Origin of the sequence: Pseudomonas sp. UMAB-08 (genome assembly GCF_900095225.1) — a bacterium.
In the GTDB taxonomy this organism is placed as follows: Bacteria; Pseudomonadota; Gammaproteobacteria; order Pseudomonadales; family Pseudomonadaceae; genus Aquipseudomonas.
Window position 1 is genome coordinate 230,050 of the sequence record NZ_LT607415.1, and the last position, 56,256, is coordinate 286,305.

A 56,256-nucleotide genomic window follows, 5' to 3' on the forward strand; every position below is an offset into this window, starting at 1 on the left:
AAGCCGCACACGATCAGGTCCAGAGGCCCCAGGCGTTGCAACAGATCGTGCAGGCCGGTGCCGTGGAAGGCGTTTGGCAGGAGCTTCTCGACGACCGGCTCTTCTCCTTGAGGCAGGAGCTGGGGTAGGAACTTGCCGCGCTCACCTTGCGGATCGAACAGACCGCCCACGGTGCCAAGATGGCGCACATGCACGATAGGTCGACCTGCGGCACGGGCAGCGTCCACCAGTTGGCAGATATTGGCCACGGCCTCATCAATGCCTGTCAGTGCCAGCGGACCACTGACGTACTCCTTCTGCGCATCGATAATGATCAGGCTGGCATTGCTCAGATTAGCCGGCGCGTAACCACGGCCACTGAGTTGAAACATCGTTTTTGGGTCGGACATCTGGGGCTCCTGGATGTGGGGCTTTTGTGACATTGTCCTCTGGCTGAGCGGTTCTGTGAATGGCAACGATTGGAAGTGGCGTGGTTACTGGGCTGCAAGCCATCGGACTGTTTGCGATTCATGTCATTTTGCCTTCAAAGTGGCTTCGAAGGCATCGCAGGTCGCCAGCTGTCGAGGGGGCGATCAATCGTCTTCAGGGCATCGTTTGTTCAGGCCATGGCTGATAGAATCGCCCGTCGTTTTTTCAAGGAGCATGCCCCCGTGATCACTTCCCGCCTGCGCACCCTGCGCGACCATATCCGTTGGGCTGTCAGCCGTTTCCATGGGGAAGATCTGTTTTTTGGTCACGGCACCGACAATGCCTGGGACGAAGCCCGTCAGTTGGTGCTGGGTGCGGTGCATCTGCCGTGGGAAATTGCCGACAGCTACCTGGATTGCCGTCTGGAGGACGACGAGCTGGTTAATCTGCAACGCTTGCTCAAACGCCGCATCGACGAACGCATCCCAACCGCTTACCTGCTGGGGGAAGCGTGGTTCTGTAGCCTGTCGTTCATCGTGGACGAAAGGGTTCTGATCCCTCGCTCACCGATTGGTGAACTGATCGAAAAACGTTTCGAGCCGTGGCTGCCAGTAGATCCGGCACGGATTCTCGACCTGTGCACGGGCTCCGGTTGTATCGGCATTGCCTGTGCATTTGAGTTCCCCAACGCTGAAGTGGTATTGGCCGACCTTTCTTTCGAAGCGCTGGAAGTGGCGAATCAGAACATCGAGCGTCACGGCGTGGATGAGCGCGTCTACACCGTGCAAGGTGATGGTTTCGACGGTTTGCCGGGGCAGCGTTTCGACCTGATCGTCTCCAACCCGCCTTATGTCGATGCCGAAGATTTCGCCGACATGCCGGATGAATATCAACATGAGCCGGAGCTGGCGCTGGCCTGTGGCGACGACGGACTGAACCTGGTGCGACGCATGCTCAGTCAGGCGGCGGATCATTTGACCGAGAAGGGCTTGCTGATCATCGAAGTCGGCAACAGCCAGATCCATGTCGAGGCGCTGTACCCGGAAGTCGACTTCGCCTGGCTGGAGTTCGAGCGGGGAGGGCATGGCGTGTTCATGTTATCGGCCGAGCAATGCCGCGAACATCAAGCGTTGTTCGCTTCACGGGTTTGATCGTAATGAGGGGGGCGTGATACGGCGCCTTCGAGAAAGTGAGAACCCCGGTAAGTTTAGATTTATCGGGGCATCGTCGACCTCAATCCCCAAGTATCTGACGGTGCTTTCAAGTTTCATGTGACCCAGCAGGAGTTGGACTGCCCTTAGATTCTTCGTTCTACGATAGATCAGGGAGACCTTCGTTCGCCGCAGCGTGTGGGTGCCGTATATGGCTGGGTCAAGACCAATGTTTGTTACCCAGGCTTTGACTATTCGAGCGTATTGCCTGGTGGAGATGATCTGAGCCGTGGATCCGGCTCTGAAACAGGCAGTCCTCGTTAGTGGTTTTCATGGCTTGTCCTCCATCTTGAGGGAGGACAAGCATGGATCAGTTGCGGTACACGGTCGCTAACCGGCCAAAAGCGGCTCCTCGACATCCGCGCTTACGGTCTGCCAAAGTATCAACCGCATGCCTCGCCCCTCGCAAAAGAGACCTTCATGATCCGGCCAGCTCAAGCAAAAGATGAGCCTGCTATCAGACATTGCGCTGAACAGGCCTATGCTCGCTATGTTCCCGAAATAGGTCGCAAACCCGCTCCAATGACTGCCGATTTTACGGCGCAGATCGCGGCAGGCATCGTCTACGTGGCGACGGATGAAGACGCCACCTTCCAGGGTTTCGTGGTGTTTTATGCCCAGGAGGAACATGTCCTTCTGGAAAATGTGGCCGTCCTGCCCAGCGCAGCTGGACGTGGGGTAGGTAAATCACTGATCAGCTTCTGTGAAAACGCCGGCCGACAGCTCGGAATGAATGCGGTGCATCTTTATACCAACGAGATGATGACCGACAACCTCTCGATTTACCCCAAGCTTGGGTATGTTCAAGTGTCGCTACGCACCGAGCACGGTTTCAAGCGCGTCTATTTCGAAAAAAGCTTGGTCTCATGAAGCTTGACGGTGCATTACGTCCAGCTAATTGCGACCGAGCCGTAGCGTTGGGTTATAGGACCGCTAGGGTAGCAATCGACCCAAAGTGGACGGCGGACGGAGCGATAGCAAATGAGTAGCTATGCTTGGTCTACTGCTGGACTTGATTGAGCAGATTGGGTTTTCCGTCCATGGTGTATAAACCCCTTCAGCGGTCACCCGACTGTCACAATGTCCGGCCTAGTCAGGGATAGGCGACAGATTAAGGAATGTTATCCACCAAGCCCGTGAAGGCGTTATCACCCCACTTGGGGGCTATTAGGGTTAGGCCCAAAAGGAGTCCGCCATGACCGTAGTCGATCGCCTCAGGTATTTGCGCGTCGTTCTAGTTTTGGCTGGCCTCGCGTGCCTTGCTCTCTACCCACTTATGTTGTTCTGGCCGTCCGGCTGGGCCTGGCACGTCGGTCACTCGGACTACCCGATGATGATCGTTGGCATCTACGCCACACTTGGCGTGTTCTTGATCCTGGCCGCACGTGATCCATTAGCCAATCTGAGCCTAATCTGGTTCACCGTGTGGTCTAGCGCCGTACACGGGGGAATCATGGCCGTCCAGGCAGTCACCCAGCCGGGGCAAATGGGGCACGTGGCAGGTGACGTGCCGGCGCTCTTCATCGTGGCGGTTGCCTTGGCCATCTTGACGCCCCGCTCGCAATTGGCCGCTAGGCCCCGGACACACAATGGGGCCTAAGAGCAGGTTTGACTGTCAGGGTCGGGACGAAAATCGCGTTTCTGCGCAAATTTTTGCGTCTGCTGACAACCAACGCCGACAGATTTTACGTAGCAACGCAGTCTTCAAGACTGTGCCCGCGTTTTTTCACAGCCTGGGGCGTTTTCTGCCTGTCACGACTGACCTATAAAGGGTCGGCTCCGGTCATTCGTCACGCTAGCTGGAAGCATCGCGCAAGAGATGACGACCGTGGTCGCACAACCCCAGAAACAACGAAGCCCAGCACTAGTCTGGGCTTTTTCGTGTCAGGATTTCCGAAACCCTAGGTTGCCGCGGCCCTCAACCGAGCCTACTACAGGAGCTGTCTACCGCTGATCAATTTCGATCTTCTGAGTCGGGTCAGGGCTGTATTTTTGACGTTTCAGCTGCGGATCACCCGAGGCTAGACAAAAGAAAAATATCTCTGCTTCCCCACAGCCACCGTGTAGAGCGCATTCGCTCGCCTGCATATGGTCGAGGAGGATTTCCCTTTCCAGGGACACACAAAACGCGTTTGCCTCCTTCAAAGCTTGCCCTTTCGCGGAGGCAGGACCACCGAAAGGAACACGCGTTGAAATCGTGTAGGTGTCTGGGCCAACTTTTATGGGGCCAGAGTCAGCACATCCCGCCAACATCACCACCGCCAAAGCTCCTACGAACAATTTCATATCGTTCCCTCGTTAAGACTTGGCGAGACTTTATCACCAACGAGGGAGCAGCACGAAAGCCGCGTAGGAGTGGGGATCTTCAGGTTCGTGGTCAGCTCTCTATCCAGGTGGAATGTCGACTCCGAGTAACGGCAATCGGCCGTTCTCTGCCGGTCGTCACTACGGCGCCTGCTGGTCAAGTCCATGCAATTACGCAATCTGACGCACCACCACCGATAGCAACACACAAATCGCAACCTGGTTTTCTGTGCGACAGCGCGGCGTCGAAGGCTCGGTGGGGCCTCTTGACGCAAGGGAAGCCTAACGGTGCGTAGCGATCCAGATCAGTAGCCCAGCCTGGAATACCGCGAACGCCACCAGGCAAGCGATGGTGAAGCGCAAGCTGCTGTCTTCGCGTTTGAACCGGGTGACGGCCTCATCCTGCTTGCGCAGTTTGACGTCTTGCTCCTGCAAGTTCTGTTCTGCTTGTTGGAGCATATTGGCGGCGTCGAGAATCTCGACCATCTGGACTTTTTCGCTGTTCCAGGTATTAAGCAGTTCGCCGACGTTCACCGCTTTGACGCTGCCCTTCATGTGTTGGGCATCCTCGTACGTAACGTCGAAGCCCTGAGTGCGCAGGAAGTTATCCCGGCGCAGGCGCGTGTCTTCGTTAAGGGCGTCTTTACTGGCGAGTGCACTTTCGTCGATCTGGTAGTGCGACCATCTTTTTTGTGCCCAGTGAATGCCCTGAGCCATCAGAAAGCGCCCGAGACCACGATTCCACGGTTCTATCTGCAACCCCGGCTCGGGGCTGAAACGCACCCGATGAGTGGCATGATCGACCCAGACGTCCAGGTGATTTTGCTCTTTGCGTACGCGTTGCGCAGGTAATTGGACGTCCATGCGCAACAGGCTGTGTTCTCTATCGTGGCGCTCGGCACGGCCAAACTGCACGAAGCGCAATGGGCGGCCACCGGTGGCCCGGTCGGTCGGCAGTGGCGCCAGACGCAGCATTTGAAAATGTTCCGGTTGAACGTCCGCCCACGGCAAGCTCGCAGGATCCGGCGCAACGGCTGCGTTTTCGGCTTCAACTTCAGCGTCGGGTGTGGCTTGAGTGTCGGTCATGTCAGCAATCCTGTGGCCCAGGCACCAAGCAGCAAACTCAGTGCCAGCCATCCGCTATCGGCCGTTTTTTACAGGACTGAAGGCGATTGGCCGGTTTGGTTTACAGGCAAGCGTATTACGCGGCAGGCAATGCGCCTATAAAACGCAGGATCCGCGTTGAAAGCTCGCTGGCGAGTGGTAACTGCGGGTCTTTGTAGGACGCCAACTGGCGTTCAATGTCGTTGGGGACAATGCGCAATACATGGTTCATGCCGTCGATCAGCGCGAGCTCCGCGTCGGGTTTGGCCGCCTGGAGACGCTCGGCATCACCCACCCCCACCTGAATGTCGTTACGACCCTGAATGATCAGCGCCGGAACCTGCAGTTTTCCGAAGGCGGCGGCGGGGTCCTGGCGGAACAACGAAATCAGATACGGCTGCACGCTTGGGCGGAACACCACGTCGAGAGCGGGGGGCACGTTGTCATCGGTGTGGCCGGCCTTAAGCGAGTCGATCAACTGTTCGCTACGCTGCAGCAAGGGCGGGGGCAATCGGTAGTGCAGTTGTTCGCGCAACACTTGATCCACCGGGCGCCCGGTGCCCGCGACAGAAATGACTGCCGCAGCCCCAGCTTGCTCTGCGGCGAGGGCGGCGACCAGTGCGCCTTCGCTATGCCCCAGGAGAACCAGGCGCCCCAGGCGTGGGTCGGTCTTGAGCATTTTTCCCCAGGCCGCTGCGTCGGCGACATAGGCTTCGATGCTCAGGTTGCGCTCATCGGGTGTGGCCGCTCTGCTCGCGGCGACGCCCCGTTTGTCGTAGCGCACGCTGGCGATATTGTGTTTGGCGAGGACTCTCGCCAGAAGCTTCATGCTGTCGTTACGACCGCCGTCGGTATTGTTGCCATCACGGTCGGTAGGACCGGAGCCGGCGATGATCAATACCACGGGGACAGGGGCGTCGGATCTGGGCAGCAACAAGGTGCCAAACAGCTCGCCGGTTCCGGTGTCGAGACTGATGGGACGTTGCAATACGCTGGGTGTGGCTGCCTGGGCAAGGCCTGTCAGCAGGGGCAGGGTCACGGTAATAGCACGAATTAAAGTGGTGACTCGTAACATCGGTAGGCCATCATCTGTTCAAGTGCCGATTGGACGCGTCAACGCGGATAAGGTTCGGCAATACGCTTGAAGGATGAACTACTCAGGCAGCCTGCGTATACTGGCGTGCTTGCGGTTTTTGATTGATAAACAGACCGTTTGATTGTTTTGGCTTATTTTCGCGGAGCGTCCTGCATGTCCGGCAATACCTACGGCAAGCTGTTCACTGTTACCACTGCTGGTGAAAGCCACGGCCCGGCACTGGTCGCTATCGTTGACGGCTGCCCGCCAGGGCTTGAGCTCTCGCTGGAAGACTTGCAGTTCGATCTGGATCGCCGCAAGCCCGGCACGAGCCGCCACACCACGCAACGCCAGGAGGCCGATGAAGTCGAGATCCTCTCTGGTGTGTTCGAAGGCAAGACCACGGGTTGCCCCATCGGCCTGTTGATCCGCAATACGGATCAGAAGTCCAAGGACTACTCGGCAATTCAGGACCTGTTTCGCCCGGCGCACGCCGATTACACCTACCACCACAAGTACGGCCTGCGCGATTACCGCGGCGGCGGTCGCAGCTCGGCCCGTGAAACGGCGATGCGCGTGGCGGCGGGCGCCATCGCCAAGAAATACCTGGCCGGCCAGGGCATTCAGATTCGCGGTTACATGAGCCAGTTGGGCCCGATTGAAATCCCGTTCAAGACCTGGGAGTCGGTGGACCAGAACGCGTTTTTCTGCCCGGACCCGGACAAAGTGCCGGAGCTTGAGACCTACATGGACCAGCTTCGTCGGGATCAGGATTCGGTCGGCGCCAAAATTACCGTGGTTGCAGAAGGCGTTAAACCGGGGTTGGGCGAGCCGATTTTCGACCGCCTGGACGCCGAACTGGCCCACGCGATGATGAGTATCAATGCGGTCAAGGGTGTGGAGATTGGCGCCGGTTTCGCCAGTGTCGCCCAGCGCGGCACCGAGCATCGCGACGAAATGACGCCACAGGGTTTCCTGTCGAACAACGCCGGCGGCATTCTGGGCGGGATTTCGTCGGGGCAGCCAATTGTTGTCCATCTGGCGCTCAAGCCGACCTCAAGCATTACCACGCCAGGACATTCGATCGATGCCCATGGCAACCCGGTCGACGTCATTACCAAAGGTCGTCACGACCCCTGCGTCGGTATCCGCGCCACGCCCATCGCTGAAGCCATGATGGCCATCGTGTTGATAGACCATTTCCTGCGCAATCGCGGGCAGAACGCCGATGTTCAGGTGTCGACGCCTGTTCTGGGCCAACTGTAATGCTCGACGACGGTGATGCAGCCACGGCGGTTTAGCCGTGGTTTCACTTCCCCAAGGGCAGATACCTTACTGGCGATTGTCCAGTTTCTATCTGTTCTACTTCGCGTTGCTGGGTTCGACGGCGCCGTTTTTGGCGCTGTACTTCGATCATCTGGGGTTTTCCAGCGCCCGCATCGGTGAGCTGGTGGCCATCCCCATGCTGATGCGCTGCGTTGCCCCCAATATTTGGGGCTGGCTGGGGGATTACACCGGGCGCCGTCTGGCGATTGTGCGCTTTGGGGCGATCTGTACGCTGCTGACGTTTTCCCTGATCCTGTTCGACAAGAGCTACGCCTGGCTGGCAATGGTCATGGCGTTGCACGCGTTCTTCTGGCACGCCGTATTGCCGCAGTTCGAAGTCATCACATTGGCCCATCTACAGGGGCAGACCGCCCGCTACAGCCAGGTCCGGCTGTGGGGCTCGATTGGTTTCATCCTCACGGTGGTGGCGCTGGGTCGGCTGTTTGAGTGGTTCAGCCTGGACGTTTACCCGCAGGCGCTGCTGTTGATCATGGTCGGTATTGTCGCCAGCAGTTGGTGGGTGCCCAACGCGCAACCCGCGCCGTCGACGCACAGGCTGGCCGGTGGTGGCTTTCTCAGACAACTCGCCAGTCCTGGCGTCCTGGCTTTTTACGCCAGCGTTGCATTGATGCAGTTGAGCCACGGCCCTTATTACACCTTCCTGACCCTGCATCTTGAGCATTTGGGCTACAGTCGCGGCCTCATCGGTCTACTCTGGGCATTGGGCGTCGTGGCCGAAGTACTGATGTTTTTGTCGATGAGCCGGATTCTGACGCGGTTTACCCTTCGCCATGTGCTCATAGCGAGCTTTTTACTGGCGGCGTTACGTTGGTTGCTGCTGGGAAATTTCGCCGAACATTTGTCTGTATTGTTGTTTGCCCAGATCCTGCACGCCGCGACGTTCGGCAGTTTTCACGCGGCGGCCATCCATTTTGTGCAGCGCAGTTTCGGCCCTGACCAACAGGGCCAAGGCCAGGCGCTGTATGCCGCGCTTGCCGGCACTGGTGGTGCCTTGGGTGCTTTGTATTCTGGTTATAGCTGGAATGTCTTGGGGCCGAACTGGACCTTCAGCATTGCCAGTCTTGCGGCGCTTGCCGCCGCCGTCATGATTGCGACACGAATGAAAGAGGACAGGGCATGAGCCGCGAACAACTCGCTCAGGAAATCATCGACGCCGGGCGTTTTTTGTATGGCCGTGGCTGGTCGCCAGCCACCAGCAGTAATTATTCGACACGGCTGTCGGCAACCACCGCGTTACTGACGGTGTCAGGCAAGCATAAAGGTCAGTTGGGCCAGGATGACGTGCTGGTCACCGACCTGTCCGGCAACAGCCTGGAGCCGGGGAAAAAGCCTTCTGCCGAAACCTTGCTGCACACCCAGTTGTATCGCTGTAAGCCTCAGGTAGGCGCAGTGCTGCATACCCATTCAGTCAATGCGACCGTGTTGTCGCGCCTGACGACGGGTGATCGGGTGGTGTTCGAAAATTATGAACTGCAGAAAGCATTTGCGGGCGTGGTGACCCATGAATCAAAGGTTATCGTGCCGATTTTCGAAAATGATCAGGACATTGCCCGATTGGCGGCAAAGGTCCAACCTTGGCTCGACGCCCATCCCGATTGCCCCGGCTACCTGATTCGTGGTCACGGCCTGTACACCTGGGGCGCGCGAATGAGCGATGCATTGCGTCAGATCGAAGCGTTTGAATTTTTGTTCGAGTGCGAGCTCAAGACTCGCGCTTTACTGAACCGTTAAGGAATTGCCGTCATGAGCAGCTTGTCCGTTTATCACGTTTCCACTCCTGATTTGCCAAACAAAGTATTGACCCATCTGGAAGACATCGCTTCAACCCTGGCTGAACATGGCGTCGGCTTCGATCGCTGGCAAGCGACGGCATCTGTCACGCCGGGTGCGTCCCAGGAAGAAGTGATTGCTGCGTATCAGGTACAGATCGATAAATTGATGACTGAGCGCGGTTACGTCACGGTGGATGTGATCAGTCTTGACCGCGACCATCCAAAGAAAGCCGAACTGCGCGCGAAGTTTCTTGATGAGCACCAACATGCCGAAGATGAGGTACGGTTCTTCGTGGCTGGACGTGGTTTGTTCACGCTGCACATCGACGACTATGTGTATGCCGTGCTGTGCGAGAAGAACGATCTGATCTCTGTCCCGGCGGGCACTCGTCATTGGTTCGACATGGGTGAGTACCCGCATTTCGTGGCGATCAGGTTGTTCAACAACCCTGAAGGCTGGGTGGCAACGTTCACCGGCGAACAGATAGCCGACCATTTCCCAAGGCTTGAAGACTAAAGTCCCGGAGTTTCCATGCCCATTAAAGCTGTCCTTACCGACATCGAAGGCACCACCAGCGCGGTAAGTTTCGTGTTTGAGGTGTTGTTCCCCTACGCAGCCAGGCACTTGCCGGACTTTATTCGTCAAGAGGCCACTCAGCCTGCGGTGGCGTTGCAGTTGCAAGCGGTGCGCCAGGAGATCGACGAACCCCAGGCTGATGTCGAGCGTGTGATCGAAATTTTGCTGGAATGGATTGCTGAAGACCGTAAGGCCACGCCGCTCAAGGCGCTGCAAGGCATGGTCTGGGAGCAGGGTTATCGCGCCGGGCAGTTGAAGGGCCATGTTTACCCGGATGCGGTCGAGGCGCTCAAGCGCTGGCATCAGGAAGGTTATGAGCTGTATGTCTACTCGTCTGGCTCGATTCAGGCTCAACAGCTGATTTTTGGCTGCTCTGAAGCGGGTGATCTGTCGGCGCTGTTCAGCGGCTATTTCGATACGACGTCCGGGCCCAAGCGTGAGCCGCAGTCGTATCGCAGCATTGCCGCCGCAATAGGTCGCCCGGCGGATGAGATCCTGTTTTTGTCCGATATCGTTGAAGAACTCGACGCTGCGCAACAAGCGGGCATGCCCACCTGTGGGCTGGTTCGCAATGGCGGCGAGTTGGTTGGACACGCCAATGTCGCCAGTTTTGCGGTGATTGACCTGTCGGCTTTCTAAAAAGCTTTGCTTTACATCTGCAGGGGCTTCCTTGCAAGCCCTTTGACTGCAATTGCCCTGGGTAGAGGGTGATTGCAGTCGATCATACGTCATGACTTTTATTATGATTGTGCGAAGTGTCTGTAGGGCTTTTCTTATTGTCTTGTAAGAAGTGGCTTGTTGGTAAGTAAGTAAACCCTGTTTGTAATGTCTTATATTTTTTAATGCCTTTTACTGTGCAACTCTTTGTCGATCGACTCCCGAATGTTTTATGTCGGGGGTAAAGGGAGATAACCATGGGAAGTGCAGTATCAGTAAACGCCGATTTGACCCAACTCATTCAACAGATGGTGGTCAGCATTACAGAACTCAATGGCGACAAAGCCATCGAAAATGCCTTGGGTTGGTTAAGGTGCCAATGCTCTTGTGATCGGGCCATGCTGTATCAGTTCAAAGGGACCGTATTGCTGACCTGCATTACTTCAAATGTGGACAGTGTCTGGAGCGACCTCTACCGTCATGGGCGATTGATGATGGACGATCCAGTGATCCGCAATTATCGCGAGCACTTGGGCTTCATGGACTGGGACAATGCGTTCGAGCGTCATCCACCGACGCCAACCTACAAAGAGGTGGTTCAGGATTACCGACTGATGCCCGGCGCCTCCTACGGCTATTCCAATGAGGCCAGCGCCCAGCAAGGTGTTGTCACTGTGTGCTCACTCAACGCGATGAGCCGCCCGCTCAACGATGAAGACAAGTACCTGTTGAGCAGTCTTGTCCCCATTCTGCATATGGCCGGCAAAGGCCGAAAGCTGCACGCCAAGGCGCTCACCGAAAAAGAGCTGGAAGTACTCAAGTGGGCGCGTGCAGGCAAAACAGCATGGGAAATCAGCGTTATCCGTGCTATTTCCGAAGCCACGGTGAAGTACCATTTCAAGAGTATTTATTCCAAGTTAGGCGTTTCCAATCGAGCGCAGGCGGTGGGCGAGGCGCTTTGCCAAGGCATTATTAAATGATTCAACCCAAAGGGGTGGCGACCACGCCCGGCATCAGCATGTCGATGTGATAGCCCTGACGGCCATCCCCCACCGCAATGTGCAGGCCTTCGATGCCTTCGTTGAGTTGGGAGTTGATGCGGTAGTCGATCTTGTCGGCAATGCTGGCGTTGACCCCGAATGCACACTCGGTCAAGTGCAGCCCACGGGGGCCAGTGGCTTCGGTCAGCAATGCACAGTAGTCGCGAGCGTTGACGGTAAAGGACCTGACCTGACTGTCGACGATGATCGCCGTGGCGCCATGGGCGGCGACAGCCTGGGCCAGGCTGACCAACGATTCGATCAATCGGGGTGGGATGGACGGATCATGGTAGCCGCGAGCGCAGAGGATGCCGGAGACATTGAATTCGCCATCAAGGATGAAGGTTCGAGGTTCATCCGGGTCCATGTGGGTGTAATGGACTTCCAGCAACTCAGCCAGCGGGAATATATAAAAGCCCCTGGACGCCTGAATGTCTTCCTCGATCATCGCGTACGGCGCGGCCTCATTAACGATGCGCAATGTACCGCGTGTGTTGTCCCCGGTCAGGCGCAACAGGTGATGCTCATCGAGCAGCGACAGCAATTGCTCCTGCTTGCGCATGGCCAGGCGATAGTCGCTGGAACAGATCAGGTCGAGGGTGTAGATCCCGCTTTTCAGCGAGGGGTCGAATGCATGAGCCTGGGTATACAGCGTCTGCCCTGATTGGCAGCGGGCCGCCAGTTGTTGCAGTGATTCGGTTGCTTCTCTGCTGAACGTGATGCACACACTGTTGGCAGGCAAACCGCTGAGTTCGTTGATCAACAGGGCATTGATTGATTGATGTTGTGCGTGGGCAATCAGTGCGCTGGAGTCTGTCAGTAAACTGATATCGCGTGAGCCAAAAAAGTGTTCGAGGTGTTTTAAGTTATTCATTGTTATGTACTCGGCCGTTAAAAAAACATGCCATGGCGATAGCGTCATGGCATGCCTGACTGCGTTAAGCGGTTATACACATCACCACTTGGTCAGCGGGTAGTAGCCGAAGGTGTTCTGTTGAGTGGGTTTGATGCGCTTGAGTGTTTGCGTGTTCATACGGTTCACCTGTTAATTGAATATCAGGTACGTCATGTACCTGGCAGGGAAACCTTATGATGAACGTGGCACGAATAAAACTATCCGGTCGGGCAGGTGCGCAGTGTTCAGGAAGGGTATTAACTGTTGCGGTGGGCCTCTATGGGTGTGCACATGCAACAAGGCCGTGGACGCTGAAGTTGCGCCTACGGCCTTGTTCGCTAATGCTTATGCCGCGCTGAATGGACTCAGCGTGCGTAGTAGGTCGGCAGATCGAAGCGGTGCTGACTCTGCAGCATGGAGAGTGCTGGCAATTCACTTGCTTGTGCAGCCAGGTCTCGGCGAATCGCGCTGATCACCCACTGCAGCTGCACGGCGGTGTGCAGTTGAGCGTAGGACACCGAACGACGGATCTGCTTGCCTTCGCTGTTGCGCAAACTCAGCAACACTCCGCCATCTGGACGGGCTTGGGTGGTGACTTCGAACTCGGAAAATACGGATGCAAATTTTTCTTGAATGAAAGTCATGTCTAGCGGCTCCATTGCTCATGGGATAACAAGCGTGGAGTAATTAGTGCAGTGTCTGTGCCAGTCTCGGACTTTGTATAATACTCAACAAAATCAATAGCTTAAAAAAACTCATGTTTTTTTGAATCGTGCAAAGTGCATGAATGGCTATCGAGCATCCTGCATTTTGCCGGGAATACAGGGGCGATGAAGTTTGGCGGAGGTTCTAACGATCAGCAGTTTTATGAGGCGTGCTGAGGCTAGGACAGCGGTCAGGTGGATTAATCCCATCTATGCGCCAACGCTTTATGTAGGGAGATACAAAACTTTTCAAATTCATCGTGTACACCCTTTGAACGGCTGACGTACTTTCTTTGCAGTTGCGGCAGGGATGTCACCGCAACGCTCGCGCCTAAAACAAAAAATAGAATCACGCGGCTACGAAGGGGCAACCATGAGTCATAGCGACATGATCACGTGGGCCATGATGGCCCGTAAGCTTCCTTCGATTGCCAGGGCGCTGCCACGGGTGATCAAGGGCATGAAAATGTCCAATGTCACCAGGGCCGATCAGCCGTGTGGCCTGGGCTGGACTTTTGAACGCGCGGTGTTGCGCAACCCGCAGGGCCCGGCACTCCTTTATAAAGACTGCGTATTCACTTACGAGCAGGTCAATCAATGGGCCAATCGCATCGCCCATCACCTGATCGGTCAAGGCCTCCGCAAAGGGGATGTGGTCGGGATTTTCATCGAAAATCGTCCTGAGCTATTGGTGCATGTGCTGGCCGTGGCCAAAATCGGCGGCGTGTGCGCGATGCTCAACACCTCGCAAACTCAGGGTGTGTTGGTGCACAGCCTGAATCTGGTGAAACCCCTGGCGATTATCGTCGGCGAGGAATTGGTGGCGGTTTACGATGCCGTGCGCACCGAGGTCGCCATCGACGCGGGTAAAACCTTCTTCGTCGCCGATCAGGACACCAGCAGGGACGCAGGGCAGGCCCCGGAGGGCTACATCAATCTGGCGCGGGTCAGCGCTGAGGAATCCCCGGAAAACCCGATAACCACCCAACGCATCTACTTCAATGACGCGTGCTTTTATATCTACACGTCCGGCACCACCGGTTTGCCCAAGGCCGGAATCTTCAAGCACGGTCGCTGGATGAAAACCTACGGTGGTTTCGGCATGATCGCGTTGGATATGCAACCTGACGACATTGTTTATTGCACCTTGCCGCTGTATCACGCTACCGGTCTGAATGTGTGCTGGGGCTCAGCGGTGTGCGGTGCGTCGGGTTTTGCGATTCGGCGCAAGTTCAGCGCGAGTCAATTCTGGAGTGATACGCGAAAGTTCAAGGCGACCACGATTGGTTATGTTGGCGAACTGTGCCGCTATCTGATGGACCACCCGGAGCAAAATAACGACGCGGACAATCCAGTGCGCAAGATGATCGGTAATGGTCTGCGTCCCGGGGTCTGGGCCTCGTTCAAAAATCGCTTCGCTGTCGACCATGTCTGCGAGCTGTACGCGGCCAGCGATGGCAATATCGGCTTCACCAATGTCCTCAACTTCGACAACACCGTTGGCTTTTCCCTTCAAGCCTGGACGTTGGTGGAGTACGCCCATGAAAGTGGCGTGCCCATCCGTAACGCTGATGGCTTCATGCAGAGGATCGGGAAGGGAGGGCAGGGGTTGCTGCTGGCGAAGATCGATGAAAAAGCACCGCTGGATGGCTACACCGATCCTGAGAAAAACCAGAAAGTGATCCTCTGTGACGTGTTCGAAAAGGGTGATCGGTACTTCGACACCGGTGATCTGCTGCGTGATATCGGTTTTGGTCATGTGCAATTTGTCGACCGGCTGGGCGATACTTATCGCTGGAAGGGCGAAAACGTATCGACCACCGAGGTCGAGAACATCATGCTTCAACACCCTAAAATTTCTGAAGTCGTGGCGTACGGTGTCGAGATCATGAACACCAATGGTCGCGCCGGAATGGCGGCGATCACCCCGGCAGAGTCGCTGGCGACCCTGGACTTTCAGGAGTTGCTGCAGTTCGCGAAAAGTCAGATGCCGTCCTACGCAGTACCCGTGTTCCTGCGCGTGAAGGTCAAGATGGAAACCACGGGTACCTTCAAGTACCAGAAGACCCGACTGAAGAACGAGGCCTTTGACCCCAGCAAAACCGGGGATGATCCGGTTTACGCCTGGTTACCGGGTTCAGACACCTATGTGCCGGTAACGCCCGATGTGCTGCGGGATATCCATGCTGGCAAGTTCCGCTATTGAATTTGGCTATGGACCACATACCTTGACCCTGGGCGGGCAGCTCTGGAAACTGGCTGGCATTAGTTGATTCCAACTGCCTGCGCCGTTCAAGGAGTACACCATGTCAGATCATTCCAAACCGGCTGCCGATGCCACATTAATGACCGATGACGAGGCCCTGGAGTTTGCCGAGCAAGTATTTGATGTCGCACGCAAAGGCGATGCACTGATGCTTGGACGTCTACTGGAAAAAGGTCTTACCCCCAACTTGCGCAACCACAAGGGCGACACCTTGTTGATGCTGGCCAGCTACCACGGTCATCTGGACAGCGTTCGGGTGTTATTGGACTTTAAGGCTGATCCTGAAATTCGTAACGACAACGGTCAGAGCCCCATTGCCGGTGCGGCGTTCAAGGGTGACCTGCCTGTGGTCAAACTGCTGGTCGAAAATGGCGCCGACGTCGAAGGCGCTTCTGCGGACGGGCGTACCGCACTCATGATGGCGGCCATGTTCAACCGCACCGCAATCGTCGATTACCTGCTTTCTAAAGGCGCCAACCCTCATGCGCAGGATGCCAACGGCGTCACCCCATTGGGCGCTGCGCAAACCATGGGCGCTGTGGACACCGCCGAGCAATTGAGCAAGCTCAACGGCTGATCGTTCCGGGGGAGCGTTAATCAAGGCCTTACCAATAGAGCCCCGACGGATTTCCAGCTATCCTTTGCGCCTTGTTTTCGCGCCCCCTATTCGCCTATTGTCAGGACAGCCCATGAAGAACCAACTCATAGAATTAATCAGCAAAATCAGTTCGGGTTGCATGGGCGAGGAAGAAATCGCGCATATCGCTGCTGAGGCCGCCCAGGCCTACGCCGATCCCCAAGCGTTTCTCGCGGCCAACCCTGACATCAACTACGACGACAGCTTCCCCATCCCGTTGGGCGAATGGGTCGTGGTCGGCAGCTTGCCGGAGACCGTATTGTTTCAGGCCGACAGTTACATGGACCTGTTCGCACAGATCGTTGAATCCTTCGGTCAGGAAGTGACCTTCAACATAAAACCCAAGCAATTGGCCAAGACCGAAGCATTGACCGCTCTCAACCGTATTCAGATTCAACTGAGCAGCATGAATAGGGAGAAGGGCGGTTACGTACTGATGAACCTCAGCCAGCCATTGGACGATGAACTGCAAGCGGTGCTGGTCTATGGTCAGGATCAGGATCGGGTGATCGAGTTGTCGGCGGCGGTGGGCATCACGGCAGCGCCTTCACTGGAAGCCCTGCGCATTGCCTTGCATGTTTGATCGGCGCATGACTGTGGTCCGTGGGCGCGAAAAATAAGATGCTGGCGAAATGGAACCCTCTCTGCGCGCAACTATCCTAAGCAGAGAAGTATTCAATTAGGAGCAACACCATGGGTTCTACGTTTAATGGTCTGGTCGGTCTGATCATCCTTGCCCTGGATATCTGGGCAATCCTCAATGTATTGAAAAGCGGCGCCGAAACAGGGATGAAGATCCTGTGGGTATTGCTGATTGTGCTGCTACCGGTTTTGGGCTTGATCATCTGGGCGATTGCCGGGCCGCGCGGTAACGTGCGCCTCTGACCCGTTTGACCTGACGCTGACGTACCCATAAAGCGCCTGACTGCTGATTGCAGTCAGGCGCTTTTTGTTTTTCAGGCCCTGGCAGCACGGGCTGATCAATAGAGGTTCGACCTGTCATCTTCTGCGACGTAGAATGCCCGCCTTTCTCAGGGGCAGCGCTTTTACTAAAAGCGGCTCACTGTCCGTTGCTATCAGCATCCACCAGGGGGTTACCCATGAGCGATTACCAAGAGACGTTGTATGAAGGTTACGGCCAGCGCTTCCGTATGGAAAAACTGCTGCACGAAGTGCGCACCGAGCATCAACATCTGGTGATCTTCGAGAACCCGCGCATGGGCCGGGTCATGGCGCTCGACGGCGTTATCCAGACCACTGAAGCCGACGAGTTCATCTACCACGAGATGCTCACTCACGTACCGATCCTCGCCCACGGCGCCGCCAAACGCGTGCTGATTATTGGTGGCGGCGATGGCGGCATGTTGCGCGAAGTTGCCAAGCATCGCAGCATCGAACACATCACCATGGTTGAAATCGATGGCACCGTGGTCGAGATGTGCAAGCAGTTCTTGCCGAACCACTCGAAAGGCGCTTTTGAAGATTCGCGCCTGAATCTGGTGATCGATGACGGTATGCGCTTCGTGGCGACCACCGAAGAAAAGTTCGACATCATCATTTCCGACTCCACCGATCCGATTGGCCCGGGCGAAGTGTTGTTCTCCGAAAACTTCTACGAGGCCTGCCGCCGCTGCCTGAACGAAGGCGGCATTCTGGTCACCCAGAACGGCACGCCTTTCATGCAGTTGACCGAAGTGCAGACCACCGCCGGTCGCCTGCGCAGCCTGTTCCCGGACTGGCACTTCTACCAGGCCGCGATCCCGACTTACATCGGCGGCGCCATGACCTTCGCGTGGGGCGCAACCAATACTGACTACCGCAAACTGCCTTTGGAGACGTTACGTCAGCGTTTCGCCGGCAGTGGTATCGTGACGCGCTATTACAATCCTGAAATCCATATCGGTGCCTTTGCGTTGCCGCAGTATGTTTTGCAGGCAGTCAACAAGCCAAGCAACGACTGAGTCGCTACGCCGTCTGACAGCAGTGCTGTTGATGGCGATAGAGGTGTGACGGGGCACTGTCAGGCAAAACGTCAGTGCCTTTCGTCCCAGAACTGCCGGGTCAGTTCACGGAGAGTGGATGCCCTCCATTACGTGACTGACCTGCAGGCCCAGACGTTCCAACAAGCAGGTTATTGGCATCTCTGCTTACATATCTGCAGGGTCAAGCGACGAAATTTTCACGCCCTGTCACAGAAAATCACGCGCGCTTATCTGTCCTGCCGTCGCGCCAACCCTTGTCGCAGCGTGGCAGCGACTCAATATTTTACAGGCGCCGCCGTCGACGATGAGGCGCGCGTGCATTTGAACTTCAACCTGAATCCAACGGATCCTAGAACACCATGGCCAAACCGGACGCCCTGAGTCATCAGCACGCCTCGTCGCGCTTGCTGCAACCCACCGTCAAATCACATCTGGCTTACACGCTGCTGAGCGGTTTGGTCTTGATGGTGATGTACAGCCTGCTGCGAGTCGCGCTGCTGGTTTATAACCGCGAAATGATTGGCGAAACCCCGGCGTCGACGTTTATCGAGGCCATGGGCAACGGCCTGCGCTTCGACTTGCGCCTGACGGTGTACCTGATTATCCCGATGCTGCTGGTCTTGTTCAGCTCCAGGCTGATGGCTGTGCGTTGGCTGTTTCGTACCTGGTTGACGCTTGCGGCCAGTGCCACGATGTTCCTCGGCCTGATGGAAATGGACTTCTACCGTGAATTCCATCAACGTCTGAACGGGCTGGTGTTCCAGTACGTCAAGGAAGACCCGAAAACAGTACTAAGCATGCTTTGGTATGGTTTTCCGGTGGGGCGCTACCTGTTGGCGTGGGCCGCAGCCACCTGGCTCCTGAGCCAGGCCTTCAAGGGTGTGGACCGTCTGACTCGCACGCGTCGCCAGCTTGATGTCAGCACGAGCAGCAACCGCTCGGTCGCACCGTGGTACCTGCGTATCGGCGTACTGATGGTCTGCCTGATGATTACGGTCGTCGCCGCCCGTGGCACCCTGCGTCAGGGACCGCCGTTGCGTTGGGGCGATGCTTACACCACTAATTCGAACTTCGCTAACCAGTTGGGCCTCAATGGCACCTTATCGCTGATCGCTGCGGCCAAGAGCCTGACGTCCGATCAACGCGCCAATATCTGGAAGGCCACGCTGCCGCAACCGTTGGCGCAACAGACTGTGCGCGATATGTTGCTGACCCCGAGTGACAAGCTGGTTGATCCCGACACGGCTGTTGTACGCCGCGACTCCTTGCCGCCAGTGGAAAAAACACTGCCGATTCGCAACGTGGTGGTGATCCTGATGGAAAGCTTCGCCGGTCATTCGGTGGGGGCTTTGGGCAGCGATGCCAACATCACGCCATACTTCGACAAGCTGTCCAAGGAAGGCCTGCTGTTCGACCGCTTCTTCTCCAATGGCACGCACACCCACCAGGGCATGTTCGCGACCATGGCCTGCTTCCCTAATCTGCCAGGCTTTGAATATCTGATGCAGACCCCGGAAGGCAGCCACAAACTGTCGGGTCTGCCGCAGCTTCTTAGCGCCCGCAAATACGATGATGTCTATGTCTATAACGGCGATTTCGCCTGGGACAACCAGTCTGGTTTCTTCAGCAACCAGGGCATGACCACGTTCATCGGCCGTAATGACTTCGTCAATCCAGTGTTCTCAGATCCAACGTGGGGTGTGTCCGACCAGGACATGTTCGACAGAGGCGCTCAGGAACTGAAAGCGCGCGAGGGTGGGAAGCCTTTCTATGCGTTGTTGCAAACCCTGTCCAACCACACACCTTACGCTTTGCCGGCAGAGTTGCCAGTCGAGCGGGTTACCGGGCATGGCACGCTGGATGAGCATTTGACGGCCATGCGTTATGCCGACTGGGCACTGGGGCAATTCTTCGAGAAAGCGCGTAAAGAGCCTTACTTCAAGGACACTCTGTTCATTGTTGTCGGGGATCATGGCTTCGGCAACGATCAGCAAGTCACCGAAATGGACCTTGGGCGCTTTAACGTACCTATGTTGATGATCGGTCCTGGTGTCCAGGAAAAATTCGGTCAACGCAGCAGTATTGTTGGTACCCAGATCGATATCGTGCCGACCATCATGGGTCGTTTGGGCGGCGAATCGCGTAACCAATGCTGGGGTCGTGACTTGCTGAACCTGCCTGAAGGCGATAAAGGTTTTGGCGTGATCAAACCATCGGGAGGAGAGTTGACCGTCGCGCTGGTGACCGGCGATCGCATCCTGATCGAGCCCAAAGAGATGGAACCTCGCGTGTATCAATATGAGCTGGGCGCCAAGCCCCACGCGGAGCTGATGCCTCAACAAGCTGATTTGCCACAGCTAAGGCTGAAGCTGGAAAGCTTCCTGCAAACCGCAACCAAAAGCCTGATGGACAATACCGCGGGCGTGGTCGACAACAAGCCGCACTAAGCGAGCGGCGCACTAAAAAAGAGGCCCTTACCGGCCTCTTTTTTTGTCCGCTCGGCAGTCAAAACAGTGGAACGAATACTGGATTTTCAGGGTCCAGATTATGTAAGCCGCTTTCTTCGGCTTCGCTGAGGAGACATAGATGAAACAGTGGACCATTACTTATCTTGATAAAGACGGCGTCCGACAAAGCCTTGAGTTTGGCAGTGAGCAACGGCCTGATCTGGAGACAGCGGCAGACTACCTGCGCGAGGTTTTGTACCCCGTGGTCGATAAACTTGACCTGAACGACCTTGACGGCCGGGCACCCGAGCCGACGGTAAAATCCCTGAAGGCACTGAACAGCGTGCAAATTATCTCGGTCACTGAAGCTCCTTGAATCATACCTTCGGCCATTGCTTGATCTGCCATTTGGCACAGACGGCCGATAGGGTTACTCTGCAAATGAGGCCAAAGCAGAATTGCCTTGGCTTCCTCCATGTCGATGCCCGGTCTACCTGATAGATCTGGCCTTGTCAGCTACATGCTTGGCTCCTGGCGACAGAGTATCTGTTGCGGAGCGACCACCAATCGGCGGGTCGCGTTGGGAGTGTTGAAACTCTATCTATCGTTGCATAGGAGGACGTTTCATGAGCACAGCCTATCAAGAGGACATCAGCAGTAACGTACTGCGCCGCATGAAAGAGGGCGGTTTTGATTTCGCACGTATCCATCCCATCGAGTTTTATGCCGTTTTCCCGGATGAGGAACGGGCACGGCAAGCGGCAGGGCAGTTTCGTGGGGAATCCTTGAACGCGCAGGTCAGCGTCCGTGATGACGGGGCATGGCATCTTCAATTAAGCAAAGTGATGTACGCCACGTATGGCGGGATCGATGATTTCGAGCAAGACTTTCAAACGGTGATCACGCCGCTGGACGGTGAGGTCGAGGGGTGGGGCGTGACTCAGGAAATCAAGCGCTTTAATTAACGCCTGAGGGAGTCCCTGTTGTAACCCCTTTACCGGCTGACCTTTTGTCAGCCGGTTTTAGTTTGGGGGGTTCTAACCGTTAGAGGCACTATCGGGTGTGTTGTGAAACAAAATCCACCTGTGAAATCAACTCTGGCTATGCTGGTAATAGACAGTGATATTGAAGGACGCTTCGCAATGAGGCGTAGGTGAATAAGTTGGGGCGGTTACTGCACAGGAATGGTGCGGTTGCGTTAGAGGATTTATCCAACTGTTTGATATTTAAGCGTTTATGCCGATGGCACGGGCCTTGCGAAGGCCCTTGGTGTCCGTGGTGACAAGGAGTACGGCATGATCCGCACCTTTTATGATGAGATGTACGATGCTGGCGGCCTGGTCCGTCCGCATTATCGGGAGTTTGCCCGTTGGCTGGGTGAGACGCCGCCGGAGCTTTTGGCTCAGCGCAGGCGCGAAGCCGACCTTTTGTTTCATCGTGCCGGGATTACGTTCACGCTGTATGGGGACGACCAAGGCACTGAGCGGTTGATTCCGTTCGATACGATTCCGCGCAGTATTCCGGCCAGCGAATGGCGGATTGTGGAACGCGGCTGCATTCAGCGGGTCAAGGCGTTGAACATGTTTCTCGCCGACCTGTATCACGATCAACGGATTATCAAAGCCGGGATTATTCCCGCCGAACAGGTGTTGGCCAACGAGCAATATCAGTTGGCAATGCAGGGCCTGAATCTGCACCGTGATATTTATTCGCATATTTCCGGTGTTGATCTGGTGCGTGATGGCGACGGCACTTACTACGTGCTCGAAGACAACTTGCGCACGCCCAGCGGCGTCAGTTACATGCTCGAAGATCGCAAGATGATGATGCGCCTGTTCCCGGAGCTGTTCGCCGCTCAGCGCATTGCGCCCATCGATCATTATCCGAACATGCTCCTCGACACCCTGAAAAGCTCCAGCCCTATCGACAATCCGAGCGTTGTGGTCCTGACTCCAGGACGCTTTAACAGTGCCTTTTTCGAACACGCCTTTCTGGCGCGAGAGATGGGTGTCGAGTTGGTGGAAGGGGCCGATCTGTTCGTGCGCGATGATCGCGTTTTCATGCGTACCACTGACGGGCCTAAAGCCGTCGATGTGATCTACCGGCGCCTGGATGATGCGTTTCTCGACCCGCTGGCGTTTAACCCCGACTCGATGCTCGGCGTCCCAGGCCTGCTTTCGGCCTATCGCTCGGGCAATGTGGTGCTGGCCAATGCCATCGGGACCGGCGTGGCGGACGACAAGTCGATCTATCCCTATGTGACGGACATGATCCGTTTCTATCTGGATGAAGAGCCGATTCTGCAAAACGTGCCAACCTGGCAGTGCCGCAAACCGGAAGAGTTGTCCCACGTGCTGGCGCATCTGCCGGAACTGGTGGTCAAGGAAACTCAAGGCTCGGGTGGTTACGGCATGTTGGTCGGCCCGGCGGCGTCGGCAGCTGAAATCGAAGTGTTCCGTGCCCGTCTGAAAGCCAAGCCCCACGCGTATATCGCACAACCCACTTTATGCCTGTCGACCTGTCCGACCTTTGTCGAGAACGGCATCGCCCCGCGCCATATCGACTTGCGCCCATTTGTTCTTTCCGGCCGTGAAACCCGGGTAGTCCCGGGCGGCCTTACCCGAGTAGCCCTGCGCGAAGGCTCCCTTGTGGTGAACTCGTCCCAAGGCGGTGGAACCAAAGACACCTGGGTGGTTGAGGATTAAGGATGCCTGCCAATGCTAAGTAGAACTGCCTCGGATTTGTATTGGATGTCGCGTTATCTGGAGCGAGCGGAAAACCTCGCGCGGATGCTCGACGTCAGCTATTCGCTGTCGCTGATGCCCCAGGATGGGCGCGGCGATGGTCTGGATGAAATAGCCATGCCGCTGTTGATTACCGGCACGCTGGACGATTATCTGGAGCGCTACGGTGAGTTGCACGCCGAACGCTTGCTGCATTTTTTCGCCCTGGATGCGACCAACCCGGCCAGCATTTACAGCTGCCTGGGCGCCGCTCGGGCCAGCGCTCATGCGGTGCGCGGACGAATCACGGCGGACATGTGGGAAAACATCAACGCCACGTGGCTTGAAATACGCGGTATCGCCGAACAGGGCTTGAGTCGTTACGGCATGAGCCGTTTTTGTGAGTGGGTCAAAGAGCGTTCGCACCTGTTTCGGGGGGCGACCTACGGCACCATCATGCGTCACGATGCGTTCCGCTTTATCCGTCTGGGGACGTTCATCGAGCGCGCCGATAACACCCTGCGCATGCTCGACGCCCGTTACGAGATGCTCGAAGTGCTCGGGAAAAACACCGAAGCGATCTCTGACAGTTCGGCGCACGGCTACTACCAGTGGAGCGCCTTGTTGCGCGCCTTGTCGTCGTTCGAGGCGTATACCGAGCTGTATCGGGATGCGCCGGGTGCGCGTCAGGTCGCCGAATTACTGCTGTTGCGTGCCGACATCCCGCGCTCGTTGCGCGCCTGTCTGGAAGAACTCGATCAGATCCTCGCGAGCCTGCCGGGCGCCAATGGCCGTCCGGCGCAGCGCTTGGCCGCCGAATTGGACGCACGTCTGCGCTATACCAGCATCGATGAAATTCTGGGTGAAGGCCTGCATGAATGGCTGAATGAATTCATTCCGTTAGTGGCCCAATTGGGTAACGCTATCCACACTTCATACCTGGAGGCTGCATGAGACTCTCAATTAGCCACGAGACCACTTATCACTACGAAGATCAGGTCCGCGCCAGCATCCAGTATTTGCGTCTGACGCCTCACGACAGCGAACGTCAGCATGTGCTCAGTTGGCAGCTCACCTTGCCGCGCCCGGTGCGCGCGCAGATCGATCCGTTCGGCAATATCCTTCATGTGTTGACGCTGGATGAGCCCCACGAAGCGATCATTATCGGTGCCCGTGGTCAGGTTGAAATCGACGAGAAGCGGGAGGCTGAGCATGAAAGCCAGTCAGCGCTGCCGTTTCTGCGTTTTACCCGCCTGACTGAAGCCGATGAAGCCATACGTGCCTTTGCGCTCAAGCAGTGCCACACACGCAAAGACCGCAATGCCTTGATCGACTTGATGCACGGTCTTAACCAACACATGACTTACAGCCCCGGTTCGACAGAAGTCGATACCAGCGCCGCTGAAGCGTTTGCCGGCCGTTCAGGCGTTTGCCAGGACCACACCCACGCGTTCCTGGCGTGCGCCCGTAGCCTGGGGGTGCCAGCGCGTTATGTGTCAGGTTATCTCTACAGCGAAAACAGCGAGCACCTGGCCAGTCATGCCTGGGCGGAAGCCTGGATCGACGACGCCTGGTACAGCTTCGATGTGACCAATCAACTGTCCCGGCCTGAGCGTCACCTCAAGCTGGCGGTGGGCCTGGATTACCTCGACGCCTGCCCGGTACGGGGTATGCGTCGCGGCGGTGGCTGCGAGCAGATGCACGCCAAAGTGTTCGTCTCGCCGATGTTGCTGGTGCAGCAGCAGTAACCACCCTGAGCGCGGTGTGCCAGCCACACCGCGTCAGCTTCTTCGCCAGTACGTCAGCGCCTACAGCGTGGATGCCGCCGTTCTGCGTTGCGCCATGTGCCTGAGATACCCAATCAGTTGATCCAGCTCACCATCGGACAGCACCGCTGTCGAGATGGCGGGCATTTTTGCCTGTGGCCATTGGCGCAGGCTTTGCGGGTCACGGATGTAGCGTTTGAGGTAGTCCCCCGCGAAGTACTCAATGGGGCTGTGCGGCTGATTCAGGTCAGGACCCAGTTGCGAGTCGCCAGCACCGTTGAGGCGATGGCAGGCCAGGCAGTTTTTCTGAAACAGCGCAAACCCTTGATTGATCGGATCATTGGCAGCCAATGCCCGGTCCGGCAGCATCATTGGGAAGCGTTCAGCCACGGACGCTAATATTCGGACTTTATTGACCGCGAAGGGCCATTGTTCGGGGCTGATGTTGCCGGCTTTCGGTTCGGTCCACACCAGATAAAACGGACCGGGGCTTTGCTGGTTTTCGCCCAGCGTGGGCCACGGGGCTGTCGGGTCTTCGATGGCCAGCCACGCGCGTGCGCCAGTGCTCTCAAGCAAAGGCCCGGCCGGCATCTCGGCGGCAAATCCATCCGTGGCCACGGCCTGAAGATGATCCTTTGCAGTAATGCCCCCAAGCAACGCCGCCATTGGCACTGCGCGATAGGTCATGGCGCGTTTGTAGGAAACATCCTCGGTGATTTGGATCTGTTGCGCCTGCGGATGCTTAAGCAACTGTGCGGTGTCCCAAATATGGACCCCGTCGGGGAGTTCGACGGTCAATTGAGCGGCTTGAACGACGCCCACGTGACTGATAGCAAAGCAGCAGAACAACGGTATGAACGCTAACCACTGACGCATAAACCCATCTCCATCAATTCAGGCTGGAAGATTGGCACAGATGCGCTTTACTCGACAGCGTATCGAACACCTTGCGTTGGCAGGGCAAAGACACGCTCAACCGAACAAACGGGTCATGTTCGGCACAATCAATAAAAGGGTAGTGGCGAACACAATAAGCCCCGCCTGACGAACTTTCGAATGTTTAAACATGGCTGACTGCCTTTTGTTGTTATTCCTGAGCTACTAAAGCTCTCCGATTTCCTAATGCATGAACCGGGCAGCTGGCAAAGGTGATACACGCGAACAGGTGTCCCGGCAGACCCGGCAACTCAGACGCCTACTGTATTTTTTTGGCGTCCGCCTGTTACAGGGTTAACCTTAGGACCCGCGTCACGTATGGCTTAGATCAATTTCGTATCACTTCAAAAACGATATTGATTAAACGTACTAAGGCTCATCGCCAGCTTCCGAATACCGCCTCTGCTAGACGCTTTGAATGCCTGTGATACAGGTTTGTTAGTCAGCTACCGTTCGTCTGAGCGAGGCGGTCAAGGCTAATGAGCGCTTCGGTCATTGAATCAGCTCGGGTGACGTTTAAGGTGTCGGTACAGGAATCCACTTTCCACCGCGCTCCGAGGACCTCATGACTGAAGCTTTGATTTTCGATGCGGTACGCACGCCCCGTGGCAAAGGCAAGCCGGGTGGTGGGCTGTACAGTGTCAAGCCGGTGAACTTGATGGCCGGGTTGCTGGTTGCCCTGCAGCAACGCAACCAACTGGACACCCGTCAGGTCGATGACATTGTTCTGGGGTGCGTAACGCCGGTGGGGGATCAGGGCGCGGATATTGCCAAGACGGCTGCACTGGTCGCCGATTGGGACGTCAGCGTGGCGGGGGTGCAGATCAACCGGTTTTGCGCGTCGGGCCTCGAAGCGGTCAATCTGGGCGCGATGAAAATTCGCTCCGGCTTTGAGGATCTTGTGGTGGTGGGCGGGGTCGAGTCGATGTCACGCGTACCGATGGGCAGCGACGGCGGTGCCTGGGCGTTGGACCCGCAGACCAACATGCGCTGCCATTTCACCCCGCAAGGGATCGGTGCCGACTTGATTGCGACGATGGAAGGCTTCAGTCGCGGCGATGTCGATGCTTATGCCTTGTACTCACAGCAAAAAGCCGCCCGTGCACGTGCCGATGGCTCGTTCAACAAATCCCTGGTGCCGGTAAGAGACCAGAACGGCACGCTGCTGCTTGATCACGATGAGTTCATTCGCGCCGACTCGACCCTGGAAGGGCTGGGCAAGCTCAAGTCGAGCTTCGAAATGATCGGCCAGATGGGATTCGATGCCACCGCGCTCCGCGTCTACAGCCATGTCGAGCGTATCAACCATGTTCATACCCCCGGCAATAGCTCCGGGATCGTTGATGGTGCGGCAGCCATGCTTATCGGTTCCGCAGCCAAGGGCCTGGCGTTGGGTCTGCGCCCTCGAGCACGCATCGTCGCGACTGCGGTGACCAGTGCCGACCCGACCATCATGCTTACCGGTCCCGCGCCAGCGACTCGCAAGGCCTTGGGTCGCGCCGGATTGAAGGTCGAGGATATCGACCTGTTCGAAGTCAACGAAGCGTTCGCCTCTGTGGTGCTCAAGTTCATCAAAGACATGGACATCAGCGCCGACAAGGTCAACGTCAATGGCGGCTCCATCGCCATGGGCCACCCGCTGGGAGCAACGGGGTGCGCGATTCTCGGCACCCTGCTCGATGAGCTGGAAGCCCGCCAGCTGCGCTATGGCCTGGCGACACTGTGTGTCGGCGGCGGCATGGGCATTGCCACCATCATCGAACGTTATTAAGCCTGTCTCCCGACTCCGCAAGGGAAGTACCCATGACTGACGCCATCCATTATGAGAAGGGCCAGGATCAGATTGTCGTCCTGACCATCGATATGCCCGGCCAGACCGCCAACACCATGAACGCGGTGTACCGCGATGCAATGGCCAGCATCGTCACCCGACTGAACGCCGACAAAGACACGATTGCCGGGGTGATCATCACCTCGGCGAAGAAAACCTTTTTCGCCGGTGGCGATCTCAACGAACTGATCCAGGTCGACAAGGCCCGTGCGCAGTGGTTCTACGAGATGGTCCTGAACCTGAAGGCGCAGCTGCGCACGCTCGAAACCTTGGGCAAACCGGTGGTGGCCGCTATTAATGGCGCCGCGCTGGGCGGCGGTTGGGAGATCTGCCTGGCTTGCCATCATCGCATTGCCCTGGACAGCAACAGTGTTCAGATCGGCCTGCCGGAAGTCACCCTCGGCCTCTTGCCGGGGGGCGGCGGGGTCGTGCGGATGGTGCGCATGCTCGGTCTGGAAAAAGCCCTGCCATATTTGCTTGAAGGTAAAAAAATCGGTCCGCAACAGGCACTGCAAGCAGGCCTGATTGACCAGATCGCCAGCGACCGCGACGACATGCTGGCCAAGGCCCGCGCGTGGATCGTCGCCAATCCGTCCGCGAAGCAACCTTGGGATGTGGCCGGGTACCAGATACCCGGTGGCACGCCCTCACACCCGAAAGTCGCGCAAATGCTCGCCATTGCGCCGGCGATCCTGCAAAGCCGTACTCAGGGATGTTTCCCTGCACCTGAGAAAATTCTGTGTGCTGCTGTAGAAGGCGCACAGGTGGATTTCGATACGGCGCAGATCATCGAAACACGCTACTTCACCGAACTCACCACCGGTCAGGTCGCGAAAAACATGATCGGCACCTTCTGGTTTCAGCTCAATGAAATCAATGCCGGTGGATCACGCCCCACAGGTATTCCGGTTAATCAGACCAAAAAAGTTGGCGTGTTAGGCGCCGGCATGATGGGCGCGGGCATTGCTTACGTGAGCGCGTCGGCAGGTATCGAGGTGGTACTCAAAGACGTCAGTCAGGCCGCTGCTGAGAAGGGCAAAAGCCATTCTGCCACGTTGCTGGACAAGAAGGTCTCCAGTGGGCGAATGACCGCCGAGCAGCGGGATGTGATTCTGGCCCGCATCCTGCCCACGGAACTGGATGCCGATCTGCACGGTTGTGACCTGATCATCGAAGCCGTGTTCGAGGACCGTGCGCTCAAAGGCACTGTCACGGCGGCAGCGGAACGGGTTGCCTTGCGTGACGCTGTCATGGCGTCCAATACCTCGACCTTGCCTATCAGCGGCCTGGCGAAGGCGATTGTGCAAGAGAACCGGTTTATCGGCCTGCATTTCTTCAGCCCGGTGGACAAGATGCAACTGGTGGAGATCATCAAGGGTGCCAACACCAGCGATGAAACCCTGGCCCGGGGTTTCGATTACGTCCTGCAAATCAAGAAAACCCCAATCGTGGTCAACGACAGTCGGGGCTTCTTCACCTCGCGGGTGTTCGGAACCTTTACCAATGAAGGCATTGCCATGCTTGGCGAAGGCGTATCGGCGGCGATGATTGAAACCGAAGCGCGCAAGGCCGGTATGCCCGTAGGGCCGCTGGCAGTGTCCGATGAAGTGTCGTTGAGCCTGATGAGCCACATTCGCCAACAGGCGCGCAAGGATCTTGAGGCTGAGGGTAAACCCGTGCCGCAACACCCTTCGTTCGCGGTGGTCGACCTGATGCTCAATGAGTACAAACGCCCAGGCAAGGCCGCAGGCGGTGGATTTTATGACTACCCACAAGGCGCGCCCAAGCATTTGTGGCCGGAACTGAAATTACGCTTCGAAAAAAACGATGGGCAGATTGCCGCGCAGGATGTGCGCGATCGCTTGCTGTTCATTCAGGCCATCGAAACCGTGCGTTGCCTGGAGGAGGGCGTGCTGTTGTCCACCGCCGACGCCAACATTGGGTCGATCTTCGGCATCGGCTTTGCCGCCTGGAGCGGTGGCGCGCTGCAATTCATCAACCAGTACGGGCTCAAGGATTTTGTTGCTCGCGCGCAGTATCTGGTCGAGCAGTACGGTGAGCGTTTCGAGCCACCGGCGCTGTTGCTGGATAAAGCTGCGCAGAACCAATTGTTTTAAGAGCACGCGCGAAACTGGAGTGCACGAATAGTGCGTGGGCACTTGCCTTGATGTGGTTATTCAAGGCAGGCTTTGCCCGTGCACTATTGCCTTTACCGTGTCAGGTACTTTTTTATGTCGTTACGCATCTGCATTCTGGAAACCGACGTCCTGCGTCCGGAGTTGGTCGATCAATATCAGGGTTATGGGCAGATGTTTGAACGGTTGTTTTCGCGTCAGCCGATTCCGGCAGAATTTAGCGTCTACAACGTGATGCACGGTGATTACCCTGCTGCTGCTGAGCGTTTTGACGCGTATCTGATCACCGGCAGCAAAGCCGACTCATTCGGCAGCGACCCATGGATTCAAACCCTGAAAACCTACCTGCTGCAGCGGTTCGAGCAAGGCGACAAGCTGCTGGGTATCTGCTTCGGCCATCAATTGTTGGCGCTGCTGTTGGGTGGCAAAAGCGAACGTGCCCACCAAGGCTGGGGCGTTGGTACGCACCGTTATAAATTGGCCCCGGCGACACCGTGGATGAGTCCGGCTATCGACGAACTGACGTTGCTCATCAGCCATCAGGATCAAGTCACGGTACTCCCGGAAAGCGCTACCGTAATCGCCTTCAGCGAATTCTGCCCGTTCGCCGCGTTCCACATCAATGATCAAGTGCTGTGCTTCCAGGGTCACCCGGAGTTCATCCACGATTACTCCCGCGCCTTGCTGGAAATCCGCCAGCAGCACCTGGGTGAGCAGATCTACAACAGCGGCATCGCCAGCCTGGAACACGACCACCACGGCACGACAGTGGCCGAATGGATGATGCGTTTTGTGGCGCACAAGCCTGAAACACAGGTGGATTGAGAGGTAATCGCACCTGCTCTGTTGCTGTCGAGCAGGTGCGCTACAACCATCCCGAGCGCTTGAAGCTGGCATATAACCCCACGCAACCCGTCGAGATAAACCCGAGCACCGCGAAATAGCCGTACTGCCAACCCAGCTCCGGCATGTTCTGGAAGTTCATCCCGTAGATCCCCGCAACCGCCGTCGGAAACGCCAAAATCGCCGCCCAGGCTGCGAACTTGCGCTGCACGATGCTTTGCCGCGAGGACTCCAGCAATAGACCGATTTCGATGGTCTGGCTGGCGATGTCGCGCAGGTTGGCCAAATCTTCCATTTGCCGGGTGACGTGAATTTCCACGTCGCGAAAGTACGGGCGCATGTTCTTGTCGATAAACGGGAAGCTCAGTTTTTGCAGTTCTTCACCAATCTCCACCATGGGCGCCACGTACCTGCGTAACCGCAGCAGATCGCGGCGCAGACTGTGAATGCGCTGAATATCGACTTCGTTCATCGCGCCGCTCAGCACACCGTGTTCGAGTGCGTCGAGTTCGCCGTGGATAGCCTCGGTAACGGGTTGATAGCACTCTGTGACGAAGTCGAGGAGCGCATACAGCACGAAATCTTCACCATGCTCGAGCAGCAACGGCCGCGCTTCACAGCGCTGGCGCACCAGCCCGTACGACTTCGAATGGCCGTTACGGGCGGTGATGATGTAGCCCTTGCCAGCGAAGATATGCGTCTCGATGAATTCGAGCTTGCCGTTTTCGCGGACAGGGGAATACGTGACGATGAATAATGCATCGCCAAAGGTTTCGAGCTTCGGTCGGCTGTGTGTCTCAAGTGCATCTTCGATGGCCAGTTCATGCAAATTGAACTGACGTTGTAGATTGGTCAGTTCCTCGGCATTGGGTTGTTCCAGGCCAATCCAGACGAAATGTCCGGGCTTCGCAGCCCATGCGGCACCCTCGTCCAGGGTAATGTTGGTGACTTTTTTTCCGGCGCTGTAAACCGCGGCAGCAACGACTCGGCCCATAGTGGTATCGCTTCTTCTTTTTTGGATGGCAGTGGCACGTAGCGCTTAGCTTAACGTGGTCTGCCTGGTCAGAGTCAGCAATATCGTGCGGGTTCGCGGGCAATAAAAGGCCCGACTCAACGGGCCTCGAGCAATTGTTTGTCCATGGCGGCGATACAGGTTTGCATCTGCTCGCGGCAGCGGGCCATCAGTATGGGCACGTCATCCAGGCTCAAGCCTACGGTCGGGATGGCGGGCAATGAGCGAATCATTATTCGGGTCGCGCGCCAGCGATTGAGTTGCATGTGTTTGATGTAGCTGCTGACGCATACCTGCACGATAGGCACTCCGGCAGCGATCGCCATTTGGAATGCACCCTTTTTGAACGGCAGCAAGTCTTCTCCGAGGTTGCGCGTGCCCTCCGGGAAGACCCATATAGAGGTGTCTTTGTGCTGCAAGGTGTCGGTCGTGGTCAACATCGACTGCCGGGCTTTGTGGGCGTTGCCGCGATCAATCAGGACATTGCCCGCCAACCAAAACAACTGACCAAACAATGGCACCCATTTCAGGCTTTTTTTGCCGATACAAACGGTGCGTGGAGGGACCACATTGCCGAGGACAAACAGGTCGTAGTTCGACTGATGATTGGCGATGATCACGCACGGTTGCGATTGCTTGAGCAACGGGCCCATTTCGGCCTTCAGGCGCAAACGTAAAATACACATCGCAGGCCAGGCGTAAATGCGCGCGCATAAACGACTGTTGTCCGGATTGAAAGGACGGCACAGCCCTAACAACACGCCCAGTACACCCGCTGCAATAAAGTGCAGGCCCATTAACAACATGCGAAACACCAACAGCATCAACTGGCCCACCAAGACAAAAGGTGGCGCAGTGTACGGATGTGCACTGGGGACGGCAATTGCCGAGCGGGGCTACTCAGGGGTGATTGTTTGAGGAGATATTTCTTGTGCCGGGACAGGCTTGCGCTAGAGCGGTCGGTTGAAAAGCCCGCGTAAAAAATCAGGCTTTTTCAACCGATTAAAGATCAAATCACTGAGTGTTGTTGATCCAGCACGATGGACTGGTCGAGAGCCTCAAGCAGCGCCTTGCGCACTTTCAGCTTGGTGTTCTTGTGCGCGACCATGTTGAGTTTCTTCAGTTGCAAGGCCGCTGTGCGTGCGGCGCTTTGCAGCTCTTCGGCGCTGACAACCTTGTCGAGGAAACCTGCATCCAGAGCGCCTTTTGGATTGAACATCTCGGCGTTGATCACCGACCGATGGAAGGCCGATTTGCTCAGGCGATCACGCGCCAATTCGATCCCGGCATGGTGCATGGTCATGCCGATCTGTACTTCGTTCAAGCCGATGCTGAACGGACCGTCCACGCCAATCCGGTAATCCACCGACAAGAGCAAAAATGCGCCTTTGGCCACCGCGTGCCCAGGGCAGGCAACCACCACCGGGAACGGGTGCGCTAAAAGCCGGCGAGCAAGAGTCGAACCGGCGGTGACCAGGCTGATTGCATTCTCAGGGCCGGACGTCATCACCTTGAGGTCATAGCCGCCCGAAAGAATCCCCGGCTGCCCGGTAATGATCACCACCGCGCGATCCTGTTCGGCCTGATCCAGCGCCGAGTTGAACGCTGCGATCACCTCCGGGGAAATAGCATTGACCTTGCCATTGCTCAAGGTCAGCGTGGCAATACCGTCTTCCAGGTGATACGAGATCAGCTCACTCATGACGCGATTCCTTGTGTTTAAGTGGGGCAGACGTTACCCACCCGCGACGCCAAGGTAAAGCGCTATGGATGACTGGTGAGTCAGGATTTGAGCCTGCCTCAGCGCCGAATCACTGGATAAAACGCGCTGCCGCAACGGTCAGTCGTGCGCGTGCGGCAACACGTTTTTTCAACGATGGATCACCTTGAGGCTCATCACTCCTCGATATCGTTCAGCTCGCAGTACTCCGCCCAGTTCATGCCGAGTGTTTCGGCGACTTGTTTATGGGCTTCAAGGCGCATTGTCTTAAGTTGTTCAGGCGACTCTGCAACCAGTTGCAACGCCAGCTCCCAAGGCTCGATACCTTGAGACTCCGCCTCGTCCTCGAAGGCCCAGTGGGTCTGTTGCTTTTGTTCCTCGGGGCTCAGGTTTTCGATCTCTTCCTGCAAGAAAGAGTTGGTAGCGAGAAATTTCGCCAGCGCGACTTCGTTCCACTCTAATGCGTTCATGCTTCGTCTCCTCTGGCAGATTAACGTCGAGCTATGCGACAACCGGCGTTAGGTTACACCGGAAACGAGTCTCGGTCGTCGTACTGAGTGAGGATCAACTTCTGAACCATGGATCCCGATCCATGATCACTTCTTGGCCTAGTATTGGAATGGACGTGCAGCGTCCAACCCTGCGGCGAGTATGGGGCTTTAGGGCGGCTGCCAAGTTGATACAAGGAAGGTGCACAGTGAGCGTTCAAGCAGCGCCGGAGGTTGCCATGAGATACCTGTCGATACCCGAAGAACACTGGGCCACAGTCACATCCACTGTGGAAGAGTCAGCCCAGCTAAAAAAATATGCTGCCAGGTTGACGGCGAGGCTGAAGGCGCTTTTCGATGACGACCACTCCAGACAAACACTGGGGGTGACCTTCGAAACTCTTGGGGATGGCACTGCCTGGCATATCGAGTCGCCGTTCGGCGTAGCCAGAGCCCATTTCAGGGTATTCACCCGTGAAACCGGGCTGTACGGGAAGTATGTGATTCAAAAGCTGAACAACGACCCTGAGGATGAGCCGTTTTGGCATCAAGTGTGGGCACTGCGTATCACCCTGCAAGGCCTGGTCCATCCCGGGGATGAAGGGGGTGAACTGATCAGCCTGAGGGCTTCGCTTTCAAACCGGTCAGACGATGCAATCCTGCATTTGGGGCTTTCCCTGCTCTATTCGTTAGGGCAGGAATAGCGCCAAAAAAGCCGGCCAGCTCACCATCAGGCCTTTCAGTCAGGTTCCGCCTCGCCCTCGTCGGTGGGTGCTTCAGGGCTATACGCCGGGGCAGAATGAAAAAGCCCGGCGCTGGGCCGGGCTATAGCGAGCGCGTCGACAGATCAGGCGCCGCGCGCGATCAATCAAAAACGACTCAGTCGTGTTTATGCTTGTTGCGCTTGTGGCCGTGTCTTTTCCCGTCGGATCGATTATTGCCGCCGTCATCGGCCATGTTGTTGCCAAGGGCTCCGCCTGCCGCACCGCCGAGGCCTGCACCGATGGTTGATCCGGTCGTGCCGCCGAGCTTGTTGCCGATTATCGAGCCACCCGCCGAACCGATACCGCCGCCAATGGCCGCTTCGGTTTTGTTGCCTCTTTTAGCGCCTACAGCACTGCCTGCCGCACCGCCGACACCTGCTCCAACCGCCGCCCCAGTGCTTCCGCCCATCTGTTGACCGATGACATTTCCCAGCGCGCCGCCAAGCCCGCCACCAATAGCAGCAGTGCCATCTCCGGCAGCCATGGCACCTTGAGCAGCAAGAAGCCCTAAAACTAGTACGGGCAGTGTCAAACGCATGATTTCAACCTCAAAAGATAGGTACAACGTTGTGGGTTAGTGCAGTAGGCAAACAATGAAAAAGCCCGGCGCTGAGCCGGACTAGATGACGAGGCAATACAGTGTCTCGCGCAGAGCGTTGACACGATACAGGATTGGCGGGTCGTCCATCGTCTCTATGCATGTCGTCCTCTGTTCGACGCATACAGGCTATTTGCAGGAATGAAACTTATTTGAACAAAGTTGAACGGTTAGAAGGAGACTGATGCATGATGAGTATCATTCAAACGGGTTGCCATCATGACCACGCGAGCCTTCATAAGGATGTTGATGGTTTTGGGAGTGCTTTGGCTGGGCCTGGTATGGGGCATGGTCACTTGGCTGTCTACGTCGGATCAGGGAGATATCTCCTGGAGTGTGTTAAGTGCCCACCATGGAGTGAAGCCATCTGAAACTCGCATTTCCCCCGCGCGGTCTTGATGCATTCCAGTGGCGTGTGAGGAACGCGTGCCTGGCTGATCGACAGAGTACGCATGAAAGTGTGGCAGCCTCCCACCGTCCACGGACAGGAGCGGCTATTTCAACCCCGCCATCTTCCGGTCACTGGCCTGACTGAACAGCGTTTCCAGCTGATCGATATCCTTGGGCTGCATTGCCTTGAGGCAGACGATACCCAGGACAAAGCCTTCAGCGATCCCTCCAGCCATCGTCGCATCGATAATTCCAGTCGACTGTTCAATGCGCGTGATGATGTCGGCGGCTTGAATTTTGATCGGTAGAGGAATGTTCATTTCTTCGAGAGTCATGGGTGGCCTCCTGTATGGAAGGCTGAGCCTAGCAAATTTGATTGGGTGCCGGTCGAATCCAGTGACCCTGTCCTTGATCAGCCCTTTGAGCAACGTGCCAGTCGCTCAAAGGTAGTGCGCGGAGGGTGGGGCTTACTTCAGATTGCCGCTGAGAAACTGCCGCAGCCGCTCGCTTTGGGGGTTGCCCAGTACGTCCTCGGGTGCTCCCTGTTCTTCGACCAGCCCTTGATGCAGAAACAGCACCTGGTTTGACACTTTGCGAGCGAAGCTCATTTCGTGGGTGACCATGATCATGGTGCGGCCCTCTTCGGCCAGCCCCTGAATGACCTTGAGCACTTCGCCAACCAATTCCGGGTCGAGCGCCGAGGTGGGCTCGTCGAACAGCATGACCTCCGGCTCCATGGCCAAGGCCCGGGCGATGGCGACGCGCTGTTGCTGACCGCCAGACAGAAACGCCGGATATTGATCGGCGACACGGGACGGCAGGCCAACCTTGTCGAGATAGCGTCGCGCCCGATCCTCTGCATCCTTTTTGCTGACCCCCAGCACTCGGCGCGGGGCCATGGTGATGTTCTCCAGCACGGTCATGTGGCTCCACAGATTAAAGTGCTGGAACACCATCGCCAGACGGGTGCGGATTCGTTGCAGTTCAGCGTCGTCGGCGACGCGCATGCCGTGTCGATCACTGATCATGCGAATCTGCTGGTCGTCCAGGCTCATGTTGCCGCTGTTGGGTGTTTCGAGAAAGTTGATACACCGTAGAAACGTGCTCTTGCCCGAACCGCTGGCGCCGATCAGGCTGATCACATCACCGGTTTTGGCTTTCAGCGACACGCCTTTGAGTACTTCGTGGCTGCCGTAACTTTTATGCAGGCCGTCAATGGTCAGTTTGTACATGTGTGCAAGCATCCTCAAGAGGGAAGTAGATAGCCGCTGCGGGTGCAGTTGACGTCCTAGTGAGCCGGGCCAAGAAACGCCAGCCATCGGTGTTCTGCCAAGCGGAACAAACCGACCAGTGCAAAGGTGACGCTCAAGTAGATGAGTGCGGCAATTCCGAACGATTGGAAGGTCAAAAAGGTCGCCGAGTTGGCGTCTCGTGCAATTTTCAAAATATCCGGGATGGTCGCGGTAAAGGCCACGGTGGTCGAATGCAGCATCAGAATCACTTCATTGCTGTAGTACGGCAGCGAGCGGCGCAGTGCCGACGGCATGATCACATAGGCATACAGCTTCCAGCCGGTCAGGCCATAGGCCTTTGCCGCTTCGACTTCGCCGTGGGCCATGCTGCGGATTGCCCCGGCGAAAATCTCCGTTGTGTAGGCGCAGGTGTTCAGGGCAAAAGCGAGAATCGTGCAGTTCATCGCATCGCGAAAGAACGCATCAAGCACTGGCTGAGCGCGAACTGCGGCGATGCTATAGATCCCCGTATAGCAAATCAGCAGTTGGATATACAGCGGTGTACCGCGAAATAGATAGGTATAGAACTGAACCGGCCAGCGTACCCAAACGTGGGTTGAAACCCGGGCAATCGACAGCGGGATCGACACCAGAAAACCGATGAAGATCGAGGCGCTGAGTAGCCACAAAGTCATGGCCAGCCCGGTGATGTGATAACCGTCGTTGTAAAGGAACGGTTTCCAGTATTCCTGTAGAAGCTCGATCATCGTACCGCCTCCCGGGAGCCTGCGGCATAACGGTATTCCAGCCTGCGCAGGACATAGTTCGACGCGCTGGTAATCAGCAGGTAGATCAAGGCAGCGAGTACCAGAAAGTAGAACAGTTGGTAGGTGCTTTTGCCGGCATCCTGGGCGGCCTTGACCAGATCGGCCAAGCCGATGATCGAGACCAGCGCGGTGGCTTTGAGAATCACCATCCAGTTATTGCCGATGCCGGGCAGGGCGAAGCGCATCATTTGCGGGAACACCACGAAGCGAAAGCGCTGGCTGCGACTCAAGCCGTAGGCCGTTGCGGCTTCCATCTGCCCGCGAGGCACGGCGAGGATCGCACCGCGAAAGGTCTCGGTGAAATAGGCGCCGTAGATGAACCCCAGGGTAATGATCCCGGCGCTGAATGAGTCGATCTCGATATAGTCCCAGTCCAGCGCCACGGTGAGGTTGCTCAGCCAGGTTTGCAGGCTGTAGAAAATCAGCAGCATCAGGACCAGATCCGGCACCCCACGAATCAGGGTGGTGTAGAGCTGCGCTGGAATGCGCAGCAGGGACGAGCTGGACAGCTTGGCACTGGCGCCGATCAGACCGAGTAGAACGCTCAACAGTAGCGACAGTATCGATAGTTTGATGGTCATCCAGGTGCCTTCCAGCAACAGGGGGCCAAAGCCCTTAAGGCTGAAAGCTGAAAGTCCCAGAGTATGTAATAGGTTTTCGAACATTGGTCAGGCCCTTGGCAAGCAAAAAAGCGCCCATCTTGAGGAGGGGCGCCGGGGCATTATTTGCCGCTGTAGAGATTCATATCGCCGAAGTGTTTTTTCTGGATCTCTGCATATTTGCCATCGTCGTGTAACGCCTTGATACCTTTATCCAGCAGTATCTTGAGGTCTTTGTTGCCTTTCGAGATGCCGATTGCGGTTTTTGCCGGCAGCAGTGGATCGTTGATTGGCGTGCTGACTTCGAAACCTGCACCGGCTGGTGATTTCAAAAAGCCCAGTTCAGCTTGCAGCATGTCTTGCACGGCAGCATCGAGGCGGCCGGAAGTCAGGTCGGCATAAACCTGGTCCTGGTTTGCATAGGCCTGGGTTGTTACACCAGCCTTGTCCAGTACGGCCTTGGCGTAGGCTTCCTGAATGGTGCCTTGCTCATAGCCGACTTTCTTGCCTTTGAGTGTTGCAGTGTCGGCGGTTACGCCGGCGCCTTTCTTGAACACCAGTGCAGTCGGGCCGGAGAACAGTTCTTCGGAGAAGTCGATCACCTTCATCCGCGCATCTGTAACGGTCATCGACGAGATAACGCCATCGAATTTGTTGGCTTTCAGGCCTGGAATCATGCCGTCGAAATCGCTCTCGACCCATTTGCATTTAACGTTCAGTTCGGCGCAAATCGCATTACCCAGATCGATATCGAAGCCCACCAGGCTGCCATCGGCGGCTTTGGACTCGAAAGGTGCGTAGGACGGATCGACGCCGAAGCGCAGTTCCTTGTACTCCTTGGCCAGCGCGGAACCGGTAGCCACCATGCATAAGGTCAGTGCGGAAAGGGTCAGTAATGTTTTTTTCATTATTCAATTCCTAAAATCAATATGAGCGCTTGTGACGCATAAGTACTGTTACGGGAACGCTTATGACGCTATGAACGTAGAAATTTCCGAACCAAAATCCCGAGCCAGGGTTTTAAAACAAACCTGTGCGTCGACCCTTCTGGCGCTTACGCATCTGCACACATGCTTACTTGTACGTACAAGCCTATGCAATCAGGCGGCCAACTCGCTGGGTGGGAGCTCAAGAACGTTTTAGAAATAGCTGGGAGCTCTCTAGAACGCGGTTTTTGAGAGGGTATAAAATTTATCGAAGGTTCTTGAAACGCGCTTGCTGCTGTTACCGAGGCAGGGTTTTAGCCCAGGCTGGGGCGTCCGGTAACAATTTGAAATGAGCGAGTGCGAGGGATTACGTTCGGTAGACGGGGTCGTTACGGGCTGAGTTCGAGTAGTAAACCGAGGATGAGCGGGAGTTGATGTCAGCAGTGACGACTGATCAATGACGCCCTCTGGCGTGAGTGGATCGCACTGATATGCTTTTGGCGTTCGAAGGTATGACCCTGGCGCTGGAGGGGAGTGGCTTATGGAGCCAGCCGAGGCAAATTTCTTCGACTTCTACCCAGTTATCGCCAGGTGACAGGCAACACCGCTTGAAGGCCAGGCACACACCTTGCTGATCGAGCATGGCAAAATTTCGATATTTATGGCGCGGGGCGAATAGAGACCATAAAAATTGCACTTTGAATCCCTCCTTAGTGACCCTTTGTGTATAGACGATTTAAAGGATGTGGAGCATTTTTCTCAGCGTGAAAAGGTAGGTTGTGTTTGATCGGCAGGACGCCGGGGAGGGGGCCTAAAGCGGACTAGTCCGGGCTGAAAGTCGTCTTTTTTGCCCTAAAAATGCCCTAAATAAACGGACGGAAACGAAAAAGCCCCGACTTTCGCTAGGAAAATCAGGGCTTTAGCGTGTTTCTAATATGGCGGTGAGGGAGGGATTCGAACCCTCGATACAATTTCTTGTATACACACTTTCCAGGCGTGCTCCTTAAGCCTCTCGGACACCTCACCGTATCTCGTCAAACCATTCAGTCTGTCGAGGCGCGCTAATGTAGTCGAAACCTTTGACGAAGGCAAAAGTTTTTTTCAGAATTTTCATGTGCTTAAGCAAATTATGCGGTCATCGGCGTAGTGATCGGCACAGATACGACTCGGCCCCGGCGTCTGTTCGAAGTCCGGGGCCGAGTCCAGGGCTGTCCTTCAACAGGGATCAGGCGCCGAAGCCGCCGTCGATGGTCAGGCTTGCGCCAGTGATGTAACCGGCTTCCGGGCCTGCCAGGTAGGCGACGAAACTGGCGATTTCTTCGGCTTTGCCGTAGCGACCGACTGCGATCAGGGGGATCAGTGAGTCTGCAAAGTCACCTTCGGCCGGGTTCATGTCGGTGTCGACCGGGCCAGGCTGGACGTTGTTGATGGTGATGCCGCGCGGGCCAAGGTCGCGGGCCAGGCCTTTGGTCAGGCCGACCAGCGCCGCTTTGCTCATGGCGTAGGGGCCACCACCGCCGAAGGGCATGCGGTCGGCGTTGGTGCTGCCGATGTTGATGATGCGACCACCTTCCGTCATGTGCCGTGCGGCTTCCTGGGAGGCGATGAATACACTGCGCACGTTGATGGTCAGGGTTTTGTCGAAGTCTTCGAGGCTGAAGTCTTCCAGTGGCGCGATGGCCAGAACGCCTGCGTTGTTGACCAGAATGTCCAGTTGGCCAAAGGTGTCGACGGTGGTTTTCACGGCACGACGAATCGCTTCGGCATCCGCGCTGTCGGCCTGGATGGCCAGCGCTTTGCCGCCCTTGGCGGTGATGCTGTCTTGCAGTTCCCGGGCTTTGGCGTGCGAGCTGACATAGGTGAAGGCTACCGCAGCGCCTTGTTCTGCCAGGCGTTTGACAATGGCTGCGCCGATGCCGCGAGAGCCGCCTTGAATAAGGGCCACTTTGTGAGTGAGGTTCGCTTGAGGGGTCATGCTGTTCTCCAAAGGTTCAGTGGGTAGGTCGTTGGTGGCCAGTATCAACGGCTGATTGCATCCTGAGTAGCGGGTAGTTGCGCTAGTCTGTGTAAACCAAAAGTTTAGAGTGGCGACATGGAAAGCCTCAGTAGCATCGAGTGTTTCGTCCGCAGTGCGGAGGTCGGCAGTTTCGCCGAAGCTGCGCGTCGTTTGAGTCTGACGCCAGCAGCGGTGGGCAAGAGTGTCGCCAAGCTGGAAGCCCGACTCGGTGTCCGGCTGTTCCAGCGCAGTACGCGTCGCCTGACCCTCACAGAAGCCGGTCAGCGCTTCCTCGGTGAGGTCAGCGCAAGCCTCAATACCATTCAGAATGCCGTCGCTAATCTGGCCAGCGTCGAGGGGCAGCCGGCCGGCACGCTCAAGGTCAGCATGGGCACAGTCTTTGGTCGCCTCTATATCGTGCCCTTGCTGGGTGAATTCCTGCGGCGCTTCCCGGCGATCACGCCAGACTGGCACTTCGATAATCGTCAGGTGGATTTGATTGGCCAAGGCTTCGACGCGGCCATCGGTGGTGGCTTCGATCTGCCTCAAGGTGTGGTCGCGCGCAGGCTCGCACCGGCGCATCGGGTGTTGGTCGCGTCACCAGCGTATCTGGCTGAACATCCAGCCCTGGTCAACCCGCAAGACTTGCAAGGGTGCGCGGGAATTTTGATTCGTTCGCCGCAAACGGGACGTGTACGTTCCTGGCCACTGACCAACCGGGCACAGGAACACAGCCCGCTGAACCTGACACTGCGCATGACCATGAGCGATTCGGAAGCAGCCTGCGCCGCTGCCGAACAAAGTTTGGGCATCGCGCTGGTGAGCATGCCTTTCGCTGCGCCGTATTTGTGCGACGGCACCTTGCTGCGAGTGTTGCCAGAGTGGTACGTCGATGACGGCAACATTTCGCTGTACTACAGCGAACATAAGCTGCTGCCTGGGAAAACCCGGGCTTTTGTCGATTTTTTAATCGAGCAGTTTGCTCAACAGAAACTGGCGCAGGTGTTTAGCGCCCTATGACGGGGCCCACAATGAATATTCATGCCAAGCGTTTTGCACGACACCACTGGAAAACTGGCTGCGTGCCGATTCCATAACGCAGGCGGTGGTTGTTGGCGTAGCGACTAACAACTCAGTGGAGTCGACCGCGCGCAGTGGCGGCAATCTGGGGTTCGAGGTGCTGGTGCCTCACGATGCCTGTTTTACATTTGATCAGGCCGACTTCTTTGGCGCTCCGCATGCGGCACAGGAGGTACACGCTATGTCGTTGAGCAACCTGCATGGCGAGTATGCGACGGTGCTGTCGACTGCTGAAATTCTTGCTGGGATGAGTCGGGCCTGATGAGGCTGGCACCCACGAATGCGGAATATCGGGATACCAAGAGAGGGGCGAGCGTTGCGTTTTATGCAAATATGACGGGCGCGAAAAGGTCAGTCGAAGACCTGAAAAGGCGATTCGGGAGTTTAACAATTGGACGGTAATTTTTCTTGATGAATGTCGTGTCCCCACTGGAGGCCTATCAACAGGCCATAGATGAGCAAGGATTCAAGCCCGATGCGGCGCAGTTGAAGGCCGTTCGGTTGTTGCAGGAATGCTACGTGGCGCTGCACGAGAGCAAGCACCGGTCGCCAATCAAGGGTGTTTACCTGTGGGGCCCCGTAGGGCGAGGCAAGACCTGGTTGATGGACCGCTTTTACGAGAGTTTGAAAGTGCCGGCCCGACGCCAGCATTTCCATCACTTCATGCGTTGGGTGCATATCCGGTTGTTCCAGCTAACCGGCACGGCCAACCCGTTGAGAGCGCTGGCCCGCGAACTGAGTCAGGAAGTGCGGGTGTTGTGTTTCGATGAACTGTTTGTCAGTGACATCGGCGATGCGATCATTCTGGGTGGCTTGTTGCAGGTGATGTTCGAGGAAGGCGTGGTGCTGGTGTCCACCTCCAATCAACCGCCGGAGCAGCTGTATGCCGATGGCTTCAACCGCCAGCGGTTGGTTCCGGCCATCGACGCGATCAACCGTGACATGACGGTGGTGAGCGTCGACGGTGGCGAAGATCATCGTCTGCATCCGGGGCAATTGCATCAGCGTTATTGGCTCAGCCAGCCGGATCAGCCGAGCGTTCTGGGTGACGTGTTCAAACGCCTGAGCGCGGGTCAAACGGTGTCGAGCGAGCCGGTCGCGTTTGGCCGTCGCAGCGTGAATGCGGTGCAGCACAGCGAGAAGGTGCTGTGGTGCCGTTACGCCGACGTCTGTGAACAGCCGCTGGCAGCGATGGATTTCATTGATTTGTGCGACCGATTCTCGGTGATTCTGATCAGCGAAGTGCCTGCGCTGAGCGCCAAACAGCGCGAAGGAAAAATCGCCCGAGGGACTGAGGACGCGGCCGTGCAGGTCGCCGCCGGTGATCGGGAACTGCCGCAGCTGTCAGTGCATGACGACGGTGTGCGGCGCTTCATCGCGCTGGTCGACGAATGCTATGACCGTCGCGTGCCGTTGTATGTCGAAGCGCAGGTGCCGCTTGAGCAGTTGTACACCGAGGGTTATCTGGCCTTTGCCTTCCGCCGCACCCTGAGCCGCCTTCAGGAAATGCAGCTGGAGCGGTTCGCCCCCTTATGATCGGTGCACCCTCTGATCGCGCTATTGCTATCCATATCGTGCATGTCTCAACCGTTCAGCACGAAACGGATAGAGGTCTGCACTAAACGGATATTGCGCAGACCGCTGGATTTCTAACCTTGGCAGGCCTTGATAACAACAATAAAAGAGTCCCGCCATGCGAAAAATAGACGTCCACACCCTGGTCGACGAGGCCAGGTTCAATCGCTTTCATTGGTTGGTGCTGTTCTGGTGCGCCTTGATCATCATTTTTGACGGTTACGATCTGGTGATCTACGGCGTGGTATTGCCGGTGTTGATGGTCGAGTGGGGGCTGACACCCTTGCAAGCTGGCGCATTGGGAAGCTATGCGCTGTTCGGCATGATGTTCGGTGCGCTGTTCTTCGGCCCGCTTTCGGACAAGATCGGGCGCAAGAAAGTCATCGCCATCTGCGTCACGCTGTTCAGCGGTTTCACCGTCCTGAACGGCTTTGTCACCAACCCCACCGAATTTGGCATCTGCCGCTTTATCGCTGGCCTTGGCATCGGCGGCGTCATGCCCAATGTCGTGGCGTTGATGAGCGAATACGCACCGAAAAAAATCCGTAGCACGCTGGTAGCGATCATGTTCAGCGGCTACTCGGTGGGCGGCATGTTGTCCGCTGGTTTGGGCATCGTGTTGTTGCCGCGTTTTGGGTGGCAGTCGGTGTTTTTCGTCGCTGCGATTCCGTTACTGCTATTGCCGCTGATTCTCTGGTTTTTGCCGGAATCGGTGGGCTTCATGGTCCGCGAGGGACGCAGGCAGCAGGTCGCCCACGTGCTGCAACGCATCGAGCCGGGTTACACCGCACAGCCCGATGATCAGTATCAGATGGCTGCGATAAAAGCTGACGGTGCCCCGGTGTTGCAGCTGTTTCGCGAAGGACGGGCGCTCAGCACACTCATGCTGTGGGTCGCCTTTTTCTGCTGCCTGCTGATGGTTTACGCGCTCAATTCCTGGCTGCCGAAGTTGATGGCCAGCGCCGGTTATGGCCTGGGCTCAAGCTTGATGTTTTTGCTGGTACTGAACTTCGGCGCGATATTCGGCGCTGTTGGCGGTGGTTGGCTGGGCGATAAATTCAACCTGCAGCGAGTGTTGGTGGTGTTCTTCGCCATCGCCTCGGTGTCCATCAGTCTGTTGGGGTTCAACAGCCCGGGCTGGATGCTCTACAGCCTGATCGCGATTGCCGGTGCGACCACCATTGGTTCGCAGATTTTGCTGTACGCCATGGGTGCGCAGTTCTACGCGCTTGCCATCCGCTCTACCGGATTGGGTTGGGCCTCGGGCGTGGGGCGTAGCGGCGCCATCGTCGGCCCGATTCTGGGTGGTGCGCTGTTCGGTATTGGCCTTCCGTTGCACTACAACTTCATGGCTTTCGCAGTGCCTGGCGCAGTGGCGGCGCTGGCGATGTGCTTCGTCTATCGGCGCCAGGTATCGCCGGTAGTCGCACCGGTGGAGGTCCAGGTTCGGTCCTGATCGTGTGCTGGAGCTGGGTATTGCCCGAGACATCGCTTTTTGTCGAGCAACGGAAACCATGAAAACACTGATTAAAGACTTCTCCTTGTCCGCTGCCGTCGCCGGTTTTATCGCGACGATTATTTCCTATGCAGGGCCATTGGTGATCATCTTCCAGGCGGCGAAAAGCGCAGGACTGCCTGCCGATGTGCTGTCGTCCTGGGTTTGGGCGATTTCCATCGGCAGCGGCGTGTTGGGCATTTACTTGAGCCTGCGCTTCAGGGTTCCGGTGGTGATCGCCTGGTCGGCGCCCGGCTCGGCGTTGTTGGTGGCGCTGCTGCCGGGCATCAGTCTGAATGAGGCGGTGGGGGCGTATATCGTCTCCAGCCTGATCATTCTGCTGGTGGGCGTGTCCGGTGCGTTTGACCGCATCGTTGGCAAACTGCCTGCGGCGATTTCGGCCGCGATGTTGGCGGGGATTCTGTTCAGTTTCGGCACCCAGTTGTTTGTGTCGATGAAGGACAAGCCGTTCATGGTGTTGGCGATGTTTGTCACCTATCTACTGTTCAGGCGTATGAAACCACGTTACGCGGTGTTGGCGGTGCTGGTTGTGGGCTGCGTGATCGCTGTGGCAGCCGGGGAGTTGAACCGCTCTGCGCTGGTGATCGATGTGGCGAAACCGCTGTGGATCAGCCCTGAATTCAGTTGGCATGCGTTGCTCAATATCGCCTTGCCGCTGGTGATGGTGGCGTTGACCGGGCAGTTCGTGCCGGGCATCGCGGTATTGCGCAACGACGGTTACCACACGCCTGCCAGCCCGATCATTGCCAGCTCGGCGCTGGGCACGTTGTTGCTGGCGCCATTCGGTTGCCACGGGCTGAACCTGGCAGCGATCACCGCGGCCATCTGCACGGGGCGTGAGTCTCATGAAGACAAGAGCAAACGCTATGTCGCCGGAGTGATGGGCGGGGTGTTGTACCTGTTGCTGGGCATCTTCGGTGCGACCCTGGTGTCGATCTTCAGCGCTTTCCCCAAGGCACTGATCGCGGCACTGGCCGGGCTGGCGTTGTTTGCCGCTATTGCGGGCGCATTGGCCGGGTCCATGGCCGAACCCAAGGATCGCGAAGCCGCACTGATTACCTTCCTGGTCACGGCATCAGGCATGTCATTGCTGGGGCTTTCGGCGGCGTTCTGGGGCTTGATCTTCGGGCTCCTGGCACACCTGCTATTGACGTTTGGGAGAGTGAAAAAAGCCGGGGCGCTAGTGGCCCCGGTACAAGCAAGGTAGCAAGGTAAAAAGGTACGGATCGGGAGCGTCCGTTACTCGCATCAATCCATCGATCTCTGACTGACTGTCGCGGTTTTTAAACCCACGCCACGGTATAGGGATCGTTTGACCTAATAAAAACAAGAGTGACCCTATGAAAAACAGTGCGAGCGTCATCGGAATAATGGTTTCAGCGGCGGTGGCCGGTAGTTTTTGCGAAGTGGCGCGTGCAGACGAAAGTGCGTTCTTCAAGGACTCGACGGCAACCTTGCAGGCGCGTAACTACTACTTCAGCCGCGACTATTCCGGCATCGTCGGCCCCAACAAACAGTCAAAGGCCGAGGAGTGGGCACAGGGCTTCATTCTCAACATGAAGTCCGGCTACACCGAAGGGGTCGTGGGGTTCGGGGTGGATGCCCTCGGCACACTGGGGATCAAACTCGACAGCAGTCGGGATCGGGTGAAGACCGGCTTACTGCCCTTGCACACCGACGGCCAATCCGCCGACGAATACAGCGAGGTGGCTGGCACACTGAAAATGAAAGTGGGCAAGACCGAACTGCGTGTGGGTGAACTGCAACCCAATCTGCCCGTACTGGCGTTCAGCGATATCCGCTTGTTGCCGCCGACCTACCAGGGCGCCAGCGTGGTCTCCACGGATATTGAAGGCTTGACCCTTAATGCCGGTCAATTGCGCTCTACCAACTTGCGCGACTCCACCAATGACCAGCAGATGTACGCGCTGATCAATGACCCGACAAACCCACGGCGTATCGCCAGTATCACCTCCGATCGTTTCAACTACGCGGGTGCTGACTACACCTTCAACGACAAGCGCACCACGGTCGGCATCTGGCAGGCCCAGCTCAAAGATATCTACCAGCAACGCTTCTACAACCTCAAACACATCGAGCCGTTCGGCAGCTGGAAACTGGGGGCGAACCTGGGCTTTTACGACGCTCAGGATGATGGACAGAGCAAAGCGGGCAGCCTCGACAACCACGCGTTTTACTCGCTGATGTCCGCCGCCCACGGAGGGAATACCTTTTACGTCGGCTATCAGGCGATCAATGGCAAAGACGGCTTCTTGCGTATTGGCGACAACATTTCGCCATTGGGTAACGAAGTGCCGACTTATGAGTTCGCCGCCCCTAAAGAGCGCTCCTGGCAACTGCGCGACGAGTACAACTTCGCCGCCATTGGCCTACCGGGTCTGGTGGTTGGCGCGCGCTACCTCAAGGGCGATAACGTCAATACCGGGCGGGGCTTCGAAGGCAAGGACTGGGAGCGTGATCTGGACATTGGCTACGTGATCCAGAGCGGACCATTCAGGGATGTGGGCATGCGCATTCGCAACGCGACAGCGCGTTCCAACTACCGCACCGACATCGACGAAAATCGGCTGATCCTGAGCTATACCATCAAGCTGTTCTGATCCGGACGTTGCTGTCGGAGTCCTGATGGGCTCCGGCAGCGACACCTCACGAGGCGTTTCTGCGGCGATGGGCCAGCAAGTGCTTGCTGCCTTCAAACATCAATACCAGCACGGCCAGCCAGATCGGCAGGTATGTCAGCCATTCGTCACGGCCGATACTTTCCCCCAGCAGCAAGGCGACGCCGACCAGAAGTACGGGTTCAACATAACTGAGCAGGCCGAACAGGCTGAAGGCCAGCATGCGACTCGCAAGAATATAACTGACCAGTGCTGAAGCGCTGATCATGCCCAACAGTGGAATCAACAGGTACAGCCTTGGATGTTCGGCGACGGCGCTGGGGTCACCGTTGAGGATGAACCAGGTTGCGATGGGCAGCAGCAGGGTCATGTCGAACCACAGACCGCCGAGATTATCGTTGCCCAACCTGCGCCGTAGCACGAAATACATTGGATAACCGAGGGCCACCAACAGGGTTTCCCAAGAGAAGCTGCCGACCCGGTACAGCTCATTGGCGACGCCGATCAGGGCAAAAAAAGCGGCTATTTTTTGCAGCCGTGACAGGTGTTCGCCGTAGGCGATTCGGCCGGTCACGATCATCGTCAGTGGTAATAGAAAATACCCCAGTGACACTTCCAGGCTCCGGCCATGCAGCGGTGCCCACATGAAGAGCAGGAGCTGCGCACCGAGCAGCGTCGAAGACAGCAGCATGCCGATCAGCAGGGTCGGCTTTTTTCGCAGGCGTCGGCCGATTTGGCAAACCAGCGGCCAATCACCACTGATAATCATGAACAGCGTTACGCAGGGCACGGTGAGCAGCATGCGCCAACCGAAGATCTCTTCACCACTCAGAGGGGGCATCAGCGAAGTATAGAAATACATGACCCCGAACAGGATCGAGGCCATAACCGACAGTACAACACCTTTTGACACAAGATCCTCGCGCGGCTTCAAGCTTTTATAGGGAGCTTGTTTTGTGAAGGGCTCTCCGGTTTTAACCTTGAGAGAAGCGGCGCACAGTCTAGCTGATCCTCCATGGCAGGACAGGACGGACTCCGTTCAGCTTTCCTGTGAATCCGGAACGAAACATTTGGTTAGGCCGTGAGCTTTGTTAGGCTGCTGCGATTGCCCGGTTGAACCTGCCCGGGGTTATCGAAGGACGCCCCATGACGGCCATCAGCACCGCGGCACCGGTTATCCCGGGCCGAATGGAACAGTTTTCCACGCGTATCGGGTTTTTTATCGCCGGGTTCGGCATCGCAGCGTGGGCGCCGTTGGTGCCCTATGCCAAGGCGCGGGTCGGGCTGAATGACGGGACTCTCGGGTTATTGCTCCTGTGTTTGGGGGTCGGCTCGATCATCGCCATGCCGTTGGCAGGGGCGCTCGCGGCGCGGTTCGGATGCCGCAGTGTCTTGATCGTCTCCAGCGTGTTGATTTGTCTGTGCCTGCCCTTGCTGGCGTCAGTTTCCAGTCTGTCGTTGCTGGTGGCGACGCTGTTCGTGTTTGGCGCGAGCATGGGCGCACTGGACTGCACGGTGAACATTCAGGCGATCATCGTCGAACGGGCCAGTGGCAAGACCATGATGTCGGGCTTTCATGGCTTGTTCAGCCTGGGAGGGATCATCGGTGCTGGCGGGGTCAGTGGCTTGCTCAGTGCGGGTGCTTCGCCGTTGATCGCGATGTGGGTGGTGGTTGCCTTTATGGTCATTGCTCTGCTCAGAGCCTCGCCGCATTTCCTCACCTATGGCAGCGAAAGCGATGGCCCGGCGTTTGCCGTGCCCCACGGCGTGGTGCTGTGTATTGGTTTGCTGTGCTTTACCGTGTTCCTCACCGAAGGCGCAATGCTCGATTGGAGTGCGGTGTTCCTCAGTTCCTTGCGTAATGTCGATCCGTCTTATGCCGGGCTGGGCTATGCGGTGTTCGCCCTGACCATGACCCTCGGCCGGTTTTTTGGCGATGCCATCGTTCGTCGAGTCGGGGCCAATCGCGTCATTATTCTCGGCGGCCTGTGCGCAGCGCTGGGGTTGGCACTGTCTACACTGATCCCCTCGTGGGAAGCGGCGTTGCTTGGTTACGCGCTGGTCGGTGCCGGTTGTTCCAACATCATTCCAGTGCTCTACAGCGCTGTTGGCCGACAAAAGGTCATGCCAGAAAACGTGGCTGTCCCGGCGATCACCACCCTGGGGTACGCCGGCATCCTTGCCGGTCCAGCGCTCATTGGCTTCATCGCCCACGCCAGCAGCCTGAGCCTGGCCTTTCTGATTGTTGCCGTGTTGCTGCTGGGTGTTTCGGTGAGTGGGCGTATCTTGAAGGTATGAACCACTAAGGTTCAGGACCTTGGTGTCGTTGGGAGCGACGACGCCAACAGATCACCGATCAACACGTAGTGCGGTGCCTCCGAGGGCAGTTGCGCTGCGAATTCGCCAACGACTTCCTGGGTCAGGCTGACGATGTCTTCAACCAGCTCCATGCCCGCGCCGGTACGCCAACTGGCGACGATGTCCATGGCAGGCGGCAGGGGAACGTCATGGATCAGTGTCAGGACGCCCTGCGCCAGTTCTCCACGCACCAGCGCTGCTGGCAATGCACCGATGCCGAAGCCGTCGCGCACCAGGCGGGTGATGGCGGAGGCCGAGTTCACGCAATTGATGCGCTGCGTCACGATGTTGGCTGTGTGCAGCATGTTCAGGATGTCCTGGTGCGGGCGTGAGTTCCGCGAAAAGGTCACGATGCGTTCCAGCGACAGCTCTTCGAGCGAGGCGTAAGGCCGGTCATAGGCCGAGCCGGTCGGCACCACCCAATGCATCGGGTAGCGGGCCAGTACCGTGTTGCGCACCGAGTCGAAGCGCAGCACATCAGTCTGGAAAATAATGTCCTGATAACCCTTTTCCAACTGCACGCACAGGTTGCTGGCAGTGTCGGCGGTCAGTTCGATCTCCAGCGCCGGGTAACACTTCATCAGGCGTGTTACCAAAGGGCTGAGCCAGGTGTGTATCACCGTATCCATCGCCCCGATACGAATCCGCCCGCGTACCTGTCGCGGGTCCTTGATCGCGTCTTTCATGCTCTGCATCGTGTCCATGATGTGTTCGGCGTATTCCAGCACGCGCAAACCTTCAGTGGTCAGCGAAACCCCCTTGGAATCACGAACGAACAGGCGCACACCCATTTCATCCTCCAGGGCGGCAATGCGGCTGGAAATAGACGCCTGGGTGCTGAACAGTTTCTCTGCCGTGAGCCTGAAGCTTTTCAGGCGGGCGACCCAGACGAAGGTTTCCAGAAATTTGAGATTCACCGAGTCGGTTCCTTGCTGTTTAAGGGTGTAGCGGGTTTCGCATGCCGCAGAGACAGAGTGAGCGTCACCGTGTAGGGGTAGCACTGACCCTTTGGAAATTGCAGGTTATATGCCAGCACCTCTACAGAAATTGTTATGGGGTATAGCGGTTTTTTCTCGTTGGACACAGCTGTCGGCGTACCGAAAGATTGCTGGAGAATGAGAGAGGACTCCATGAATAACAACAATCAAAACTATGTTTGCATCGCTCCGTACCTCTGGTGGTTCACAGGATGATTATTCGACGTCTGGCCTGAGCCTTGTCACCTGACCCACAGAACGAGATCCTTATTATGCAAACCGCTATTAACCTCTGGCCGCTGCTGGGCGTGCTGGTCATCGTCATTGGCTTCGTGCTGCGCTTCAATCCGATGCTGGTGGTCGCCCTCGCGGCCGTGGTCACCGGTTTTGCCGCGAGCATGCCGTTGGACACTATTCTTGCGACCATCGGCAACGGGTTCATCAAAACCCGCACCTTGCCCCTGATCATCCTGTTGCCGCTGGCGGTCATCGGCCTGCTGGAGCGCCACGGTTTGCGTCTGCATGCGCAAAGCTGGATTGCCCGGTTCCAGAGCGCGACGGCCGGTCGCCTGTTGATTGCTTACCTGTTTGTCCGCGAAATCACTGCTGCGGTGGGGCTGACAAGCCTGGGCGGGCACCCGCAGATGGTCCGACCATTGTTGGCGCCCATGGCTGAAGGCGCTGCCGAGGCGCGGTTCGGCAAGCTGCCGGAAGCAGTGCGTTTTCGATTGCTGGCGCTATGCGCGGCAACGGACAACGTCGGGCTGTTCTTCGGCGAAGACATATTCGTCGCCTTTGGCGCTATCGCCTTGATGCACACCTTTCTGCTGGGCTCGGGGATCGACGTTGACCCGATGCACATTGCGTTCTGGGGTATTCCAACGGCGATCTGTGCGTTCGTGATCCACGCCATACGGCTGCATCGCTTTGATCGATTGTTGGGACGTGAACTGCAAGCCAGCCCGGCTGTGAAGGAGCTTGCGCAATGATCATCTCGATTCAATACCTGTACTGGTTGGCGGGGGTGATTCTGGCGATCACCTCGGTCATGACGCTCACCGATAAAAGTAATCCGAAGCGCTGGAGCACCGGTTTATTCTGGGGCCTGTTCAGCATCGCGTTTCTGGTGGGCGAGCAGTTGCCACCCGCGCTGGTTGGCGTCGGTGTGCTGGCGATGGCTGCCATCGCCGGGTGCGGCGGGGTTGGGATGGGTAAACATCATGACCTGCCCGACAAGGCTCGTCGGGCAAGCGCCGGGCGCTTAGGCAACAAACTGTTCATCCCGGCACTGGCGATTCCGCTGGTGACTGTGATCGGCGCGGTCTTTCTGAAAAACGTCAAATTCGGCGACGTGGCCTTGCTTGATCCGGCCAACAGCACCTTTGTCTCGCTGGGCATCGGCTGCCTGATCGCGCTGTCGTTGGCGTGCTGGCTGACCCGCGACACCCCGGTGCAGGCGATGCGTGAGTCACGCCGTCTGACGGAGGCGCTGGGGTGGGCGCTGGTACTGCCGCAAATGCTCGCCATGCTCGGGCTGTTGTTCAATGACGCAGGCGTTGGCAAGGCGGTGGCGCACCTGGCCACGGCCTACATCAACCTCGACTTCCGCTTGGTGGCGGTGATGGTCTACGTGTTGGGCATGGCCCTGTTCACCGTGGTCATGGGCAACGGTTTCGCCGCCTTTCCAGTGATGACGGGGGGTATTGGCGTGCCGTACTGGTCGGCATGTACGGCGCCAACCCTGCGGTGATGGCTGCCATCGGCATGTTCTCCGGTTACTGCGGAACACTGATGACGCCCATGGCCGCCAACTACAACATTGTCCCGGCGGCGTTGCTGGAGTTACCGGACAAGTACGCGGTGATCAAGGCGCAGATCCCCACGGCGCTGGCGATGCTGGTGGTCAATATCGTGTTGTTGTACGTGCTGATGTGATGTTTTAAATCACCCGGCAACGCTGCTCTGTTTGAGTACGAACGGTTTCTCCACCGGAGCAGCGGCGCTGGCAGGTGTTCTACCGGACTTCAACAGCGTTTGAATCGCCTGGCTGTAAGCTTCACGCCCCAGGCTCATGCTGTTGTTGTGTGTGCCGCCAGGGACCAGCAACAAGCGTTTGGGTTCTCGGGCGGCCTGATACAGCTCTTCACTGAAGCGCGATGGCACATAAGGGTCATCCATGCCGTGCACGATCAGTACCGGCATGTGGATCTCAGCGATTTTGTCGATGGAATCGAACTTTTGCGACAACAGCCAGCGCACCGGCAGCGACGTGTTGGCGACAGCCGTCGCCACGTCAGCGAGGGTGGTGAAAGTGGATTCGATGATCAGCCCCCGCGCCTGCTTTTTACCGCCGTCGCGTTCAGCATCGCGACCCAGTTCGGCGGCCAGATCAATCGCCACGGCACCGCCCAGTGAATGGCCGTACAGCAGGCGTTTTGTGGCGTCGGGCTGCAAGGTTTTCAGACGCGCCCAGGCGATGCGTGCATCCTCGTACACCGAGGTCTCCGATGGTAGTGACCCCAGGCTCTGACCGAAGCCGCGGTAGTCGATGGCCAGTACAGAGAAACCCATGGCATGCAGTTGCTCGATGCGGAAAAACTGGCCCGTCAGGTTCCACCGTGTTCCGTGCAGGTACAGCACAGCGGGCGCGCTGGCTTTAGCTGCTGGCCACCACCAGGCATGGATGTTTTGCGAGTCGCCAAAATTTGGCGCCTTGAGTTCCAACTCTTCAACGTCGGCTGGCAAACCGTGATACCAACTGGCGGTGCCTGGCTCGATCTGGAACAGCAGCGTGCGCTCTTCGTGCTTAAGCACCGAGCAACTCAACGGCATGCCGAGGATCACCAGCGTCATGCATAGCAGCCTCAACCAGTGGGCTTTGAGGCGCGAAAAAAATAACGTCGGCATGGTGTGTCTCGGCGTTGAAGGTCGTCAGTCGATGGATTGGCCTTAGTGCGCAACAGCTGGCGAAGGCGGCGTGTCAGGCATACACGCGTCATGTGGATCGCAGGCAAGTCTCCCACAGACCTGTGAAGGCGCAAACGTGTTCGCGAAGCTTTTGCAGCTGCACTCATTACAGCCCTTTGCCCACTAGCACTGGATCAGCGCGATAAAGGGTCGGCTCCATCTGCTTGAGATACTCCACTTTCGGCAGGTCATTGATGACGATGTAGGGACTGCTCGGGTTCAACGTCAGGTAGTTCTGGTGGTAGGTTTCGGCCGGGTAAAACGCTTTGTTGTTTTCAATCCGGGTGACGATGGGTGCGTTGAACGCTTTGGATGCGTCAAGTTGGGCGATGTAGGCCTTGGCGATTTTTTCCTGCAGCGGGTTCTGCGGGAAAATCGCCGAGCGGTATTGGGTGCCGCTGTCGGGGCCTTGTCTGTTCAATTCGGTTGGGTTGTGGGCCACCGAGAAGAACACCTGCAGCAAGCGTCCATAAGTGATTGTTGTCGGGTCGTAGGTGATCTGTACCGACTCCGCATGCCCGGTGTCGCCGGAACTGACCTGACCATACTCTGCCGTGTTGGCGGCGCCGCCCGCGTAACCGGACACCGCGTTCTCGACGCCGCGCACGTGCTGGAATACGCCTTGAACACCCCAAAAGCATCCGCCAGCGATTACGGCCACTTCGCGGTGGGCGGTGCCGACAGGCTCATCCAGAGCGGGTGGGGCGATGGCAACGGCTTTTTCGGCCGAACACGCGGTTTGCGACAGGCCCAGTAGCAAGGTGATCAGGCTGACGCCAGCCAGTTTCAACGGCAACCACGAAGTCGATCTCTTTTCGCCCACTGTAGAAGTACTCATTTTTTTCATCCTCACGTTCATCATTGAGAAAATCGCACGCTGTGAAGGCAGAACCACGTGATCAACCGAATGTAAATGCGTAGGCCTGGACGCCGGGGTCGAGGAATTCAATGGCAAAGGTGTGATCGATAATGGGTCCTGCCTGGCGTACCAGCTGATAAAGGCGCTGTTCGGTCACCGTGCCGTCACCATTGGGCGCGATGTCAGTACCGTGATCCTCACCGGGCGCCGTGCCGTCGATGCTGACCCGAAAGCGCACAGGTTTGCCGTCGGGCCCCGGGCCGAGAACCAGGTGCAGGTCTCGCGCATGAAAGCGATAGACGATACGGCCGGGGGCGTGTTCAAGGACGACCTGTTCAGGTTTGGCCGTCCACGTGCCGACCAGTCCCCATTGGTTCAGGAGCGGTTGCACCGGGGTGACGTAGGTCTGGGCCTTGTCCGCCACTTCATCGCCTGCCGACGCGAAGTTCTGTGCACGCGCGTAACCCAGATAGGTTTCGGGCGAGCTTACCTCCGCATCATCTGCGGCCATCTGGACGCCTTGAGCATCGGCAGCCGTGACCATGCCTCGGGCAACATTTGTATGGCCGGCTTCTGCCAGCAATTGTTGGATGACGCGCTCAGACTGCGCGTAGTTACCCTCACCAAAATGGTGGTAACGAATATTGCCTTGAGCGTCGATAAAGTAATGCGCTGGCCAATACTGATTGTTGAAGCCACGCCAGATCGCGTAGTCGTTGTCGAGGGCGACCGGGTAATTGATACCCAGATCACGCACCGCTTTGCGCACGTTATCGACGTCTCGTTCAAAGGCAAATTCGGGCGCGTGCACGCCGATCACCACCAAACCCTGATCATGGTATTTCTTCGCCCAAGCGTTGACGTAAGGCAGGCTGCGCAGGCAGTTGATGCAGGAATATGTCCAGAAGTCGATGACCACGACTTTGCCCTTCAGCTCTGCGGCGGTGAGCGGGGCAGCGTTCAGCCATGTAACCGCGCCGGAGAGGTCGGGCAACGAGCCTTCTACCGGCAGGTTCAGGGCTGAGTCGGCGACGTCCTTAAGACTCACGCTCATCGTGACGCCGCTCGGGCTG

General features: G+C 57.1%; 53 protein-coding genes, 1 tRNA gene and 4 pseudogenes (2 of these 58 cut by a window edge). 33 read left to right on the forward strand and 25 right to left on the reverse strand.

Annotated features, from left to right (window positions below):
- Positions 1-389 carry the 5' portion of a cysteine hydrolase family protein gene (locus K0F75_RS04130; protein WP_219060581.1) on the reverse strand. Its footprint begins 202 nt before the window's first position, so the window shows 389 of its 591 coding nt (coding positions 1-389); it begins with the start codon at positions 387-389; its stop codon lies off the left edge, out of view.
- Between the two features lie 261 nt (positions 390-650).
- Between K0F75_RS04130 and prmB the strand changes: the two genes are divergently transcribed.
- Positions 651-1,559: a 50S ribosomal protein L3 N(5)-glutamine methyltransferase gene (gene prmB, locus K0F75_RS04135; protein ID WP_219060582.1), complete on the forward strand. Its 909-nt coding sequence runs from the start codon at positions 651-653 to the stop codon at positions 1,557-1,559.
- Here the strand turns inward: prmB and K0F75_RS04140 are convergent.
- Positions 1,548-1,881: pseudogene (locus K0F75_RS04140) on the reverse strand (tyrosine-type recombinase/integrase); the annotation flags it as partial. The gene prmB and the pseudogene K0F75_RS04140 sit on opposite strands and share 12 nt — an antisense overlap.
- A gap of 158 nt (positions 1,882-2,039) precedes the next feature.
- On the opposite strand from K0F75_RS04140, the gene K0F75_RS04145 reads away from it, so the two are divergent.
- Positions 2,040-2,489 carry a GNAT family N-acetyltransferase gene (locus K0F75_RS04145; protein WP_219060583.1) on the forward strand — a complete coding sequence of 150 codons (450 nt, stop codon included), beginning with the start codon at positions 2,040-2,042 and terminating at the stop codon, positions 2,487-2,489.
- Between the two features lie 325 nt (positions 2,490-2,814).
- The gene (locus K0F75_RS04150) at positions 2,815-3,219 is read left to right on the forward strand and encodes a DUF6632 domain-containing protein (RefSeq protein WP_219060584.1); all 405 of its coding nucleotides are present in this window, start codon (positions 2,815-2,817) and stop codon (positions 3,217-3,219) included.
- A gap of 344 nt (positions 3,220-3,563) precedes the next feature.
- On the opposite strand, the gene K0F75_RS04155 is transcribed toward K0F75_RS04150, so the two are convergent.
- The 3 genes and pseudogenes from K0F75_RS04155 to K0F75_RS04165 form a co-directional block, all read right to left on the reverse strand.
- Complete coding sequence (locus K0F75_RS04155; RefSeq protein ID WP_219060585.1) at positions 3,564-3,905, reverse strand: hypothetical protein; 342 nt, start codon at positions 3,903-3,905, stop codon at positions 3,564-3,566.
- A gap of 300 nt (positions 3,906-4,205) precedes the next feature.
- The gene (locus K0F75_RS04160) at positions 4,206-5,009 is read right to left on the reverse strand and encodes a hypothetical protein (RefSeq protein ID WP_219060586.1); all 804 of its coding nucleotides are present in this window, start codon (positions 5,007-5,009) and stop codon (positions 4,206-4,208) included.
- Positions 5,010-5,124: 115 nt separating this feature from the next.
- Positions 5,125-6,151: pseudogene (locus K0F75_RS04165) on the reverse strand (alpha/beta hydrolase).
- A gap of 125 nt (positions 6,152-6,276) precedes the next feature.
- Here K0F75_RS04165 and aroC point away from each other — a divergent pair.
- The 6 genes from aroC to K0F75_RS04195 all read left to right on the forward strand — a co-directional run bounded on the left by aroC (position 6,277) and on the right by K0F75_RS04195 (position 11,435).
- Positions 6,277-7,368: a chorismate synthase gene (gene aroC, locus K0F75_RS04170; protein ID WP_219060588.1), complete on the forward strand. Its 1,092-nt coding sequence runs from the start codon at positions 6,277-6,279 to the stop codon at positions 7,366-7,368.
- Between the two features lie 61 nt (positions 7,369-7,429).
- The gene (locus K0F75_RS04175; RefSeq protein ID WP_219060848.1) at positions 7,430-8,569 is read left to right on the forward strand and encodes an MFS transporter; all 1,140 of its coding nucleotides are present in this window, start codon (positions 7,430-7,432) and stop codon (positions 8,567-8,569) included.
- Positions 8,566-9,180 carry a methylthioribulose 1-phosphate dehydratase gene (locus tag K0F75_RS04180; protein ID WP_219060589.1) on the forward strand — a complete coding sequence of 205 codons (615 nt, stop codon included), beginning with the start codon at positions 8,566-8,568 and terminating at the stop codon, positions 9,178-9,180. The genes K0F75_RS04175 and K0F75_RS04180 overlap by 4 nt, the downstream gene beginning before the upstream one ends.
- A gap of 12 nt (positions 9,181-9,192) precedes the next feature.
- The gene (locus tag K0F75_RS04185; protein WP_219060590.1) at positions 9,193-9,738 is read left to right on the forward strand and encodes an acireductone dioxygenase; all 546 of its coding nucleotides are present in this window, start codon (positions 9,193-9,195) and stop codon (positions 9,736-9,738) included.
- Positions 9,739-9,753: 15 nt separating this feature from the next.
- On the forward strand, positions 9,754-10,437 hold the full coding sequence (gene mtnC, locus K0F75_RS04190) for an acireductone synthase (RefSeq protein WP_219060591.1): 684 nt from the start codon (positions 9,754-9,756) through the stop codon (positions 10,435-10,437).
- A gap of 275 nt (positions 10,438-10,712) precedes the next feature.
- A complete protein-coding gene (locus K0F75_RS04195; protein WP_219060592.1) occupies positions 10,713-11,435 on the forward strand; it encodes a LuxR family transcriptional regulator in 723 nt (240 codons plus the stop codon).
- Position 11,436: 1 nt separating this feature from the next.
- Here K0F75_RS04195 and K0F75_RS04200 read toward each other — a convergent pair whose 3' ends face one another.
- Positions 11,437-12,369: a hypothetical protein gene (locus K0F75_RS04200; protein WP_219060593.1), complete on the reverse strand. Its 933-nt coding sequence runs from the start codon at positions 12,367-12,369 to the stop codon at positions 11,437-11,439.
- Between the two features lie 386 nt (positions 12,370-12,755).
- The gene (locus tag K0F75_RS04205; protein ID WP_219060594.1) at positions 12,756-13,034 is read right to left on the reverse strand and encodes a DUF3509 domain-containing protein; all 279 of its coding nucleotides are present in this window, start codon (positions 13,032-13,034) and stop codon (positions 12,756-12,758) included.
- Between the two features lie 433 nt (positions 13,035-13,467).
- On the opposite strand from K0F75_RS04205, the gene K0F75_RS04210 reads away from it, so the two are divergent.
- The 11 genes from K0F75_RS04210 (at position 13,468) to K0F75_RS04260 (ending at position 24,897) form a co-directional block, all read left to right on the forward strand.
- The gene (locus K0F75_RS04210) at positions 13,468-15,300 is read left to right on the forward strand and encodes a long-chain-acyl-CoA synthetase (protein WP_219060595.1); all 1,833 of its coding nucleotides are present in this window, start codon (positions 13,468-13,470) and stop codon (positions 15,298-15,300) included.
- A gap of 100 nt (positions 15,301-15,400) precedes the next feature.
- A complete protein-coding gene (locus K0F75_RS04215) occupies positions 15,401-15,937 on the forward strand; it encodes an ankyrin repeat domain-containing protein (RefSeq protein ID WP_219060596.1) in 537 nt (178 codons plus the stop codon).
- A 112-nt stretch (positions 15,938-16,049) separates the two neighbouring features.
- A complete protein-coding gene (locus K0F75_RS04220; protein WP_219060597.1) occupies positions 16,050-16,580 on the forward strand; it encodes a hypothetical protein in 531 nt (176 codons plus the stop codon).
- 110 nt (positions 16,581-16,690) lie between these two features.
- A complete protein-coding gene (locus K0F75_RS04225) occupies positions 16,691-16,882 on the forward strand; it encodes a PLDc N-terminal domain-containing protein (protein ID WP_219060598.1) in 192 nt (63 codons plus the stop codon).
- Between the two features lie 215 nt (positions 16,883-17,097).
- Positions 17,098-17,958 (forward strand): polyamine aminopropyltransferase, encoded by an 861-nt coding sequence (gene speE, locus K0F75_RS04230; protein ID WP_219060599.1) that lies wholly within the window; start codon positions 17,098-17,100, stop codon positions 17,956-17,958.
- 380 nt (positions 17,959-18,338) lie between these two features.
- Positions 18,339-20,426, forward strand: a complete 2,088-nt coding sequence (locus tag K0F75_RS04235) for an LTA synthase family protein (RefSeq protein ID WP_219060600.1) — start codon at positions 18,339-18,341, stop codon at positions 20,424-20,426.
- 139 nt (positions 20,427-20,565) lie between these two features.
- Entirely contained in the window at positions 20,566-20,802 is a 237-nt protein-coding gene (locus tag K0F75_RS04240; RefSeq protein ID WP_219060601.1) for a hypothetical protein, read from the forward strand.
- A 250-nt stretch (positions 20,803-21,052) separates the two neighbouring features.
- Positions 21,053-21,391, forward strand: coding sequence for a ribonuclease E inhibitor RraB (locus K0F75_RS04245; protein WP_219060602.1), 339 nt, complete (start codon positions 21,053-21,055; stop codon positions 21,389-21,391).
- Positions 21,392-21,721: 330 nt separating this feature from the next.
- Positions 21,722-23,131 carry a circularly permuted type 2 ATP-grasp protein gene (locus K0F75_RS04250; protein ID WP_219060603.1) on the forward strand — a complete coding sequence of 470 codons (1,410 nt, stop codon included), beginning with the start codon at positions 21,722-21,724 and terminating at the stop codon, positions 23,129-23,131.
- Positions 23,132-23,143: 12 nt separating this feature from the next.
- The gene (locus K0F75_RS04255) at positions 23,144-24,103 is read left to right on the forward strand and encodes an alpha-E domain-containing protein (protein ID WP_219060604.1); all 960 of its coding nucleotides are present in this window, start codon (positions 23,144-23,146) and stop codon (positions 24,101-24,103) included.
- On the forward strand, positions 24,100-24,897 hold the full coding sequence (locus K0F75_RS04260; protein ID WP_219060605.1) for a transglutaminase family protein: 798 nt from the start codon (positions 24,100-24,102) through the stop codon (positions 24,895-24,897). Before K0F75_RS04255 ends, K0F75_RS04260 begins: the two co-directional genes overlap by 4 nt.
- Positions 24,898-24,957: 60 nt before the next feature.
- Here the strand turns inward: K0F75_RS04260 and K0F75_RS04265 are convergent, their stop codons facing one another.
- Positions 24,958-25,791, reverse strand: a complete 834-nt coding sequence (locus tag K0F75_RS04265) for a cytochrome c (RefSeq protein ID WP_219060606.1) — start codon at positions 25,789-25,791, stop codon at positions 24,958-24,960.
- 625 nt (positions 25,792-26,416) lie between these two features.
- On the opposite strand from K0F75_RS04265, the gene K0F75_RS04270 reads away from it, so the two are divergent.
- From K0F75_RS04270 to K0F75_RS04280, 3 genes are all read left to right on the forward strand, one after another.
- Positions 26,417-27,622: an acetyl-CoA C-acetyltransferase gene (locus tag K0F75_RS04270; RefSeq protein WP_219060607.1), complete on the forward strand. Its 1,206-nt coding sequence runs from the start codon at positions 26,417-26,419 to the stop codon at positions 27,620-27,622.
- 32 nt (positions 27,623-27,654) lie between these two features.
- Positions 27,655-29,799, forward strand: a complete 2,145-nt coding sequence (locus K0F75_RS04275) for a 3-hydroxyacyl-CoA dehydrogenase NAD-binding domain-containing protein (RefSeq protein WP_219060608.1) — start codon at positions 27,655-27,657, stop codon at positions 29,797-29,799.
- Between the two features lie 114 nt (positions 29,800-29,913).
- Positions 29,914-30,642, forward strand: a complete 729-nt coding sequence (locus K0F75_RS04280; RefSeq protein ID WP_219060609.1) for an amidotransferase — start codon at positions 29,914-29,916, stop codon at positions 30,640-30,642.
- Between the two features lie 40 nt (positions 30,643-30,682).
- Here K0F75_RS04280 and K0F75_RS04285 read toward each other — a convergent pair whose 3' ends face one another.
- The 4 genes from K0F75_RS04285 to K0F75_RS04300 all read right to left on the reverse strand — a co-directional run bounded on the left by K0F75_RS04285 (position 30,683) and on the right by K0F75_RS04300 (position 33,862).
- A complete protein-coding gene (locus K0F75_RS04285; protein ID WP_219060610.1) occupies positions 30,683-31,654 on the reverse strand; it encodes a magnesium and cobalt transport protein CorA in 972 nt (323 codons plus the stop codon).
- A gap of 116 nt (positions 31,655-31,770) precedes the next feature.
- Positions 31,771-32,496 (reverse strand): 1-acylglycerol-3-phosphate O-acyltransferase, encoded by a 726-nt coding sequence (locus tag K0F75_RS04290; protein ID WP_219060611.1) that lies wholly within the window; start codon positions 32,494-32,496, stop codon positions 31,771-31,773.
- 185 nt (positions 32,497-32,681) lie between these two features.
- Positions 32,682-33,374, reverse strand: a complete 693-nt coding sequence (locus K0F75_RS04295; protein WP_219060612.1) for a crotonase/enoyl-CoA hydratase family protein — start codon at positions 33,372-33,374, stop codon at positions 32,682-32,684.
- 194 nt (positions 33,375-33,568) lie between these two features.
- Positions 33,569-33,862 (reverse strand): DUF6388 family protein, encoded by a 294-nt coding sequence (locus tag K0F75_RS04300; RefSeq protein WP_219060613.1) that lies wholly within the window; start codon positions 33,860-33,862, stop codon positions 33,569-33,571.
- A 122-nt stretch (positions 33,863-33,984) separates the two neighbouring features.
- On the opposite strand from K0F75_RS04300, the gene K0F75_RS04305 reads away from it, so the two are divergent.
- Complete coding sequence (locus tag K0F75_RS04305; RefSeq protein WP_219060614.1) at positions 33,985-34,584, forward strand: hypothetical protein; 600 nt, start codon at positions 33,985-33,987, stop codon at positions 34,582-34,584.
- Between the two features lie 175 nt (positions 34,585-34,759).
- Here K0F75_RS04305 and K0F75_RS04310 read toward each other — a convergent pair whose 3' ends face one another.
- The 8 genes from K0F75_RS04310 to K0F75_RS04345 form a co-directional block, all read right to left on the reverse strand.
- Positions 34,760-35,182: a glycine zipper domain-containing protein gene (locus K0F75_RS04310; RefSeq protein WP_219060615.1), complete on the reverse strand. Its 423-nt coding sequence runs from the start codon at positions 35,180-35,182 to the stop codon at positions 34,760-34,762.
- Between the two features lie 554 nt (positions 35,183-35,736).
- Positions 35,737-35,967 (reverse strand): hypothetical protein, encoded by a 231-nt coding sequence (locus tag K0F75_RS04315; protein ID WP_219060616.1) that lies wholly within the window; start codon positions 35,965-35,967, stop codon positions 35,737-35,739.
- Between the two features lie 132 nt (positions 35,968-36,099).
- Positions 36,100-36,864: an ABC transporter ATP-binding protein gene (locus K0F75_RS04320; protein ID WP_219060617.1), complete on the reverse strand. Its 765-nt coding sequence runs from the start codon at positions 36,862-36,864 to the stop codon at positions 36,100-36,102.
- 56 nt (positions 36,865-36,920) lie between these two features.
- Complete coding sequence (locus K0F75_RS04325; RefSeq protein WP_219060618.1) at positions 36,921-37,631, reverse strand: ABC transporter permease; 711 nt, start codon at positions 37,629-37,631, stop codon at positions 36,921-36,923.
- Positions 37,628-38,356 (reverse strand): ABC transporter permease, encoded by a 729-nt coding sequence (locus K0F75_RS04330; protein ID WP_219060619.1) that lies wholly within the window; start codon positions 38,354-38,356, stop codon positions 37,628-37,630. Before K0F75_RS04330 ends, K0F75_RS04325 begins: the two co-directional genes overlap by 4 nt.
- A gap of 56 nt (positions 38,357-38,412) precedes the next feature.
- Positions 38,413-39,198 carry a transporter substrate-binding domain-containing protein gene (locus K0F75_RS04335; protein ID WP_219060620.1) on the reverse strand — a complete coding sequence of 262 codons (786 nt, stop codon included), beginning with the start codon at positions 39,196-39,198 and terminating at the stop codon, positions 38,413-38,415.
- 954 nt (positions 39,199-40,152) lie between these two features.
- Positions 40,153-40,242: transfer RNA gene (locus K0F75_RS04340), tRNA-Ser, on the reverse strand.
- Positions 40,243-40,441: 199 nt separating this feature from the next.
- Positions 40,442-41,191 (reverse strand): 3-oxoacyl-ACP reductase family protein, encoded by a 750-nt coding sequence (locus tag K0F75_RS04345; RefSeq protein ID WP_219060621.1) that lies wholly within the window; start codon positions 41,189-41,191, stop codon positions 40,442-40,444.
- A gap of 117 nt (positions 41,192-41,308) precedes the next feature.
- Between K0F75_RS04345 and K0F75_RS04350 the strand changes: the two genes are divergently transcribed.
- From K0F75_RS04350 to K0F75_RS04375, 6 genes and pseudogenes are all read left to right on the forward strand, one after another.
- The gene (locus tag K0F75_RS04350; RefSeq protein ID WP_219060622.1) at positions 41,309-42,232 is read left to right on the forward strand and encodes a LysR family transcriptional regulator; all 924 of its coding nucleotides are present in this window, start codon (positions 41,309-41,311) and stop codon (positions 42,230-42,232) included.
- Between the two features lie 28 nt (positions 42,233-42,260).
- Positions 42,261-42,554, forward strand: a pseudogene (locus tag K0F75_RS04355) (isochorismatase family protein); the annotation flags it as partial.
- A 149-nt stretch (positions 42,555-42,703) separates the two neighbouring features.
- Positions 42,704-43,828: a cell division protein ZapE gene (gene zapE / locus K0F75_RS04360; protein ID WP_219060623.1), complete on the forward strand. Its 1,125-nt coding sequence runs from the start codon at positions 42,704-42,706 to the stop codon at positions 43,826-43,828.
- A 157-nt stretch (positions 43,829-43,985) separates the two neighbouring features.
- Positions 43,986-45,323: an aromatic acid/H+ symport family MFS transporter gene (locus tag K0F75_RS04365; RefSeq protein ID WP_219060624.1), complete on the forward strand. Its 1,338-nt coding sequence runs from the start codon at positions 43,986-43,988 to the stop codon at positions 45,321-45,323.
- A gap of 58 nt (positions 45,324-45,381) precedes the next feature.
- A complete protein-coding gene (locus K0F75_RS04370) occupies positions 45,382-46,590 on the forward strand; it encodes a benzoate/H(+) symporter BenE family transporter (RefSeq protein WP_219060625.1) in 1,209 nt (402 codons plus the stop codon).
- A 133-nt stretch (positions 46,591-46,723) separates the two neighbouring features.
- On the forward strand, positions 46,724-48,004 hold the full coding sequence (locus K0F75_RS04375) for an OprD family porin (RefSeq protein WP_219060626.1): 1,281 nt from the start codon (positions 46,724-46,726) through the stop codon (positions 48,002-48,004).
- A gap of 46 nt (positions 48,005-48,050) precedes the next feature.
- Here K0F75_RS04375 and rarD read toward each other — a convergent pair whose 3' ends face one another.
- The gene (gene rarD / locus K0F75_RS04380) at positions 48,051-48,935 is read right to left on the reverse strand and encodes an EamA family transporter RarD (protein WP_219060627.1); all 885 of its coding nucleotides are present in this window, start codon (positions 48,933-48,935) and stop codon (positions 48,051-48,053) included.
- Positions 48,936-49,168: 233 nt separating this feature from the next.
- Between rarD and K0F75_RS04385 the strand changes: the two genes are divergently transcribed.
- Positions 49,169-50,320, forward strand: coding sequence for an MFS transporter (locus tag K0F75_RS04385; RefSeq protein WP_219060628.1), 1,152 nt, complete (start codon positions 49,169-49,171; stop codon positions 50,318-50,320).
- Positions 50,321-50,331: 11 nt separating this feature from the next.
- Here the strand turns inward: K0F75_RS04385 and K0F75_RS04390 are convergent, their stop codons facing one another.
- A complete protein-coding gene (locus K0F75_RS04390; protein ID WP_257604257.1) occupies positions 50,332-51,297 on the reverse strand; it encodes a LysR family transcriptional regulator in 966 nt (321 codons plus the stop codon).
- Between the two features lie 332 nt (positions 51,298-51,629).
- Between K0F75_RS04390 and K0F75_RS04395 the strand changes: the two genes are divergently transcribed.
- A complete protein-coding gene (locus K0F75_RS04395) occupies positions 51,630-52,346 on the forward strand; it encodes a DUF969 domain-containing protein (protein WP_219060629.1) in 717 nt (238 codons plus the stop codon).
- A pseudogene (locus tag K0F75_RS04400) lies at positions 52,343-53,292 on the forward strand (DUF979 domain-containing protein). Before K0F75_RS04395 ends, K0F75_RS04400 begins: the two are co-directional and overlap by 4 nt.
- A 9-nt stretch (positions 53,293-53,301) precedes the next feature.
- Here K0F75_RS04400 and K0F75_RS04405 read toward each other — a convergent pair.
- From K0F75_RS04405 to K0F75_RS04415, 3 genes are all read right to left on the reverse strand, one after another.
- Positions 53,302-54,264, reverse strand: coding sequence for an alpha/beta hydrolase (locus tag K0F75_RS04405; RefSeq protein WP_374028594.1), 963 nt, complete (start codon positions 54,262-54,264; stop codon positions 53,302-53,304).
- Between the two features lie 166 nt (positions 54,265-54,430).
- On the reverse strand, positions 54,431-55,162 hold the full coding sequence (gene msrA, locus K0F75_RS04410) for a peptide-methionine (S)-S-oxide reductase MsrA (protein WP_219060631.1): 732 nt from the start codon (positions 55,160-55,162) through the stop codon (positions 54,431-54,433).
- Between the two features lie 61 nt (positions 55,163-55,223).
- Positions 55,224-56,256: the 3' portion of a cytochrome c biogenesis protein DipZ gene (locus K0F75_RS04415; RefSeq protein WP_219060632.1), read on the reverse strand. The gene runs 740 nt beyond the window's last position; the window shows 1,033 of its 1,773 coding nt (coding positions 741-1,773); the start codon falls outside the window, past its right edge; the stop codon is at positions 55,224-55,226.

What these genes read in the sequence shown, in the direction of transcription:
- K0F75_RS04145 (WP_219060583.1), top strand. Translation starts at nt 2,040, where the DNA reads ATGATCCGGCCAGCTCAAGCAAAAGATGAGCCTGCTATCAGACATTGC.
- K0F75_RS04150 (WP_219060584.1), top strand. Translation starts at nt 2,815, where the DNA reads ATGACCGTAGTCGATCGCCTCAGGTATTTGCGCGTCGTTCTAGTTTTG.
- K0F75_RS04155 (WP_219060585.1), bottom strand. Translation starts at nt 3,905, where the DNA reads ATGAAATTGTTCGTAGGAGCTTTGGCGGTGGTGATGTTGGCGGGATGT.
- K0F75_RS04160 (WP_219060586.1), bottom strand. Translation starts at nt 5,009, where the DNA reads ATGACCGACACTCAAGCCACACCCGACGCTGAAGTTGAAGCCGAAAAC.
- aroC (WP_219060588.1), top strand. Translation starts at nt 6,277, where the DNA reads ATGTCCGGCAATACCTACGGCAAGCTGTTCACTGTTACCACTGCTGGT.
- K0F75_RS04180 (WP_219060589.1), top strand. Translation starts at nt 8,566, where the DNA reads ATGAGCCGCGAACAACTCGCTCAGGAAATCATCGACGCCGGGCGTTTT.
- K0F75_RS04185 (WP_219060590.1), top strand. Translation starts at nt 9,193, where the DNA reads ATGAGCAGCTTGTCCGTTTATCACGTTTCCACTCCTGATTTGCCAAAC.
- mtnC (WP_219060591.1), top strand. Translation starts at nt 9,754, where the DNA reads ATGCCCATTAAAGCTGTCCTTACCGACATCGAAGGCACCACCAGCGCG.
- K0F75_RS04195 (WP_219060592.1), top strand. Translation starts at nt 10,713, where the DNA reads ATGGGAAGTGCAGTATCAGTAAACGCCGATTTGACCCAACTCATTCAA.
- K0F75_RS04200 (WP_219060593.1), bottom strand. Translation starts at nt 12,369, where the DNA reads ATGAATAACTTAAAACACCTCGAACACTTTTTTGGCTCACGCGATATC.
- K0F75_RS04205 (WP_219060594.1), bottom strand. Translation starts at nt 13,034, where the DNA reads ATGACTTTCATTCAAGAAAAATTTGCATCCGTATTTTCCGAGTTCGAA.
- K0F75_RS04210 (WP_219060595.1), top strand. Translation starts at nt 13,468, where the DNA reads ATGAGTCATAGCGACATGATCACGTGGGCCATGATGGCCCGTAAGCTT.
- K0F75_RS04215 (WP_219060596.1), top strand. Translation starts at nt 15,401, where the DNA reads ATGTCAGATCATTCCAAACCGGCTGCCGATGCCACATTAATGACCGAT.
- K0F75_RS04220 (WP_219060597.1), top strand. Translation starts at nt 16,050, where the DNA reads ATGAAGAACCAACTCATAGAATTAATCAGCAAAATCAGTTCGGGTTGC.
- K0F75_RS04225 (WP_219060598.1), top strand. Translation starts at nt 16,691, where the DNA reads ATGGGTTCTACGTTTAATGGTCTGGTCGGTCTGATCATCCTTGCCCTG.
- speE (WP_219060599.1), top strand. Translation starts at nt 17,098, where the DNA reads ATGAGCGATTACCAAGAGACGTTGTATGAAGGTTACGGCCAGCGCTTC.
- K0F75_RS04235 (WP_219060600.1), top strand. Translation starts at nt 18,339, where the DNA reads ATGGCCAAACCGGACGCCCTGAGTCATCAGCACGCCTCGTCGCGCTTG.
- K0F75_RS04240 (WP_219060601.1), top strand. Translation starts at nt 20,566, where the DNA reads ATGAAACAGTGGACCATTACTTATCTTGATAAAGACGGCGTCCGACAA.
- K0F75_RS04245 (WP_219060602.1), top strand. Translation starts at nt 21,053, where the DNA reads ATGAGCACAGCCTATCAAGAGGACATCAGCAGTAACGTACTGCGCCGC.
- K0F75_RS04250 (WP_219060603.1), top strand. Translation starts at nt 21,722, where the DNA reads ATGATCCGCACCTTTTATGATGAGATGTACGATGCTGGCGGCCTGGTC.
- K0F75_RS04255 (WP_219060604.1), top strand. Translation starts at nt 23,144, where the DNA reads ATGCTAAGTAGAACTGCCTCGGATTTGTATTGGATGTCGCGTTATCTG.
- K0F75_RS04260 (WP_219060605.1), top strand. Translation starts at nt 24,100, where the DNA reads ATGAGACTCTCAATTAGCCACGAGACCACTTATCACTACGAAGATCAG.
- K0F75_RS04265 (WP_219060606.1), bottom strand. Translation starts at nt 25,791, where the DNA reads ATGCGTCAGTGGTTAGCGTTCATACCGTTGTTCTGCTGCTTTGCTATC.
- K0F75_RS04270 (WP_219060607.1), top strand. Translation starts at nt 26,417, where the DNA reads ATGACTGAAGCTTTGATTTTCGATGCGGTACGCACGCCCCGTGGCAAA.
- K0F75_RS04275 (WP_219060608.1), top strand. Translation starts at nt 27,655, where the DNA reads ATGACTGACGCCATCCATTATGAGAAGGGCCAGGATCAGATTGTCGTC.
- K0F75_RS04280 (WP_219060609.1), top strand. Translation starts at nt 29,914, where the DNA reads ATGTCGTTACGCATCTGCATTCTGGAAACCGACGTCCTGCGTCCGGAG.
- K0F75_RS04285 (WP_219060610.1), bottom strand. Translation starts at nt 31,654, where the DNA reads ATGGGCCGAGTCGTTGCTGCCGCGGTTTACAGCGCCGGAAAAAAAGTC.
- K0F75_RS04290 (WP_219060611.1), bottom strand. Translation starts at nt 32,496, where the DNA reads ATGCTGTTGGTGTTTCGCATGTTGTTAATGGGCCTGCACTTTATTGCA.
- K0F75_RS04295 (WP_219060612.1), bottom strand. Translation starts at nt 33,374, where the DNA reads ATGAGTGAGCTGATCTCGTATCACCTGGAAGACGGTATTGCCACGCTG.
- K0F75_RS04300 (WP_219060613.1), bottom strand. Translation starts at nt 33,862, where the DNA reads ATGAACGCATTAGAGTGGAACGAAGTCGCGCTGGCGAAATTTCTCGCT.
- K0F75_RS04305 (WP_219060614.1), top strand. Translation starts at nt 33,985, where the DNA reads ATGATCACTTCTTGGCCTAGTATTGGAATGGACGTGCAGCGTCCAACC.
- K0F75_RS04310 (WP_219060615.1), bottom strand. Translation starts at nt 35,182, where the DNA reads ATGCGTTTGACACTGCCCGTACTAGTTTTAGGGCTTCTTGCTGCTCAA.
- K0F75_RS04315 (WP_219060616.1), bottom strand. Translation starts at nt 35,967, where the DNA reads ATGACTCTCGAAGAAATGAACATTCCTCTACCGATCAAAATTCAAGCC.
- K0F75_RS04320 (WP_219060617.1), bottom strand. Translation starts at nt 36,864, where the DNA reads ATGTACAAACTGACCATTGACGGCCTGCATAAAAGTTACGGCAGCCAC.
- K0F75_RS04325 (WP_219060618.1), bottom strand. Translation starts at nt 37,631, where the DNA reads ATGATCGAGCTTCTACAGGAATACTGGAAACCGTTCCTTTACAACGAC.
- K0F75_RS04330 (WP_219060619.1), bottom strand. Translation starts at nt 38,356, where the DNA reads ATGTTCGAAAACCTATTACATACTCTGGGACTTTCAGCTTTCAGCCTT.
- K0F75_RS04335 (WP_219060620.1), bottom strand. Translation starts at nt 39,198, where the DNA reads ATGAAAAAAACATTACTGACCCTTTCCGCACTGACCTTATGCATGGTG.
- K0F75_RS04345 (WP_219060621.1), bottom strand. Translation starts at nt 41,191, where the DNA reads ATGACCCCTCAAGCGAACCTCACTCACAAAGTGGCCCTTATTCAAGGC.
- K0F75_RS04350 (WP_219060622.1), top strand. Translation starts at nt 41,309, where the DNA reads ATGGAAAGCCTCAGTAGCATCGAGTGTTTCGTCCGCAGTGCGGAGGTC.
- zapE (WP_219060623.1), top strand. Translation starts at nt 42,704, where the DNA reads ATGAATGTCGTGTCCCCACTGGAGGCCTATCAACAGGCCATAGATGAG.
- K0F75_RS04365 (WP_219060624.1), top strand. Translation starts at nt 43,986, where the DNA reads ATGCGAAAAATAGACGTCCACACCCTGGTCGACGAGGCCAGGTTCAAT.
- K0F75_RS04370 (WP_219060625.1), top strand. Translation starts at nt 45,382, where the DNA reads ATGAAAACACTGATTAAAGACTTCTCCTTGTCCGCTGCCGTCGCCGGT.
- K0F75_RS04375 (WP_219060626.1), top strand. Translation starts at nt 46,724, where the DNA reads ATGAAAAACAGTGCGAGCGTCATCGGAATAATGGTTTCAGCGGCGGTG.
- K0F75_RS04385 (WP_219060628.1), top strand. Translation starts at nt 49,169, where the DNA reads ATGACGGCCATCAGCACCGCGGCACCGGTTATCCCGGGCCGAATGGAA.
- K0F75_RS04395 (WP_219060629.1), top strand. Translation starts at nt 51,630, where the DNA reads ATGCAAACCGCTATTAACCTCTGGCCGCTGCTGGGCGTGCTGGTCATC.
- K0F75_RS04405 (WP_374028594.1), bottom strand. Translation starts at nt 54,264, where the DNA reads ATGCCGACGTTATTTTTTTCGCGCCTCAAAGCCCACTGGTTGAGGCTG.
- msrA (WP_219060631.1), bottom strand. Translation starts at nt 55,162, where the DNA reads ATGAGTACTTCTACAGTGGGCGAAAAGAGATCGACTTCGTGGTTGCCG.